The organism is Caballeronia sordidicola, from assembly GCF_002220365.1.
Taxonomy (GTDB): Bacteria; Pseudomonadota; Gammaproteobacteria; order Burkholderiales; family Burkholderiaceae; genus Caballeronia; species Caballeronia sordidicola_C.
The window spans coordinates 1-48,023 of record NZ_MTHB01000012.1 but is presented as its reverse complement, the minus strand read 5'-3'; the positions used below and the strand labels follow the sequence as shown (position 1 = coordinate 48,023).

General features: G+C 59.5%; 50 protein-coding genes and 2 tRNA genes. 27 read left to right on the top strand and 25 right to left on the bottom strand.

All coding sequences use genetic code 11. The features are described 5' to 3' along the window. The 3 genes from BSU04_RS48675 to BSU04_RS01215 form a co-directional block, all read right to left on the bottom strand. Nucleotides 1–280, bottom strand: a 280-nt coding sequence (locus BSU04_RS48675) for a transposase (RefSeq protein ID WP_144021088.1), incomplete at its 3' end; no start/stop codon positions are given. A gap of 277 nt (nt 281–557) precedes the next feature. Continuing rightward, nucleotides 558–1,484, bottom strand: coding sequence for a dTDP-4-dehydrorhamnose reductase family protein (locus tag BSU04_RS01220; RefSeq protein WP_089158887.1), 927 nt, complete (start codon nt 1,482–1,484; stop codon nt 558–560). Continuing rightward, nucleotides 1,481–1,687, bottom strand: a complete 207-nt coding sequence (locus BSU04_RS01215) for a cation transporter (protein ID WP_089158886.1) — start codon at nt 1,685–1,687, stop codon at nt 1,481–1,483. Before BSU04_RS01215 ends, BSU04_RS01220 begins: the two co-directional genes overlap by 4 nt. A gap of 98 nt (nt 1,688–1,785) precedes the next feature. Here BSU04_RS01215 and cueR point away from each other — a divergent pair, with 98 nt between their 5' ends. Continuing rightward, nucleotides 1,786–2,172: a Cu(I)-responsive transcriptional regulator gene (gene cueR / locus BSU04_RS01210; RefSeq protein ID WP_089158885.1), complete on the top strand. Its 387-nt coding sequence runs from the start codon at nt 1,786–1,788 to the stop codon at nt 2,170–2,172. 274 nt (nt 2,173–2,446) lie between these two features. Continuing rightward, nucleotides 2,447–2,593, top strand: a complete 147-nt coding sequence (locus BSU04_RS01205) for a DUF3563 family protein (protein ID WP_087882081.1) — start codon at nt 2,447–2,449, stop codon at nt 2,591–2,593. 94 nt (nt 2,594–2,687) lie between these two features. Here the strand turns inward: BSU04_RS01205 and copM are convergent, their stop codons facing one another. The 3 genes from copM to BSU04_RS01185 all read right to left on the bottom strand — a co-directional run bounded on the left by copM (nt 2,688) and on the right by BSU04_RS01185 (nt 5,832). Next, on the bottom strand, nt 2,688–3,101 hold the full coding sequence (gene copM / locus BSU04_RS01200) for a CopM family metallochaperone (protein WP_179258157.1): 414 nt from the start codon (nt 3,099–3,101) through the stop codon (nt 2,688–2,690). A gap of 756 nt (nt 3,102–3,857) precedes the next feature. Beyond that, on the bottom strand, nt 3,858–4,703 hold the full coding sequence (locus BSU04_RS01190; protein ID WP_089158884.1) for a 23S rRNA (adenine(2030)-N(6))-methyltransferase RlmJ: 846 nt from the start codon (nt 4,701–4,703) through the stop codon (nt 3,858–3,860). A gap of 157 nt (nt 4,704–4,860) precedes the next feature. After that, nucleotides 4,861–5,832 carry a potassium channel beta subunit family protein gene (locus tag BSU04_RS01185; protein WP_089158883.1) on the bottom strand — a complete coding sequence of 324 codons (972 nt, stop codon included), beginning with the start codon at nt 5,830–5,832 and terminating at the stop codon, nt 4,861–4,863. Between the two features lie 245 nt (nt 5,833–6,077). Between BSU04_RS01185 and BSU04_RS01180 the strand changes: the two genes are divergently transcribed. Beyond that, on the top strand, nt 6,078–6,875 hold the full coding sequence (locus tag BSU04_RS01180) for a 3-hydroxybutyrate dehydrogenase (RefSeq protein ID WP_089158882.1): 798 nt from the start codon (nt 6,078–6,080) through the stop codon (nt 6,873–6,875). Nucleotides 6,876–6,895: 20 nt separating this feature from the next. Continuing rightward, the gene (locus BSU04_RS01175; RefSeq protein WP_089158881.1) at nt 6,896–8,191 is read left to right on the top strand and encodes a DUF3734 domain-containing protein; all 1,296 of its coding nucleotides are present in this window, start codon (nt 6,896–6,898) and stop codon (nt 8,189–8,191) included. Between the two features lie 128 nt (nt 8,192–8,319). Here the strand turns inward: BSU04_RS01175 and BSU04_RS01170 are convergent, their stop codons facing one another. Both BSU04_RS01170 and BSU04_RS45120 read right to left on the bottom strand, forming a co-directional pair. Next, nucleotides 8,320–9,519, bottom strand: a complete 1,200-nt coding sequence (locus BSU04_RS01170; protein ID WP_089158880.1) for an amino acid aminotransferase — start codon at nt 9,517–9,519, stop codon at nt 8,320–8,322. A 91-nt stretch (nt 9,520–9,610) separates the two neighbouring features. Further along, nucleotides 9,611–9,946, bottom strand: coding sequence for a hypothetical protein (locus BSU04_RS45120; RefSeq protein ID WP_144021087.1), 336 nt, complete (start codon nt 9,944–9,946; stop codon nt 9,611–9,613). 82 nt (nt 9,947–10,028) lie between these two features. Here BSU04_RS45120 and uvrB point away from each other — a divergent pair, with 82 nt between their 5' ends. The 6 genes from uvrB to BSU04_RS01140 all read left to right on the top strand — a co-directional run bounded on the left by uvrB (nt 10,029) and on the right by BSU04_RS01140 (nt 16,269). Next, on the top strand, nt 10,029–12,122 hold the full coding sequence (gene uvrB / locus BSU04_RS01165) for an excinuclease ABC subunit UvrB (RefSeq protein ID WP_089158879.1): 2,094 nt from the start codon (nt 10,029–10,031) through the stop codon (nt 12,120–12,122). 310 nt (nt 12,123–12,432) lie between these two features. Then, nucleotides 12,433–12,981 (top strand): iron transporter, encoded by a 549-nt coding sequence (locus tag BSU04_RS01160; protein ID WP_089158878.1) that lies wholly within the window; start codon nt 12,433–12,435, stop codon nt 12,979–12,981. Nucleotides 12,982–13,081: 100 nt separating this feature from the next. Continuing rightward, nucleotides 13,082–13,429 (top strand): cupredoxin domain-containing protein, encoded by a 348-nt coding sequence (locus tag BSU04_RS01155; protein ID WP_089158877.1) that lies wholly within the window; start codon nt 13,082–13,084, stop codon nt 13,427–13,429. A gap of 81 nt (nt 13,430–13,510) precedes the next feature. After that, complete coding sequence (locus BSU04_RS01150; RefSeq protein ID WP_089158876.1) at nt 13,511–14,356, top strand: FTR1 family iron permease; 846 nt, start codon at nt 13,511–13,513, stop codon at nt 14,354–14,356. Nucleotides 14,357–14,361: 5 nt separating this feature from the next. Beyond that, nucleotides 14,362–15,768, top strand: coding sequence for a 4Fe-4S binding protein (locus tag BSU04_RS01145; RefSeq protein WP_179258158.1), 1,407 nt, complete (start codon nt 14,362–14,364; stop codon nt 15,766–15,768). Between the two features lie 87 nt (nt 15,769–15,855). Next, on the top strand, nt 15,856–16,269 hold the full coding sequence (locus BSU04_RS01140) for a GlcG/HbpS family heme-binding protein (RefSeq protein WP_089158875.1): 414 nt from the start codon (nt 15,856–15,858) through the stop codon (nt 16,267–16,269). A gap of 301 nt (nt 16,270–16,570) precedes the next feature. Here BSU04_RS01140 and hemP read toward each other — a convergent pair whose 3' ends face one another. The 4 genes from hemP to BSU04_RS01120 form a co-directional block, all read right to left on the bottom strand. Then, nucleotides 16,571–16,831, bottom strand: a complete 261-nt coding sequence (hemP, locus tag BSU04_RS01135) for a hemin uptake protein HemP (RefSeq protein WP_089158874.1) — start codon at nt 16,829–16,831, stop codon at nt 16,571–16,573. Between the two features lie 131 nt (nt 16,832–16,962). Next, nucleotides 16,963–17,457, bottom strand: coding sequence for an SRPBCC family protein (locus BSU04_RS01130; RefSeq protein ID WP_089158873.1), 495 nt, complete (start codon nt 17,455–17,457; stop codon nt 16,963–16,965). A 36-nt stretch (nt 17,458–17,493) separates the two neighbouring features. Beyond that, nucleotides 17,494–17,904 (bottom strand): OsmC family protein, encoded by a 411-nt coding sequence (locus tag BSU04_RS01125; protein WP_089158872.1) that lies wholly within the window; start codon nt 17,902–17,904, stop codon nt 17,494–17,496. Nucleotides 17,905–18,073: 169 nt separating this feature from the next. After that, nucleotides 18,074–18,946, bottom strand: coding sequence for a pirin family protein (locus tag BSU04_RS01120; protein WP_089158871.1), 873 nt, complete (start codon nt 18,944–18,946; stop codon nt 18,074–18,076). 172 nt (nt 18,947–19,118) lie between these two features. On the opposite strand from BSU04_RS01120, the gene BSU04_RS01115 reads away from it, so the two are divergent. Then, on the top strand, nt 19,119–20,081 hold the full coding sequence (locus BSU04_RS01115) for a LysR family transcriptional regulator (protein WP_089158870.1): 963 nt from the start codon (nt 19,119–19,121) through the stop codon (nt 20,079–20,081). Between the two features lie 373 nt (nt 20,082–20,454). Here BSU04_RS01115 and BSU04_RS01110 read toward each other — a convergent pair whose 3' ends face one another. From BSU04_RS01110 to BSU04_RS01070, 8 genes are all read right to left on the bottom strand, one after another. Next, nucleotides 20,455–20,880, bottom strand: a complete 426-nt coding sequence (locus BSU04_RS01110; RefSeq protein WP_089158869.1) for an ExbD/TolR family protein — start codon at nt 20,878–20,880, stop codon at nt 20,455–20,457. A gap of 12 nt (nt 20,881–20,892) precedes the next feature. Further along, nucleotides 20,893–21,693, bottom strand: coding sequence for a MotA/TolQ/ExbB proton channel family protein (locus tag BSU04_RS01105; RefSeq protein WP_089158868.1), 801 nt, complete (start codon nt 21,691–21,693; stop codon nt 20,893–20,895). 82 nt (nt 21,694–21,775) lie between these two features. Beyond that, the gene (locus tag BSU04_RS01100) at nt 21,776–22,552 is read right to left on the bottom strand and encodes an energy transducer TonB (RefSeq protein WP_089158867.1); all 777 of its coding nucleotides are present in this window, start codon (nt 22,550–22,552) and stop codon (nt 21,776–21,778) included. Nucleotides 22,553–22,902: 350 nt separating this feature from the next. Further along, a complete protein-coding gene (locus BSU04_RS01090) occupies nt 22,903–23,139 on the bottom strand; it encodes a (2Fe-2S)-binding protein (RefSeq protein WP_089158865.1) in 237 nt (78 codons plus the stop codon). Between the two features lie 265 nt (nt 23,140–23,404). Beyond that, nucleotides 23,405–24,316, bottom strand: a complete 912-nt coding sequence (gene murI / locus BSU04_RS01085) for a glutamate racemase (RefSeq protein ID WP_089158864.1) — start codon at nt 24,314–24,316, stop codon at nt 23,405–23,407. Between the two features lie 13 nt (nt 24,317–24,329). Beyond that, entirely contained in the window at nt 24,330–24,806 is a 477-nt protein-coding gene (gene bfr / locus BSU04_RS01080; protein WP_089158863.1) for a bacterioferritin, read from the bottom strand. Between the two features lie 217 nt (nt 24,807–25,023). Next, nucleotides 25,024–26,559 (bottom strand): fumarate hydratase, encoded by a 1,536-nt coding sequence (locus BSU04_RS01075; protein WP_089158862.1) that lies wholly within the window; start codon nt 26,557–26,559, stop codon nt 25,024–25,026. A gap of 100 nt (nt 26,560–26,659) precedes the next feature. Continuing rightward, nucleotides 26,660–27,253 carry a TIGR00645 family protein gene (locus BSU04_RS01070; RefSeq protein WP_089158861.1) on the bottom strand — a complete coding sequence of 198 codons (594 nt, stop codon included), beginning with the start codon at nt 27,251–27,253 and terminating at the stop codon, nt 26,660–26,662. A gap of 739 nt (nt 27,254–27,992) precedes the next feature. Between BSU04_RS01070 and acs the strand changes: the two genes are divergently transcribed. The 3 genes from acs (at nt 27,993) to BSU04_RS01055 (ending at nt 32,454) form a co-directional block, all read left to right on the top strand. Next, the gene (gene acs / locus BSU04_RS01065) at nt 27,993–29,975 is read left to right on the top strand and encodes an acetate--CoA ligase (RefSeq protein ID WP_089158860.1); all 1,983 of its coding nucleotides are present in this window, start codon (nt 27,993–27,995) and stop codon (nt 29,973–29,975) included. Nucleotides 29,976–30,101: 126 nt separating this feature from the next. Next, entirely contained in the window at nt 30,102–30,428 is a 327-nt protein-coding gene (locus BSU04_RS01060; RefSeq protein WP_089158859.1) for a DUF4212 domain-containing protein, read from the top strand. 7 nt (nt 30,429–30,435) lie between these two features. Then, on the top strand, nt 30,436–32,454 hold the full coding sequence (locus BSU04_RS01055) for a sodium:solute symporter family protein (protein WP_089158858.1): 2,019 nt from the start codon (nt 30,436–30,438) through the stop codon (nt 32,452–32,454). A 116-nt stretch (nt 32,455–32,570) separates the two neighbouring features. Here BSU04_RS01055 and BSU04_RS01050 read toward each other — a convergent pair. Next, nucleotides 32,571–32,660, bottom strand: a tRNA-Ser gene (locus BSU04_RS01050). 106 nt (nt 32,661–32,766) lie between these two features. Next, nucleotides 32,767–34,941 (bottom strand): malate synthase G, encoded by a 2,175-nt coding sequence (locus tag BSU04_RS01045; RefSeq protein WP_089158857.1) that lies wholly within the window; start codon nt 34,939–34,941, stop codon nt 32,767–32,769. Nucleotides 34,942–35,198: 257 nt separating this feature from the next. On the opposite strand from BSU04_RS01045, the gene BSU04_RS01040 reads away from it, so the two are divergent. From BSU04_RS01040 to BSU04_RS00990, 11 genes are all read left to right on the top strand, one after another. Continuing rightward, nucleotides 35,199–35,903, top strand: a complete 705-nt coding sequence (locus BSU04_RS01040) for a glutathione S-transferase N-terminal domain-containing protein (protein ID WP_089158856.1) — start codon at nt 35,199–35,201, stop codon at nt 35,901–35,903. Nucleotides 35,904–36,606: 703 nt separating this feature from the next. Continuing rightward, complete coding sequence (locus BSU04_RS48670; RefSeq protein WP_373452781.1) at nt 36,607–36,699, top strand: hypothetical protein; 93 nt, start codon at nt 36,607–36,609, stop codon at nt 36,697–36,699. 193 nt (nt 36,700–36,892) lie between these two features. Beyond that, nucleotides 36,893–37,243: a nitrate reductase cytochrome c-type subunit gene (locus BSU04_RS01030; RefSeq protein WP_306427165.1), complete on the top strand. Its 351-nt coding sequence runs from the start codon at nt 36,893–36,895 to the stop codon at nt 37,241–37,243. A gap of 211 nt (nt 37,244–37,454) precedes the next feature. Beyond that, nucleotides 37,455–38,150 (top strand): cytochrome c biogenesis heme-transporting ATPase CcmA, encoded by a 696-nt coding sequence (ccmA, locus tag BSU04_RS01025; protein WP_089158854.1) that lies wholly within the window; start codon nt 37,455–37,457, stop codon nt 38,148–38,150. Between the two features lie 212 nt (nt 38,151–38,362). Then, a complete protein-coding gene (locus BSU04_RS01020) occupies nt 38,363–38,551 on the top strand; it encodes a heme exporter protein CcmD (RefSeq protein ID WP_089158853.1) in 189 nt (62 codons plus the stop codon). After that, nucleotides 38,548–39,033 carry a cytochrome c maturation protein CcmE gene (gene ccmE, locus BSU04_RS01015; RefSeq protein ID WP_089158852.1) on the top strand — a complete coding sequence of 162 codons (486 nt, stop codon included), beginning with the start codon at nt 38,548–38,550 and terminating at the stop codon, nt 39,031–39,033. Before BSU04_RS01020 ends, ccmE begins: the two co-directional genes overlap by 4 nt. Next, nucleotides 39,030–41,075, top strand: a complete 2,046-nt coding sequence (locus BSU04_RS01010; RefSeq protein ID WP_089158851.1) for a heme lyase CcmF/NrfE family subunit — start codon at nt 39,030–39,032, stop codon at nt 41,073–41,075. The genes ccmE and BSU04_RS01010 overlap by 4 nt, the downstream gene beginning before the upstream one ends. Further along, nucleotides 41,072–41,611 (top strand): DsbE family thiol:disulfide interchange protein, encoded by a 540-nt coding sequence (locus BSU04_RS01005; RefSeq protein WP_089158850.1) that lies wholly within the window; start codon nt 41,072–41,074, stop codon nt 41,609–41,611. Before BSU04_RS01010 ends, BSU04_RS01005 begins: the two co-directional genes overlap by 4 nt. Beyond that, a complete protein-coding gene (locus BSU04_RS01000; RefSeq protein ID WP_089158849.1) occupies nt 41,604–41,840 on the top strand; it encodes a hypothetical protein in 237 nt (78 codons plus the stop codon). The genes BSU04_RS01005 and BSU04_RS01000 overlap by 8 nt, the downstream gene beginning before the upstream one ends. After that, the gene (ccmI, locus tag BSU04_RS00995) at nt 41,837–43,066 is read left to right on the top strand and encodes a c-type cytochrome biogenesis protein CcmI (RefSeq protein WP_089158848.1); all 1,230 of its coding nucleotides are present in this window, start codon (nt 41,837–41,839) and stop codon (nt 43,064–43,066) included. The genes BSU04_RS01000 and ccmI overlap by 4 nt, the downstream gene beginning before the upstream one ends. A 100-nt stretch (nt 43,067–43,166) precedes the next feature. Beyond that, on the top strand, nt 43,167–43,937 hold the full coding sequence (locus BSU04_RS00990; protein WP_306427164.1) for a ribonuclease HI family protein: 771 nt from the start codon (nt 43,167–43,169) through the stop codon (nt 43,935–43,937). On the opposite strand, the gene BSU04_RS00985 is transcribed toward BSU04_RS00990, so the two are convergent. Next, nucleotides 43,877–44,608, bottom strand: coding sequence for an SDR family oxidoreductase (locus BSU04_RS00985; RefSeq protein WP_089158847.1), 732 nt, complete (start codon nt 44,606–44,608; stop codon nt 43,877–43,879). The genes BSU04_RS00990 and BSU04_RS00985 overlap by 61 nt on opposite strands. 409 nt (nt 44,609–45,017) lie before the next feature. Between BSU04_RS00985 and BSU04_RS00980 the strand changes: the two genes are divergently transcribed. Next, nucleotides 45,018–46,550, top strand: coding sequence for a peptide MFS transporter (locus BSU04_RS00980; protein ID WP_089158846.1), 1,533 nt, complete (start codon nt 45,018–45,020; stop codon nt 46,548–46,550). Nucleotides 46,551–46,644: 94 nt separating this feature from the next. Then, nucleotides 46,645–46,721: transfer RNA gene (locus BSU04_RS00975), tRNA-Met, on the top strand. A 602-nt stretch (nt 46,722–47,323) separates the two neighbouring features. On the opposite strand, the gene rpsU is transcribed toward BSU04_RS00975, so the two are convergent. Together rpsU and BSU04_RS00965 are read right to left on the bottom strand one after the other, a co-directional pair. Next, on the bottom strand, nt 47,324–47,536 hold the full coding sequence (gene rpsU / locus BSU04_RS00970; RefSeq protein ID WP_006999077.1) for a 30S ribosomal protein S21: 213 nt from the start codon (nt 47,534–47,536) through the stop codon (nt 47,324–47,326). Nucleotides 47,537–47,694: 158 nt separating this feature from the next. Further along, a partial coding sequence (locus BSU04_RS00965; RefSeq protein ID WP_218827215.1) for an IS66 family transposase occupies nt 47,695–48,023 on the bottom strand: 329 nt, incomplete at its 5' end.

Genomic DNA, 48,023 nt, shown 5'->3' with positions numbered 1-48,023 from the left:
CTGTCGGCTCCGGCGCCCGAAGTACCAATGCCGAGTCGATCACGTCGACGCTCAGCAGTTCCGTGCATGGCATGCTCGGCGCAACGTCGAGTGCAGGGACGACGAGCTTGCCTTCACGATATTGCTTGCGCCATCCGAACACTACATTGGCGTTGATGTCGTGCCGGCGCGCAACAATCGACACCGACATGCCAGGCACCAACGTCTCTCTGATCACCTGCTGCTTGAATTTTCGCGCGTACGTGCGACGGGGATGGGCTGCGCCCCCTGCGTTCGACATGGCTGACTGGCTCCGTTGATCTGAACGCCCTCATCATGCTTTGGAAAAGTCAGCATGGCGAAACGGTCGGGCCGAGCCGCTTACCATGGAGTCTTCAGTCCACCATTTAGGCTCACTCAGCCGCTCACTCAGCCGGGCGAGGAACCCATGGTCTCAGGCCGACCTGAAGACTGACGGCCATAGTTGTCATCGAGTATTCCAAGCAGCGAATTGCCAATGTGACGATGCGTTGAATTCGGACGTCGCTTGGTCGACTATGTCCGAATTTCCCTGCCTCTTACAGGCTTGTTGGACGTGGCCAGTTTTGCAGCACCGTGCGGATCGCGGTGTCGAAAGGTGTTCGTTGTCCGATCTTTAAAACCTCCAACGCATCCGATGCTAGATGGGAATTCCGCGGGCGCGGCGTAGCATCGATCGGTGTTCGTTGTGCTGTGATGCGGGCATCAATGTTCAACACTTGCGCGATCCGCTGCGCGATGTCGAACTTTGTCATTGGCTCATCGCCAGACCAGTGCATAACGCCCGTCACTGATTCACCAACCTCATGACGTTCCAGCAACTGTCGGATCACCACCGCCACGTCGGGCGTGAAGGTGGGGTAGCGCGTTGCCCAAGCATCCATCACTGCGGGACCTACCCCGTGAGCCGATGCCACGATCGCTGGCGTCAAGCCTGTCACTGCCGACTCACCCCAGTCGATCACCGGACCATACAGGAGCGGCAAACGCAGTACGCAGGATCGCGCGCAGGATCGTAGCAGCGCTTGCTCTCCGTCAAGCTTGCTGCGACCGTAGGCGTTAAGGGGATTCGGCGTGTCGCCCGGCCGATAGGGCGGTCGTGTGCCATCGAAGACATAGTCGGTCGAGATGGAGAGCACCCACGAACCGATTTCCTGTGCGGCGCTCGCAATAAAGCCTAATGCGTCAACATTCAACGCTCGCGCGAGCACGGGGTCATTCTCACAAACATCCGGCCGCCGTTCGGCTGCAGCCACAACGATCGCGTCAGGCGCTTGGTCAGCGATGAACTGGCGGACGGCACCCTCATCGCGGATATCGAGCGTGATGGTGCTCGGGTTGCCATGGCGAAACGCCGTTCGTATGACCTGCCACCGGATTATCGCGGCTAGTTCATTCGCAATGGCGCGTCCAAGCAACCCGGACGCGCCAATCAACGCAATCTTGAAGTGCGGCCCCTGGGTCATGCGGCCTTCGTCGACACGACCGTGTAGCCCGCCTCATCGATCGCTTCCTTGAGCGCATCAATAGTTTCGGTCGATGCCACCACGACACGCCCGTGCTCGAGATCCACTTGAACTTGCGCGGCGGCATCGAGTTCGTGGATCGAGCGCGTGACGGCGGCGACGCAATGCTGACAGCTCATGCCCTCTACCTTAAATTCAGCCATATCAATTCCTTGCCTGGGTTTTTGTAAGAGCGAACCATGCTATACCTTCCTATCGTTGGAAGGTGTAGAGTCTATGGAAAAATTTGGGAGTATCTGCGATGAACATTGGCGAAGCGGCTCGCGCGTCTGGCGTAACGGCCAAGATGATTCGGTATTACGAGAGCGTCGGCCTCTTGCCACCGGTTGATCGGACAACATCGGGCTACAGGATGTACGGAACCCAGGAGGTTCATGCGTTACGCTTTGTTCGCCAAGCGCGTCGGCTCGGCTTTCCGGTCGACGATATTCGAAAACTCCTGGCCTTGTGGCAGGACCGGCAGCGTGCGAGCGGAGAGGTCAAGGCGATTGCGCTGGAACATGTCGCGGAACTGGACAAGCGGATTGCGGAACTCACGGATATGCGGGACACGCTCGCTCATTTGGCGGTGAATTGCCACGGTGACGGTCGTCCCGATTGCCCCATTCTGGAAAGACTGGCCGAGTGATCGTGCTGGTGCATCTTAACAAGCCTATTTGCCTGATTTGTGCACTATAAATGTGCTAGACCAACAGGAGACCTCGTAAATCTCCGAGAAGACTAGGAAAATCAAGCACTTGTTCCGAGACGGTGCATGCACCATTCCAAAAAAGAATGCACCCAATGCAGGCATTTCACTAACACCTGCAGCACAGTTCGCCTATAATCATGGTTAACCCTTTCGAGGGATATCCCTGACCCGAACCGCCGGGGATTCATTTGAGATCCTTGGAGAAAAAATCATGTTTGCATTCTTGCTCGAAAAAGTCAGCATTTGGTTTGAAACCGCCGAACGTAATCGGCGCGAAGAATATCTGGCGCAATCGTCGGATATCGTCCAGCTCGAAAAGCGTATCCGCTCGCTGGAAACCGAAGGCTACTCGCTGTAATTTCAGCCGAAAACACCCGGTCGAAAAATTGAACAAGCCCCGCATGCGGGGCTTTGTCATTTCTGGGCAACTCGCGCCGATCACGCCACGCCGCTCACTTTTTCTGGGGATGCGTAGCGAGCCATCGCTTCATGAACGCAATCTCCTTGTCTTGCGAAGCGATGATCTCCTTGGCCAAAGCCCGCAACTTGGCGTCCTTGCCGTACTTCAACTCGACCTTTGCCATTGCGACCGCGCCCTGGTGGTGCGGGATCATATGCGCGACAAAATCATGATCGACGTCACCGGTGTACTCGACACCGGACATGCCGGACATCATCGAATGATCGGCTGCCTGGAACTCCTTCGTCGATGCAGAATCGCCCTGGCTACCGTTTGCAGCTGACATGTCCATGCCTGCCATCGATGCTGACGATGCCGGCGTCTGTGCAAACGCCGCGGGCATCGAGACAACGATTGAGACTGCAAACGCGACTGCGCCAGCGAGGAAGGTTTTCGGGAACGTCATCGAATCTCCTTGAATGTCGACTTTCGGGAGAGCTAGCTTAAAGCTTGCCATCGCGGTAAGGTAAAGCGCTTTTATATGACATGAACCGAATCGGCCTAATATGCGTTTCGGTTCTCATTGATTTGCCAAGGGGGCGGTGTGAGTCCAGAACTTCGACCTGTCAAATATGTGGCAAGCGCGGCGCTATGGCTTGTTTCGTGTTTGACGACGTTGGACGCATTGGGACAGGCAGGCGGTCAGCCGCTGGTTCTGGATACGCAGACGGGCATTCATAGCGGCGCAGGCGGTACCATTCTGCAGACGGGGCCGTTAAATGGTTCTGGCATGGTCCCAACGCGCCCGATGGCCACATTGCCCGAATTGCCGCAGCAAGATCAGCAGACGATTATTGTTTCGCCTTACATCGAACTTCAGCAGGGCGGGCATCATGCCGGGCAGGGAGGATCTTCAACAGGCTCACAGCCGGCGTCCAATTACCAGCATCGACCACGTACTAAGTCGCCACATTCCAGCGCTTCTTATGGCGTGCCGACCGGCACTCAAACCCAGGCCCCCATTTCAACGCAGCCCGCAGTGCCGCAAGGAAGGCGGTCTCCGGGTCAGCCTTCCATCGTCACGCCGATACCCGTCGCAACGCCGAGATCCGTAGCGACCCCGAACCCTGTGTCGACCGTGCCAACCCGATCGTCGGACCCACATACCGTGACCGGTGCGGTTACCACCTCGCTTGATTAACGGCGAACGGTGCAGACATTTTCAGTCGCCACGATGTTCGAGTTTGAACGCCGCCTTGCTGTCCTGACCGAGTGCGTCGACAAGATACGGCAGCGTCTCTTTCAACTCGGCTGCGAGCGTATACGGTGGATTCACTATAAACATGCCACTCCCGAACAGGCCAAAACCGTCGACGGGAGGTTTGCTCACGGTCAATGACGCATGCAACCAATTCTTGGGCTGCACGCGCTTCAGTTGATCGGCGAAACGCTGGGACTCCAGCCGGGTCACTTGCGGATACCAGATTGCATAAGTGCCGGTGGCAAAGCGCTTCAGGCTTTCCTCTAGGCAGTTCAGCGTGCGTGCGTAGTCGCGTTTGTCTTCGTACGACGGATCGATCAGGACCAGCGCGCGACGCGGCGGCGGCGGTAACAGCTTGATAATGCCGTCGAAACCATCGCCTTCGAAGAGCACTGCCCGCCGGCCTGCGTCGCGGAAATTGTGGCGCAGCACGTCGATTTCGGTGGAATGCAATTCGAACAACCGCATGCGGTCCTGCTCGCGCATTACCCGCCATGCGAGATAGGGGGAGCCGGGATAGAACTGCAGCGTGCCATCCGCATTCAGTGCCTTGACCTCTTTCACGTAATCCTTGAGCAAACCCGGCAAATCACGCTTGGTCCAAATCTTGGCAATGCCTGTCTCGAACTCGCCCGTCTTGGTCGCGAAGCCGTCGGTCAGCGAATAGACGCCGGCGCCCGCATGGGTGTCGATATACCAGAACGCCTTGTCCTTCTGGGCAAGGTGTTGCAGCAACTGCACGACGACCGCGTGTTTCAGCACGTCTGCGTGGTTGCCTGCGTGAAAGGCGTGTCGGTAACTGAGCATGGCAAATGAGTGAGCGAGACGAGAATGAGCGCGGCCTGAGCCAGACGGACGAAAAAGTGCCTAAGCGCGAAGATGCAAAGACGCTCCACGGCACCACACGGCGCACGCGGCAGGGTCGTTATTGTAGCCGACGACCCTGCATGTCTCAGACCAAGCGTCAGACGAACGCGTCGCCCACGATTTCCTCCATGCGCTGCTTGATCTCCGGCGTGATCTTTTGCACGACGTCGATAGCCTTCATATTCTCGTGAATCTGCTCGACCCGCGATGCACCCGTAATCACGGTGCTGACATTCGGATTCAGCAAAATCCAGGCGAGTGAAAGCTGTGCCAGCGAGCAGCCAAGCTGGTCGGACACTTCCGCGAGGCGCCCGACAATGTTATTCGCGCCCTTGTCTGTCAGCTTCTTGGCCAACCACTCGTAACCTTGAAGCTGCGCGCGGCTGTCCGACGGAACGCCGTCGCGATACTTGCCGGTGAGCAGCCCCGAAGCGAGCGGGCTCCAGGTTGTCAGACCCAGTCCAATGTCTTCATAGAGGCGCTTGTATTCGTTCTCGACCCGCTTGCGATGCAGCAGGTTGTACTCGGGCTGCTCCATCACCGGTTTGTGCAGGTGATGCCGCTCGGCAATGTCGTACGCCGTGCGAATCTCGTCGGCGCTCCATTCCGATGTGCCCCAATAGAGCGCTTTGCCCCGCGTGATGATGTCGCTCATTGCCCATACGGTTTCCTCGATCGGCGTATGCGGATCGGGCCGATGGCAAAACACGAGGTCGACGTAATCGAGTTGCAGACGCGCAAGCGAGCCGTCAATGGCGTTATGAAGGTACTTGCGGCTGAGCGTTTGCTGCTGGTTGGGACCTTCGTTGATGCCAAAGAAAAACTTGGTCGACACCACGTAGCTTACCCGCGGCCACGCGAGCTCCTTCAACGCGCGGCCCATGATTTCTTCGGACTTGCCTTTGGAATAGACCTCGGCGTTGTCGAAAAAATTTACACCATGATCGCGAGCGGCAGCGAGTGACTCGCGCGCCGCGCGATGGTCGACTTGCGTGCCGTAGGTCACCCACGAGCCGATCGACAATTCGCTGACCTGCAGGCCGGAACGTCCTAGCCGACGATAGTTCATGTTCTTGATCTCCAGTTTTGGGTTTGAGTTGCATCAGGCGGGTTTCAAAGCTTAATCCGATTTCAGGATTCGCGCGCCGTCGACCGGCTTGGTCGACCTTGACGTTCATTGCATTTGTGACCGAACGATAACCCGGTGGGGTGGCGTCGGATAGCTGACCGAACGGCCTATGACATTTATCGAGGTTGATCGGCGCGGCGTTGCGTGGTTTCATTGTTCGAACCTGAACGGAGGAGGGGCGGCAAATGACATCACTGAATACGAGTCTGGCGGGCAAGGTGGCGGTGGTCACGGGTGCAGCGAGCGGGATCGGTAAGCAAATTGCCCTGACCTTTGCGGAAGCGGGCGCAGCGGTCGCCATAGCGGATCTGAACCAGGAAGCGGCCGACTCCGTGGCCGGGCAGATCAGATCGCAGGGTGGCCGGGCGTTAGGGGTGGTGATGGACGTTACCGACGAACATGCGGTGAATACCGGTATGGATCGGGTGGCGTCGGAATTCGGCTCGGTCGATATCCTGGTGTCGAATGCCGGCGTGCAAATCGTCAATCCAATCGAAAACTACGCGTATTCCGACTGGAAGAAGATGCAGGCCATTCACGTCGACGGGGCGTTTCTGACCACGAAAGCTGCGCTCCAGCATATGTACAAGGACGATCGTGGCGGCGTCGTGATCTATATGGGATCGGTGCATTCGCACGAGGCGTCGGCGCTCAAGTCCGCGTATGTCACGGCCAAGCACGCGTTGCTCGGACTGGCTCGTGTACTGGCGAAGGAGGGCGCGAAGCATCATGTGCGCTCGCATGTGGTGTGCCCGGGGTTCGTGCGCACGCCGCTGGTCGACAAGCAGATCCCTGAACAGGCCAAGGAGCTTGGTATCAGCGAAGAGGACGTGGTCAAGAACGTGATGCTGGGAGGCACTGTCGACGGCGTCTTCACAACGGTGGAAGACGTGGCCCAAACGGTTCTGTTCCTGGCAGCTTTCCCGACGGCTGCGCTCACTGGCCAATCGGTCGTGGTGAGCCACGGCTGGTTCATGCAGTAAGGCTTCAAACAGGAGTTTCGATGGTAGAGCGAACGGGCAGTGCGCGAGGACTCAATGACACGACAGGAACGAACCGGACGAAGGGCACGAAGGAGCCTCGCAAGGTGACGTCCCTTGACCGCGGCGAACCGCCCGGGGCATTTGCCGTGGGCGGTGCAGAAGCGGACAAGCGCATCAAGTTGCCACCCTATGAAACCATCGCGTTGATGTTGCAGGGCGGTGGGGCACTCGGTGCTTATCAAGGGGGGGTGTATCAGGGGTTGAACGAGGCCGGCATTCACCCGAACTGGATTGCAGGAATCTCCATTGGCGCATTGAACACGGCGATCATCGCGGGGAACGCACCCGAGGATCGTGTGCCGCGTCTGCTCGAGTTTTGGGAGACTATCTGCCAGCCTGCCTTCATGCCGCCGTTGCCCGCTTTCGTAGAACACGCGTTCTTCAATTCCACCGACGAGATCCGCAAGGCTTTCACCGCGATGCAGGCCGGGAGCGCCCTGGTCGAGGGGCAGAAAGGATTTTTCGTTCCGCGGTTTCCGCCGCCGTCACCGTTGGCTGCGGGTGAGCCAGGCACGGCGAGCTTCTATGACACACGTCCACTGAAGGGAACGCTCGAACAGTTCTGCGATTTCGACCGGATCAATTCGCGTGAGACCCGCGTGTCGGTGGGTGCGGTGAACGTCGCTACCGGCAATTTCGCGTATTTCGACAACACTCGCATGAAGTTGCGCGCGGAGCATTTCATGGCGTCGGGGGCATTGCCGCCGGGTTTTGCGGCCGTCGAAGTTGATGGCGAGTATTTCTGGGACGGTGGCCTGATGTCCAATACGCCGCTGTACAAGATCGTGCATGCTACGCCGCGTCGTGACACCCTCGCGTTCCAAGTCGATTTGTGGAGCGCGCGTGGGCCGGTGCCGGACAGTATCGTCGACGTGATGGGACGCGTTAAGGACATCCAGTACTCCAGCCGGACACGTCTGGTTACCGACACCTTGCAGCGCTCACAGCGGTTTCGCAACGTATTGAGGGAAGTGCTGGACAAAGTGCCGGTGGACATTCGCAACAGCGACCCCTGGTGCAAGACGGCGGAGGAACTTGCGTGCTCGAAGCGGTTTAACGTGATTCACCTGATCTATCGGCACAAGGAGTACGAAGGAAACTATAAGGACTTCCAGTTCGGACTGTCGACCATGCGTGAGCACTGGGAAAGCGGTTTGTCCGATATCCGCGGCACACTCTCGCATCGGGACTGGCTCGATATGCCGAACAACGATGCGGGTTTCATCACGCACGACATTCATCGCGACGAGCGTTGATCGGGCGTCAAGCTTGTCGATAAGGCGCAAGCAAGGAGCGGTGGACGGTTCCGTGTCCGTAATACACCCGGGACCTCAGAAAAAACGGCGCTCACACGGAGCGCCGTTTCTGAACACCATGAGCAAACTTATTTCAGCACGGTTGCAATGGCGTTGGCCACTACTTCTAGATTGCGCGTATTCAGCGCGGCCACGCAGATGCGGCCTGTGCTGACGGCGTAGATCCCGAATTCCTCACGCAGGCGATCAACTTGCGGCGAGGTCAGGCCCGAGTACGAAAACATGCCGCGCTGCTGGTTCACGAAGCTGAAGTCGCGCTCCACGCCTGCTGTCTTGATGTGCTCGACCAGGCCATTGCGCATTGCGCGAATGCGGTCACGCATTTCGCCGAGTTCCTGTTCCCACGTGGCGCGCAATTCGGGCGAGGCGAGGACTGCGGCGACAACTGAACCGCCGTGCGTCGGCGGATTTGAATAGTTCGTGCGAATCACGCGTTTGAGTTGCGACAGCACGCGTGTGGCTTCTTCCTTGGCGCTCGTGATGATCGACAGTGCGCCCACGCGCTCGCCGTACAGCGAGAACGATTTGGAGAAAGACGAAGACACGAATACGTTGAGATCGGCCTTGGCGAAAAGGCGTATGGCCGCAGCGTCAGCGTCGATGTTCTCGCCGAAGCCCTGATAAGCGATATCCAGGAACGGTACCAGTGAGCGTGCCTTCACCGTTTCCACAACCTGTTGCCACTGCGCCGGGGTCAGGTCGACGCCGGTCGGGTTATGGCAGCACGCATGCAGCACGACGACTGTTCCGGCCGGGTAGCTGTTGAACGCTTCCAGCATGGCGTCGAACTTCACGCCGTGCGTGGCTGCGTCGTAGTACGGATAGTTCACCACGTCGAAACCCGCGTATTCGAACAGCGCGCGGTGGTTTTCCCAGCTCGGGTCACTGATGGCGACTTTGCCCGTGGGATTCAGCCGCTTGAGGAAGTCGGCGCCAATCTTGAGCGCGCCCGTTCCACCGAGCGCCTGAGCCGTGATCACGCGGCCGTCGGCGATCAGCGGAGAATCACTGCCGAGCAGCAGCTTTTGCACGGCTGCGTCATAAGCGGCAATGCCTTCAATAGGCAGATAACCACGCGGCGCGGCGAGTTCCGTGCGCGCTTTTTCGGCTTCGCGAACGGCGCGCAGGAGCGGAATCTTGCCTTCTTCGTTGAAATACACGCCCACGCCGAGATTGACCTTGGTTGTGCGCGGATCTGCGTTGAAGGCTTCGTTCAGGCCCAGAATCGGGTCACGGGGGGCAAGCTCGACGGCTGAGAAAAGAGACATGATTTATCGGCGGTAGTGGATAAGGCGGCACGGGCGATCGGGATGGGAAATCGGCAGCTGATCGGCTGCTGATCGGCTGCAAATTGGCAGCTCAGCAGCCAAAAAGCGGGGCAAACCGGACCTCAAGGAGCCAACAGGAGCCAACAAAACTCCGTCCCATCGATGAAAACCCCAGTTCGGCATTGTAACGAATCGGCTGCCGCTTTTCGGCCTGGCGAAATGGAAGAAACATAGGATTTAGCCATTTTTTCCGGGAATTTTCCGGGTTTTTACGAAAATCAGGACAACGGGTCGCCGCGCGACGGATTATTGTCCTCAAGCTTTCACTAACCAAAACAATCACTTGCGATTTCTCTGCGCCGCCCCATCTTGGAAACATCGGGCATTGTGCGAAAGCTTGGCGCAAATCGCCCGAAACCTGTTCCAACTATCCTGATCCGCCGTCCAAACCCGCTCCATCGCGAACCGCTAGAATGGGTGTTTGCTCTCGGCCAAGGCACCTCATCCTCATGTCCGATACCCCGCTACTTGAAACCGCCGAAACCCTCGACGAATCCAAATTCATCAGGTTCGAAGGCTCTCCGTTCGAGCTTTACCAACCGTATCCGCCGGCGGGCGACCAGCCTACGGCGATCGCAACGCTCGTTGAAGGGATTGAGGACGGCCTGTCGTTCCAGACACTGCTGGGTGTAACGGGTTCCGGCAAGACGTTCACCATGGCGAACGTGATCGCGCGCATGGGCCGCCCGGCCATTGTGTTCGCGCCGAACAAGACGCTCGCCGCGCAGCTTTACGCGGAGTTTCGCGAGTTTTTCCCTCGCAATGCCGTTGAATATTTCGTTTCTTACTACGACTATTACCAGCCGGAAGCGTACGTTCCGCAGCGAGATCTGTTTATCGAAAAGGATTCGTCGATCAATGAGCACATCGAGCAAATGCGGCTCTCGGCGACCAAAAGCCTGCTTGAGCGCCGCGATGTGGTGATCGTGGCGACGGTATCGGCAATCTACGGTATCGGCAATCCGTCGGAATATCACAAGATGATTCTGACGCTGCGCACCGGCGACAAGATGGGCCAGCGTGACATCATCGCGCGGCTGATCGCGATGCAGTACAACCGCAACGAAGCCGATTTTTCACGCGGGACATTTCGCGTTCGGGGCGACACCATCGATATCTTCCCGGCGGAGCACGCCGAAATGGCAGTGCGCGTAGAGTTGTTCGACGACGAAATCGAGTCGATGCAACTCTTCGATCCGCTCACTGGCCGCGTGCGAAACAAGATTCCGCGTTTCACCGTTTATCCGTCGTCCCACTACGTGACGCCGCGCGACACGGTCATGCGCGCCATCGAGACGATCAAGCTGGAGTTGCGCGAACGGCTCGAGTTCTTCCATAAGGACGGCAAGCTGGTAGAGGCGCAACGGCTCGAGCAACGTACACGTTTCGATCTGGAAATGCTGCAGGAACTGGGTTTTTGCAAAGGCATCGAGAATTATTCTCGGCACTTTTCCGGCGCCGCGCCGGGAGAGCCGCCGCCAACGCTCGTCGATTATTTGCCGCCCGACGCGCTAATGTTGCTCGATGAGTCGCATGTGCTGATCGGCCAGTTGAACGGCATGTACAACGGTGACCGGGCGCGCAAGGAGAATCTCGTCGATTACGGTTTCCGGATGCCGTCGGCGCTGGACAACCGGCCGCTCAAGTTCAACGAATTCGAACGCAAGATGCGCCAGGCAATCTTCGTTTCGGCCACGCCTGCCGATTACGAAAACCGCACGGCGGGGCAGGTGGCCGAACAGCTTGTCCGGCCGACCGGCCTGGTCGATCCCGATATTGAAGTGCGTCCGGCGCGCTCCCAAGTGGACGACGTGCTCGGCGAGATCAATGCGCGTGTCAAGGTGCACGAGCGTGTGCTGGTGACGGTGCTGACCAAGCGCATGGCCGAACAGCTGACCGAGTTTCTCGCGGATCATGGCGTGAAGGTGCGCTACCTGCATAGCGACATTGATACGGTCGAGCGCGTGGAAATCATCCGCGATCTGCGTCTTGGCACGTTTGACGTGCTGGTTGGGATCAACTTGCTGCGAGAAGGGCTGGATATCCCGGAAGTGTCACTGGTCGCGATCCTTGACGCCGACAAGGAAGGTTTCCTGCGCGCGGAACGTTCGCTGATCCAGACGATCGGCCGGGCTGCCCGTAACGTGAACGGCAAGGCGATTCTCTACGGCGACAAAGTCACGGACTCGATGAAACGTGCGATCGGCGAGACCGAGCGGCGCCGCACGAAGCAGATTGCGCACAATCTTGCGATGGGTATCACGCCGCGTGGCGTGACCAAGCGGATCAAGGACATCATCGACGGTGTCTATAACGCCGACGATGCCCGCGCCGAAATGAAGGAAGCTCAGACCCGCGCGAAGTTCGAGGACATGTCTGAAAAGCAGATATCGAAGGAAATCAAGCGGCTCGAAAAGCAGATGATGGATCACGCCAAAAATCTCGAATTCGAAAAAGCCGCGCAGACCCGCGACCAACTGTCGCTTCTGAGGCAGCGCGTATTTGGCGCAAATGTGGGTGATCACATTACGGGCATCAGCTAAACGTAAGGGTTTCAGGCAGGGAACGCGGCAGCCCGGGTGGGTTTGCCGCTTTTTTCGCCCGAAATTCCGCTGCCAAAACGTCTCCGCGATCTCAAAAGCCCGCTGTTACAGGCTTGTCGATTTTCATCAAATTGTTCCGTCCTTCGATCAGTGCTAAACTCCACACCCATTGAGAATGGTTCGTATTACCATCGTTGGTTACGTTCTCATTGCAATTTCCTATCATCGACGCCGAATTGATCGGTGGACCGGCCGGATCGGAGCGAGCGCGCGTAGCGCGTCACCGATCGATAACAAGAAGGAGTGATGGATGCAGGTTTCAACTTTTGTACGCGGCTCGGTAGCCGCAGTCGCGCTTGCGGCAATGGCTTCAGCATCGGCTGCCGAATATCCGATCGGCAAGCAGCATATCGAGAACGGCATGGAAGTTGGCGCGGTGTATCTGCAGCCGATCACCATGGAACCGGAAGGCATGATGCGCAAGGCCTCGGATTCCGACGTGCACCTCGAAGCCGATATCCACGCCGTGAAGAACAACCCGAACGGCTTTGCGGAAGGCGACTGGATGCCTTACCTGCAAGTGACGTACGAGCTGACCAAGGTTGGTACGACGCAAACCATCAAGGGCGACATGATGGCCATGGTCGCCAGCGACGGTCCGCATTACGGCGACAACGTAAAGCTCTTTGGCCCGGGCAAATACCACATGAAACTCAATATCGCCGCGCCGATGCAAACCGGCCACATGGCGTTCGGCCGTCACGTCGACAAGGAAACCGGCGTGGGCCCGTGGTTCAAGCCCTATACGATCGAATACGATTTCCCGTTCGCCGGTATCGGCAAGAAGGGCGGGTACTGAGCATTCGAGTCAGACGTCCGGCATGACGTGAAAAATCAAGTGAAATGAAGTGAAAAATGAAATGAAACGTCCCGCCGGGCGTCGCAGCCAGGAAGCATGCATGCAACGCAAAACCAAGTTGGTCGCCGCCTCGCTCGCCTTGGCGGCTGGATGGTTCGCCAGTGCCGCCGCAGCGCAAGCCGCCGACCTGCCGACCTTCAAGCTGGAAATGAACGACGGCAAGCTGAATCCCACGCGTATTGAAGTGCCTGCGGGGCAGCGCATCAAGATCGAAGTGCACAACATCGGCAAGGGTGCGGCTGAATTTGAAAGCATCCAGTTGCGCAAGGAAAAGGTGCTGGCGCCAGGCGCCGATTCCTTCGTCGTGATCGCGCCGCTGGATAAGGGCGAATACAAGTTTTTCGACGATTTTCATCAGTCGGCGCAAGGTGTCATCGTCGCGAAGTAAGGTCACGCCGGGCCGGTTGGCGCGTTGTTCGTTCAACGTCACGCGCAAACCGCTTCGGCCTGCAAGAGCGGGAGATAAGTGATGGGTCAGGTTCTTTTCATCGTGTGGCGGGAAAGTGTCGAGGCGCTGCTGGTTGTCGGCATCCTGTATGCATGGCTGAAAAATGGCGATGCCGACGCGCGTCGCGGCATTCCGTATTTGTGGGCCGGCGTGGTGGCAGGGTTGCTGGCGGCAGTGGCGCTGGGCGCCGCGCTGGTCGGTTTCACGGAAGTGTTGTCGGGCGATGCGCAGGACTATTTCCAGACCGGCATGGTTCTGGTCGCGTGCGTGCTGATCGTGCAAATGGTGCTGTGGATGAAGCACCATGGGCGGTCAATGAAGCGCGACATGGAAGCATCGCTGCAAAAGAGCAAGCAGGACGCGAACTGGTGGGGCGTGACCTTGCTGGTCGCGCTTGCTATCGCGCGTGAAGGCAGCGAGACGGTGATTTTCCTCTACGGCCTCGGCTTCGGCCAATCGGGGTATGTTGATCCCCTGCAGTATCTGGCGGTCGCGATCGGTCTGGCGCTGGCGTTCCTGACGTTTTATCTGCTGCAGCTTGGCGGCAAGATTTTCTCGTGGCGGCTCTTTTTCCGTGTGACGGAAATCATGCTGTTGTTCCTCGCAGCGGGCTTGTTTGAAACGGGTGTCGATAAACTCATCGACAAGGAGATCCTGCCGGTCGTCATGAATCAGGTGTGGGATTCGTCCTGGCTGCTCGATGACTCCAGCACCTTTGGTTCGCTGGTCGCCACGCTCACGGGTTATCGCGCGCATCCGGCCGGTATGAACCTGATTGCGTACGCGGTTTACTGGGCCGTGATCTTCCTGCTTCTGCGTCGATCGAAAAACCGCATGGCGCAAAAATTGGCGAGAAAAGTTGCATGACCAGCATGAGCGACGTCATGAATCGGACCGGCCGGCTGCAACAAGCCGGGCAATGGATGCAACAACACGGCAGCATGATCCGCGGCATTCAATGGGTCGTGGTTGCCGTGTATGCGTTTCTGATTCTGGTTCCAGCCGTCCTGCCGCTGCCGGACGGTACCGCGCATCTCTGGAGCAACCTGACGCTGGCTGCGCAGTTTGTGTTCTGGGGTATCTGGTGGCCGTTCGTCCTGCTCTCCATGGTGATGCTCGGCCGCGTATGGTGCGGCGTGCTGTGTCCCGAAGGCGCACTGACCGAGTTTGCGAGCAAGTTCGGCCGCGGCTGGGCGATTCCGCGCTGGTTGCGCTGGGGCGGCTGGCCGTTCGTCGCGTTTGGCATCACCACCATCTATGGGCAGATGGTCAGCGTTTATCAGTATCCAAAAGCCGTGTTGCTGGTGCTCGGCGGCTCGACGGTCGGCGCCATGATTGTTGGCGTGCTATATGGGCGCGAGAAACGCGTGTGGTGCAAGTATCTCTGCCCTGTGAACGGGGTGTTTTCGCTCCTGGCGCGGCTCGCTCCGTTCCACTACAAGGTCAACGAGGACGCATGGCGCCGCTCGTATAAAGAGGGGGAGCACGGGCATCGCGTGATTCCCGTCAACTGCGCGCCGCTCGTGCCGCTGCGCGCCATGAAAGGCGCGTCGGACTGCCATATGTGCGGTCGTTGCAGCGGTCATCGGGACGCTATTTCGCTCGAGTGGCGTTCGCCCTCGACCGAAGTCGTGCAACTCGGCGATAAACAAGCTAATCCGTGGGACACCGCGCTGATCCTGTACGGCTTGCTGGGCATTGCTATAGGCGCGTTCCACTGGACTGTGAGCACGTGGTTCGTCGACCTGAAGCAGATCTTTGCGTCGTGGCTGATCGATCGCAACATCCTCTGGCCGCTCGATACCAATGCGCCTTGGTTTCTCTTCACGCATTATCCCGAACAAAACGATGTCTTCTCGTGGCTCGATGGCGGGATGGTCGTGGGTTATATCGTCGTCACCGGGCTCGTGTATGGCACGACGCTTCTGGCGTTGCTGGCCGTTGGCACGCGCATGCTCGGACGTTTCAGTTTCACGCGCCTGCATCACCTGACGCAGGCGCTGATTCCCGTGGCGGGATGCGGCGTGTTCCTGGGTTTATCGGCGACGACTGTGTCGTTGCTGCGCGCAGAGCACTTGTCGCTTTGGTGGGTGACCGATGTGCGCCTGGCCTTGCTCGGTGTCGCGAACCTGTGGAGCGCGTGGCTCGCCTGGCGCGTCATCGGCCGGTATGCACTTGGGCGCTTTGTCTCGCAAAGCGTTGCGATGTTATGGTTCATCGCCGCTCTCGCCGTGGTCGATAGCGCCTGGTACCTGATGTTCTGGGGCTTTTCGCGGTAACGTTGCGGGTATCGCGCCAATCGCGAGCCGATCGCGGGCCAATCCCTTTATCAACGCAACGACTATCCTCCAACAACAGGTGACGAAATGAGAACAAAACCCGTATTGACCGACGCGGACGTAAAAACCATCGCGGCCGCGGCTGAAGCGCATGCATTGGCGAACAAGTGGTGCGTAGCAATTGCTGTCGTCGATGACGGCGGCCATCTGCTTCACCTGCACAGGCTGGAGGGCGCAGGCGCAAGCACGGCCGAGATGTCGGCAGGCAAGGCGCGCACCGCTGCGCTCGGCCGGCGCGAAACGAAAGTGTATGAGGACATGATCAAGCAAGGCCGCACGGCGTTCTTGAGCGCACCGATGACTGCCATGCTGGAAGGCGGTGTGCCGATCGTGGTGGGTGCGGATATTGTCGGCGCGGTGGGCGTATCGGGCGTGAAGTCGGACCAGGACGCGGCAGTGGCGCGAGCGGGCATCGCGGCGCTGGGGATTGAGAGCGTTTAGGGTCTGAAAGCAGCTTTGTGCCGTGCGGATCAAAAGCCGGTCGGCCTAAACAAAAAAAGCACGTTTTCGCGAGAAAACGTGCTTTTTGCTTTGCTGATGGTGCTCTTCAAAGCACACGATGGGAACCAAAAAAAGCGGCTTCGCTGGCTATCGACGACTGGCTGGTGTTTGCACGAAGGGGTCTAAATTCTCGCGTGCAAGCCGTCATTGCTGGCTAGTGCCAAACACCTCTCGAAGAGGTGGTCCCCACAATACCCGGTACTGAAATTCTGTCCTGCGTGTTCCTACGTGTTCCTGCGTGTTACTTGGTGAGGATAAGCTTGCCCAGGCGCGTTGCGCGCAACTGATACGTTTCACCGTTATGCATGATGCTGATGTGGCTATGACCTTGCAGCAACGTGTCGCTCCTTAGCGAGCGCTCTGTGCTCTGCGACACGCTGCTCGACGGCGTAGGACGCGCGGTCGTCACAGCAGCCGTCCGGGGCCGCGAGATAGCTGCTGCCGCGGAGCGTTCGACGGGACGACGGAGCCGAAGCGTGTTGGAGCGCAGGATGTCGGTCATGTCGAAGAGTCCGTTCGTTAGTCGATGGAGTAATCTTAATGATAACCATTCCTATTTACAACAACGAAGTATTCATCGGTCACACGTTTCGATAGTCATCGACCGTCCGGCTATCGAAACGTTGTGAAGCCTCAGTGCAGTGGGCCTTCGAGATTGCCGCCGTGAGCGAATTGCCGGATCAGCCGGACGGTGTCGATATCCGCTTCCCGATACGCCGACTTCACGATCTCCTGCGTCTGAAGCGCGTCGGCGCTCGCCTGTGGATCGTCGGCTACGGGCAGGGTGGTGGCGTAGGTAAAACGCAGGAACAACTGGAGCTCGTCCGGTTGCTCGATTGTCATGGTCAGCGAGCCGCCCACGTAGTCGGCGGTGGGCAGGATGTCGTAGCGAACGCTGGCTTCGGGAGTCAGCGTCACGCGGTCACGCACGACGGCCTGACCGTAGTGCAGTTCGCGTTCGAGCACGTCGCCAACCCGTGACAGGATCACGCAGCGATCCAGCCCGATCACGAACAATTGCGGCTGTTCCGCACGCAGCACGAGTCCTTGCCAGACCTGTTCGCGGGTCATCGATTCCACGAATGGATTGAGCGGGTCGTTGATCTGGATGAGGTGTTCGAAATTCAAAACGACTGTTTCCTTAGGTTGTTCGCGTGTAGCCGCTCATGCAGGCGTCAGGCCCGAATGAATCATGATCGCGCCGCTGAGGATCTTGTGCACGGGACACGCATTTGCAATTTGCAAGAGCCGTTCCCGCTGGGTGTCATCGAGTTCGCCGGTCAAGAGGATCTGACGGTCGATCACCGTGCCCTCGGGCGTAATGTCCATGGTGAGCGTCACGTGCACCGCTTCAAGCGGCCATGCCTTGTGCTTCGCGTACATCTTCAGCGTGATCGACGTACACGCGCCCAGGCTTGACAGCAACAAGCTGTGGGGCGTTGGGCCGGTATCTGCGCCACCGTGTGCTGACGGTTCGTCGGCGATCCAGTCATGCTGGCCGTCGCTGAGCGAAACCTGAAAATCCGTCGCACTGATGCGGGCGCTGACAGACGGCGTCACAAACTTCTCGGACATGCGTTACTCCACGGTTATCGGATGGACGGACAGTGCAGGGAATAAAAGCAGACGATAAAACGGCGCGGCACGAATGACTATTGTGACGCAAATAGTGACATTCGTGCCGCGCCGATGAAACGGGCACGGTCTGACCGTCCGACGGTGGCAAGCCTGCGCAGTGGGCGATCTAGTGGTTGATCGAGCCCATGCGTCCCGCCTGGTAGTCGACCACGGCCTGGCGGATCTCTTCCTCCGTGTTCATCACGAACGGGCCGTAGCGGACCACGGGCTCCTTTAACGGCACGCCACCGATCAGCAGCAATTCGAGCGGTTCGTCGCCGGCGGCGAACGTGACGGTATCGCCGTCGTTCGCGAACACGATCATCTGCTGCGCCCGCACGGCTTGCTTCGCCTCGCCGTACAGACCGTTACCCGACAACGCATAACCAAACACACGAAAATCCCGTGGCACCGGATGTACGACTGAGGCGCCCGGTTGCAGCGAAAAATGCTGGTAAAGAATGGGCGTGCGCGTTTCGATCGCCGCCTTCACGCCAAGCGCTTCACCCGCGATGACCTTCACGCGCACACGGCCGTCATTGCTCGTCGCGACAGGAATCCGGTCGGACGCGATTTCCTGATAATGCGGTGGGATCATCTTGTCGCGCTTGGGCAGGTTCACCCAAAGCTGCAAGCCATGCACGCGGCCGCCGGTGCGTGTGAATTCGGGATCGGGCATTTCGCTGTGAACCACGCCCGCGCCGGCCGTCATCCATTGCACGTCGCCCTGACGCAGCGTGCCCGAATGTCCCGCCGAATCCTTGTGGCCGAACTGGCCCTCGAGCACGTAGGTCACGGTTTCAAAGCCGCGATGCGGATGATCGGGGGCGCCTTTCGCCTCGCCGGGCGCGTAGTCGACGGGGCCCATTTCATCGAGGAGCAGGAACGGGTCGAAATCCATCAAGAGCCGCGTCGGGAACGGGCGATGCACGACAAAACCGCCGCCCTCCACCGTGCGGAGCGCGGCGACCGTGCGTTCGATACTGCGCGTACTTTCCATTTTGTCCTCGCTTGGGTCGGCCAGCGTGTCCGATGCAACGGGTGAGGCATTAGCGCCAAATTTAAAACATAGCGCTATTATATGGACGCTATTTGGCGGAAAAAGCCGTCAAACCGCAAAGGATTGTCCCATCTGTGGGACAACGAAAACCCCAACGAAAGACTCTGTCCGCATGAAACCTGATACGCATGACCTCAATGACCTGATGTATTTTTCGTACGTTGTCGAGCACGGCGGTTTCTCGGCGGCGGAGCGGGTGTTGGGTATCTCCAAGTCGCGTTTGTCGCGGCGCGTGTCGGAGCTTGAGACGTCGCTGGGTGTGCGTTTGATGCAGCGGTCCACCCGAAAGCTCGCGTTGACCGAGGCCGGCCAGCTCTTCTACCAGCATTGCAAGGCGATGCTGGCCGAAGCCCAGGCCGCTGTCGATATCGTGCATAGCTTGCGTGATTCTCCGCGCGGCAGCGTGCGGGTCAGCGTACCGGTGACGATCGCGCAGACGTTCTTGTCGCAGGTGATGCCCGATTTCCTGCACCGATACCCCGAGGTTCGCGTCGTCCTGAGCGTGACGAACCGGGTGATCGATTTGTTCGAAGATGCTATTGACGTCGCATTGCGCGTGCGCTCCGAACCGCCCGTCAATTCGACAATCGTCGCGCGCCCGCTTTGGCGCGCGGAACAGATGCTGGTGGCCGCGCCTTCGCTGCTCAAGCCGAACGCGCCACCGCTTACGCCGTCGGAGCTGGCGCAGTTCGATACCATCGATGTCCCGGCCACCGATGGCCGCCACGTCTTTCGCCTGATTGCGCCCGACGGCACGCGTCACGAATTCGAGCACGAACCGCGCCTTGTGACGGCGGACCTCGGCATGATTCGCGAAGCAGTGCTGCGGGGTGTGGGTATCGCGGCGTTGCCGGATATGATGTACGGCGCGGCGCTGCGTACCGGCCAGATGTCGCCGGTGATGCCCGGCTGGACTTTTCCGACGCCGCAACTCTATGCGGTGTTCTTATCTCGGCAGGGCATGGTGCCGGCAATTCGCGCCTTCGTGGATTTTCTTGTCGAGTCGATCAATGACGGCAATCGCTTCCCGGGAGAATGTCCTCTTCAGCCGGAGCCCACTCGCGAAACAGTGTGACTAATCGCCGTGCGCGCCTAAGTTTCTGACATTGAAGCATGCGCTTGCGATGGTCAGATTCAATCGCCGCTGGCTTGAACGTGCGGTGCTCGGGCGCTATATTGGAATCTCTTCGCTAAGGAGCTGCTTATGCGAAAACTCACGGCCACTTTTATAGTAGGCCTGATAGGGCTAATAGCGCTGTCCGTGTCGAGCACGGCTGTCGCATGCAGCGATACTGCGGATTCGAATGTCTCGACGCCACAGTAACCGCTAGCCCGAATGTGCCGGCGCGCACACAAAAAAAGGCCTTCATCATTGCGATGAAGGCCTTTTACTTTGTGGGGCTTAGGAAAGAGCTTCGAAACTAGGTACGCGTGTAAATCGTGTCGCGCTACTTGCCGGCTGCCTTCGGCTCGGTGACAAACCCGATCTTCGATAACCCGCCGCCTTGCGCAGCCGACATGACATCGGCGACACGCTCATACGGCACCTTGCGGTCCGCACGCAGGCGCAATTCCGGCTGTGGCGTCTGTTTCGAGGCATCGGCTATGCGCGATGCCAGCGCGGCATCATCAACCTTCTGGTCGTTCCACAGCACCGTGCCGTCCGCTTCGACGGCAACGTCCACGTGCGCAGGCTTTGCGTCCTGCGGCTGGCTGCTCGCCTTGGGCAAGTCGATTTTCACTGCATGGTTGATCGCAGGAATCGTGACGAGAAAGATGATCAGGAGAACCAACATGACGTCGACGAGCGGCGTCATGTTGATTTCGCTCATCATGCCGTCGTCCTCGTCACTGGAGAAGGGGCTCATGGCCATGGCGACGTCCCCTCAGCTCACACGCGATGCAGGCTGCTTGGACCCAGACGCAGACCCGGCAGAGGCCACCGTCGCGGCGCTCGCAGCGTGCTGCGTGGCGAGGCGCAGGCCGTCTCCGCGCTTGCTGGATGCGAGCTTGGTGCCCGTCACGAAGAACGCGTGCAGGCCGTGCGCGAAACGGTTCAGCTTTGTGACAATGGTCTTGTTCCCGCGCGTCAGCGCGTTGTAGCCGAGCACGGCGGGAATCGCGACGAACAGGCCGAATGCCGTCATGATCAGCGATTCGCCGACCGGTCCCGCGACTTGATCGATGGACGTCTGGCCGGTCGCGCCGATGGTCAGTAGCGCGTGATAAATGCCCCACACCGTGCCGAACAACCCGACGAACGGCGCCGTGCTGCCGATCGATGCGAGCACGGCGAGCCCCGCCTGCATCCGTCCGACGCCTTCATCCATGGTGTCCTTCAGGCAGCGTGTGATCCAGTCCGACACGTCCATGCGGTCGTGCAGATGCGGTTGCGTCTGATGATGGTGATCAGCGGCGTCCTGACCGGAAAGGGCGAGCGCGAGGAACGGATTGTCCTGCGCGTTCGAGGAATGGCTGCTCAGCTTCCTGATGCCGTCGGCGAAATCGTCTGAATGCCAGAACGCCTGCTCCGCGTTCTTCGTGAGGCGCTTCAGGCGCACTACGTTCAGGCCCTTCACCAGAATCACTGTCCACGACAGGATCGACATGATCGCCAGCGCGAGCGCGATACCCCGCGTGACGAAATCCCCTTGCGCCCAGACATGCGCCAAGCCGTAGTTTTGCATTGCAGTTCCTGTAGATATCTAGAAATTAGGTCGAATTTTTTTGTGTTATTCAGTGTTCGTTGGAGCGGTCCCGACTGTGGCGCTAGTCGTTCAATCCAAATACGAACGGCTGGGAATACGCAGCGCGGATCGCCACGCCGTCTTCCTTGTAGGGCTTGCATGCGCTTGAGCGCATGGCGTCGAGTGCGGCGTCATCCAGTCGCGACGAACCGCTGCTCTTCTTCAGTTCAATGTTCTCGATCTTCCCCGTCAGCCCGACGACGAACTTCACCAGCGCCGTCCCCGATTCCCCGCGACGCCGCGACAAAGCCGGATAGTCCGGCATCGCGATGTTGCATTCGAGATGCGCGACATCCTTCGGTGCGTTGAGCGCCATGGTCGGACGCCCGATGGCCGGCGCCGCGGCGGCCGGCGCTGCCGCAACAGGCGGTGTGGGCGGCGCGGGAGCGGGCTCAGGCGCGGCTGCCGCCACAGGCGAGGGCGTCGTGGTTTCCGGCAGCGGTGTTGGTGCGGCCTTCACGCGCGGTTGGACGACGGGCTTAGGCCTCGGTTGCGGCTTCGGCGGAGCCGGTTTCGGCGGCGGAGGAACGGGCGTCGACTGAATTGCCACAGGCGCTGCGACCGGTTGCGGCGGCGCGGGACTGATCAGTTCGGCAGTGATTGTCTTGGATTCGATTGGACGCGGCGGCGGCTCGTTACGCAGGGTGAGCACGACGGCCAGCAAACCCGCGTGAATCGCCACCACAGCGACACTCGCGGCAATTACGCGCGGATTGAGGCCTGAGGATTCAATCGAACGGGAGGAGTGAGCGTTAAGCGCCGCGGCCGAATGGCCGGGCGAGATCAGGGGAGACGGCATATCAGCGTGGTTGTACGGCGGCGTCGCCGTACAAACGGCGACAGCCCATGCAGCATGTGAGACTGGAGGACTTCATTTTCGAAAGATGAGCAGACAAATAAACAGCGTGGTCACGAAACCGATCAGCAATTCCATCATTCCCTCCTTGAACGGGGGTTGGCGGGCTGGCTCAATGTGACCTGGCTTGCGGGCGGAGAAGCGGTGACTACGATTTACACCTGGCAAGGCTGGCGACCCGTGACGATCGGCTTGAATACCGCGCGTCAGAGTGATTGCGTAGTCATTGCAGTAACACGGCAGCGATTCGCGGTGGTCAACACCAGGCGAATCCCCTTTGACCTGGAGCGTGCTTACGCGGCCTTGCGTTCGTAGAACGTCAGCGGTACAGCTTGATGCTGATCGCCACGACTGCCGCAATGCGACGCGCAGCCGCTTTGCAACATCACGTCGCGCACGGTTTCTTCGCATTTGCCGCAGCACATGGCGACGCCCAGTTCGAATTGCAGTTCGTCGAACGTAGCGACGCCATCCGCAATCGAGGCGCGAATCTTTCTGTCCGACACTGACTTGCACACACAGACGATCATGATTAACCGCGATAGCTAACGTTAATGCGAATTATTATCATTCCTTATGCGAAGGTTGGCAATAGGGGTGAACGGTTTTTTTCGGGACGGGGCTGACGGAAAAAAGGGACGGGGCGCTGAGGCTTGTCGCAGAAGGAAGCTGGTTTGTGTAAAAAACTGAAACCGCGTGCCTGAAAGGGGCTTTCCAGCCGCCAAAACGGGCTTTTATGGCCTGGAGATGGGTAAGGGCGCTCGGGACCGTCTGAAGCCGCTTGGAGCCGCGGTCTCAGACCGCCGGGTCGGATTCCAGTGCCAGCGTCCGCCGTGAAGGGATCACGGCGTGTTCGACGGTCACGTCCAGTCCGAGTAGCGAGGCTGCGAGTTGCCGCAGTGCCTGGCCGTCGTTGGTGGAGTAAAAGCGCGGCAATTCGATTGCCTGAGCTTGATCCCTAGCAGGCGCTGCACGCAGTCCAAACGAATCCAGTTGCCGTTCGAGTTGCCGCGCAATCGCGATACTCGTATCGATGAGCGTAAGCCGGTCGCCGGAAATGGAGCGGATAGCCTGATCAAGGAAAGGGTAGTGCGTACAGCCCAGCACCAGCGTGTCGGCGTTAGCGTCGAGCATGGGTTGCACATAGCTTCGCAGTAGCGCAACGAGTTCAGGTGAATTCACGTCGCAGCGTTCCACCGCCTGCACGAGGCCGTGCCCCGGCTGCAGGATGAAGTGGCAATCACTGGTATGGCGTTCAGCCAGCGCTTGAAAGCGCGCGCTGCGTAACGTGACGGCTGTTGCCAGTACGCCCACCACGCGCGTTTGCGACGTGAGCGCCGCTGGCTTGATGCCTGGCTCCACGCCGATCACGGGAATTGGCAAGCGTTCACGGGCTTGAGCGATGGACTGCGAGGTCGCCGTGTTGCATGCAACCACCAGCGTCTTCGCACCCTGAGATACCAGCCATTCGCCGATCGCAAGCGTCCGGTCGGCGATAAAGTCGTCATCGCGTTCACCGTACGGCGCGTACAGCGAATCTGCCACGTAGATCAGGCGTTCGTCCGGCAAGGCGGCACGTACCGCGCGCAACACGGACAACCCGCCGAGGCCTGAATCGAAAATAGCAACGGGCGCGCTCGAACGGAGCGCCTCGGGAGAGGAGCTCACAGCGGAGCTAGCAGCTGAACGAAGGGCGTCGAAGGGCATTGTGGCCGGTAGCTTACTCGTTCTCGCCCATCATGGTTTGCTGATAGTTCTGGATGCCGACCTTCGCCACCAGATCGATCTGCGTTTCCAGCCAGTCGATGTGCTCTTCCGTATCGTCGAGAATTTTCACAAAGATTTCACGCGAGATGAAATCGCGAACCGATTCGCAATACGCGATGGCTTCCTTGCATGTGCTCTGCGAGATCTGTTCTAGCTTCAAGTCGCACTTCAGGATTTCTTCAGTCTCTTCACCGATCAGCAGCTTGTGCAGGTCCTGCAGGTTCGGCAGGCCGTCGAGCATGAAAATACGCTGGATCAGCCAGTCGGCATGCTTCATTTCGCCGATCGACTCGTCGTACTCGTGCTTGCCAAGCTTCTCCAGCCCCCAGTGCTTGTACATGCGCGCATGCAGGAAGTACTGGTTGATTGCAGTCAGCTCATTTTTCAGTTGCTGGTTGAGGTATTCGAGGGCTTTGATATCGCCTTGCATGTTAGTTCCTTGTGTGGGCGTTTCAGCTTTTCAAACATAACCGCTCAAGTTTAAAAAGCCAAGATGAAAAATGGTGTTTTCTGTGCTATTTAACGGGGTTTTCGTCTTTCGACGCAGCGAAATGAGAATGAAAACAGTTCTCTACGCAACAGCCCGAAAATGAAAGAGCCGGGCACGTGGCCCGGCTCTTTTTAGCTCCAATTGCTAAGGCGATAGTTTAAACGGTTGCGACCGGAATCTTGCCGATCTTTGCTTGCCATTCTTTGGGCCCAGTCTGATGGACGGAAGTCCCGGTCGAATCAACAGCAACGGTGACCGGCATGTCCTGAACGTCGAATTCGTAGATGGCTTCCATGCCCAGGTCTTCGAACGCGATGACCTGCGCGCCGCGAATCGCCTTCGACACCAGGTACGCCGCACCGCCCACTGCCATCATGTAGGCGGCCTTGTGCTTCTTGATCGCCTCGATGGCAACCGGGCCGCGCTCGGCCTTGCCGATCATCGAGATCAAGCCGGTCTGCGACAGCATCATGTCCGTGAACTTGTCCATGCGCGTGGCGGTGGTCGGGCCTGCCGGGCCAACGACTTCGTCGCGCACGGGGTCCACCGGGCCAACGTAATAAATCACGCGATTCGTAAAATCGACGGGGAGCTTTTCGCCTTTGGCGAGCATATCGGCAATACGCTTGTGCGCCGCGTCCCGGCCCGTCAGCATCTTGCCCGACAGCAGCAGCGTCTGGCCGGGCTTCCATGCCGCGACCTGTTCCTTCGTCAACGTGTTCAGGTCCACGCGTTGGCTTGTCTGCGTGTTCGCGACCCATTCGACCTTCGGCCATGCGTCGAGCGAAGGCACGTCGAGTTTCGCCACGCCTGAGCCGTCGAGCGTGAAATGCGCGTGGCGGGTAGCTGCGCAGTTCGGGATGATCGCGATCGGCTTCGATGCCGCGTGCGTGGGCGCCGCCATGATCTTCACATCGAGCACGGTCGCCAAGCCACCCAAGCCCTGCGCGCCGATACCCAGCGCGTTGACCTTCTCATGCAGCTCCACGCGCAACTCTTCGATCCAGTCCTGCGGTCCACGTGCGATGACGTCCTGGATGTCGATGGCGTCCATCAGCGATTCCTTCGCCATGACCATCGCTTTTTCCGCCGTCCCGCCAATGCCGATTCCGAGCATGCCGGGCGGGCACCAGCCGGCGCCCATCAGCGGCACGGTTTTCAGCACCCAGTCGACGATGGAATCCGATGGGTTCAGCATGGCGAACTTAGTCTTGTTCTCCGAGCCGCCGCCTTTGGCCGCGATCTGGACATCGACCTTATTGCCGGGGACGATCTCGTAGTGGATCACGGCCGGCGTGTTGTCCTTCGTGTTCTTGCGCGCGCCTTCGGGCGGGCTCACGATGGATGCGCGCAGCACGTTGTCCGGGTTCAGATAACCGCGGCGAACGCCTTCGTTGATCATGTCGGTGACGCCGATGGTGGCCGAACCTGACTCACTCGCCCAACGCACGTCCATGCCCACTTTCACGAACACCGTGACGATGCCCGTGTCCTGGCAGATCGGCCGATGACCTTCCGCGCACATGCGGCTGTTCGTCAGGATTTGCGCAATGGCGTCTTTCGCGGCCGGACTCTCTTCGAGTTCGTATGCGCGGCCAAGTGCCTGGATGTAGTCGAGCGGATGGTAATAGCTGATGTGCTGCAACGAATCCGCAATGCTCTGAATCAGGTCTTCCTGCTTGATGATGGTCATGGCTTGAACGTGTGGGAACGGGTCGTTATCGGGACTGTTTGCGGCGCTTTATGAAGCGCTCGTGAGCGTATTTCTGGTGCTGGCCTAAGCTTATTCGTGCTTACTCGTGCGCCTTCGCGGGCGCGGGCGTGCTGGATGGTTCGTGAAAGTGTTCCGGATGGGTGTGCGTAGTCAGGCGGTCGACCCACGCCATGATCAGCGCCGACGCGAGGAACGCCACATGAATGATCACTTGCCACATGACCGCGTGCTCCGAGTACTGGTCCGGGTTGATGAAGGTTTTCAGCAGATGGATGGACGAAATGCTGATCAGCGCCATGGAAAGCTTGACCTTGAGCACGCCGGCATTCACGTGATCCAGCCATTCCGGCTGGTCGGGGTGGCCTTCCACGCCGAGCCGCGAGACGAAGGTTTCGTAGCCCCCCACGATCACCATGATCAGCAGATTCGAGATCATCACCACGTCGATCAAGCCGAGGACGACCAGCATGATGGCGGTTTCGTCGAGCGTCGTCATATGGGTGACGAGGTGCCAGACTTCCTTCAGGAACAGGACAACGTAGACACCCTGCGCCACGATCAGGCCGAGATAAAGCGGCACCTGGAGCCAGCGGCTCATGAAGATGACTGCTGGAAGGGGCTTCATGGGACGGCGGGGGGAACGGGTGCCGGGGATGTTCGGGGATGCGGACATGAGCGGTGCCGGGTCGTGGAAGGTTGGTCGAATCGAGTACGTGCTTGGGACGTGGCAAGCGCGAAACGGCATTTCGCGCGCATTTTTTGAGAAAGCCCGTCATTGTAGCGCGACGCCGCCGCAGGGTTGCGGGTCAACCCTGACGAAGTCCGCACCCGCTGCAGGCCCCAAAACGTGCTCGCTGGCGGTTCCGTCGCGCGCGAGACAAGTCATCGAGAGACACAATGCCGTAGGGCGCCGCCGCGATCGGCAAGAGTCTGGAAAATACGCCATCGAGACTGCCGTCGACGTGCCGGATGCCTTCCTACCCGCAGCATGGCTGCGATGCGACAGAGCGCGTAACGATTCAAGCTGGAATCCGGACGACGAGTTCAGTTAACATGGCGTGGCACGTCATGGATCGCGCGCGACCGAAGCAGCGTGTGAGCGCAAAGCGCATGATTGCATTGACGCGTTGAAAGCGCCGCATTGTAAAAGTGCCGGTGCCTACGCGTATACCCCGTGGTCATCGAGGAGACTGCGTAAGTAGCGGGTAAGGCGCGCGGCTTATCTTCGCCGTATAAAGTCTGGCGCGCATGCTGCGCTGCACCGAACAGGCAACGCACAGAGGCAGGAGACACGGCACAACGCTTGCAGCATTTGCATCGCGCGTGCCGTCCACGCCTAAAGACATAGCGGCTTCGGAGCTTGGACTCCGGTGTCGCGGTTATCAGATTCACCATCAAAGAAGGGGTTGTCGATGTCTGCGATTGAATCCGTACTCCAGGAACGCCGTATTTTCCCGCCCTCGGCCAAAGCGTCGGCAGGCGCAGCGATTTCTGGCATGGACGCGTACAAGGCTTTGGCGTCTGAAGCCGAACGCGATTACGAGGGCTTCTGGGCGCGGCTCGCGCGCGAGACGCTTAGCTGGCACAAGCCGTTCACAACCGTGCTCGACGAATCGAATCCGCCGTTCTACAAGTGGTTCGAAGACGGCGAAATCAACGCGTCGTATAACTGCATCGACCGTCATGTGGAAGCCGGCCACGGTGCGAAGAACGCGATCATCTTCGAAGCCGATGACGGCACTGTCGTGAACGTCACGTATCAGGATCTTCTGCAGCGCGTCTGCCGCTTCGCCAATGCGCTTAAGAAGCGCGGCGTGAAGAAGGGCGATCGCGTGGTGATCTACATGCCGATGTCGGTGGAAGGCGTGGTCGCCATGCAAGCCTGCGCGCGCATCGGCGCGACGCACTCGGTCGTGTTCGGCGGGTTCTCGTCGAAGTCGCTCAACGAACGGCTGGTGGACGTGGGCGCGGTCGCGCTCATCACGTCGGATGAACAAATGCGCGGTGGCAAGGCGCTGCCGCTGAAGAGCATTGCCGATGAAGCCATCGCAGCCGGCGGGTGCGAAGCGGTCACGAGCGTGATTGTCTACAAGCGCACGGGTGGCAAGACGCAATGGCATGAAGGCCGCGATCTCTGGATGCACGAGTTGGTTGAGCATGAAGCAGAGACCTGTGAGCCGGAATGGGTCAGCGCCGAACATCCGCTGTTCATCTTGTACACGTCAGGATCCACGGGCAAACCGAAGGGCGTGCAGCACAGCACCGGCGGCTTTTTGCTGTGGGCCGCGCAGACCATGAAGTGGACCTTCGACGCCAAGCCTGACGACGTGTTCTGGTGTACCGCCGACATCGGCTGGATCACGGGGCATAGCTACATCGCGTATGGTCCGACCGCTATTGGCGCGACCCAGGTCGTGTTCGAAGGTGTGCCGACCTACCCGCACGCCGGGCGCTTCTGGGACATGATTGCGAAGCACAAGGTCACGATTTTCTATACCGCGCCGACTGCGATCCGCTCACTCATCAAGATGGCCGAAGCCGATGCAAAGGTGCATCCGAAGAGCTTCGATCTGTCGTCACTACGCATTCTCGGCACAGTCGGCGAGCCGATCAATCCGGAAGCGTGGATGTGGTATCACGAGAACGTGGGGCGCGGTGTTTGTCCTATCGTCGACACGTGGTGGCAGACCGAAACCGGCGGCCACATGATCACGCCGCTGCCGGGCGCAACGCCGCTTGTGCCGGGCTCCTGCACGCTGCCGTTGCCGGGCATCATGGCCGCTGTCGTCGATGAAACCGGTCAGGACGTGCCGAACGGGCAGGGCGGGATCCTGGTCATCAAGCGGCCGTGGCCGTCGGCGTTGCGCAATGTGTGGGGCGATCCGGACCGCTACAAGAAGAGCTACTTCCCTGAAGAACTCGGCGGCAAGCTGTACCTCGCCGGCGACGGCGCCGTGCGCGACAAGGAGACCGGTTACTTCACCATCATGGGCCGGATCGATGACGTGCTGAACGTCTCGGGGCATCGGCTCGGGACCATGGAGATCGAGTCGGCGCTGGTGTCGAATCCGATCGTGGCGGAAGCGGCCGTGGTCGGCCGTCCCGACGATACGACCGGCGAAGCGGTGTGCGCGTTCGTCGTGCTGAAGCGCTCGCGTCCGGAAGGCGATGAAGCGAAGCAAATCGCCAATGAATTGCGTGCGTGGGTCGCGAAGGAGATCGGTCCGATCGCGAAACCGAAGGACATTCGCTTCGGCGAAAATCTCCCGAAGACCCGGTCGGGCAAGATCATGCGGCGCTTGCTGCGTTCGCTCGCGAAGGGCGAGGAGATCACGCAGGACATCTCGACGCTCGAGAATCCCGCGATCCTGGATCAACTCGGCGAAGCGCGCTGAATTTGGCTTGAGTATCATCCGGCGTGAAAGAGCGGCTCCCTGTTTCAGGGAGCCGTTTTTGTATCCCGGCCGGCGCACGATGTCGATCCCGATTGCCGCTTCTCAAAGCATTTGGTAGATAAGCACATGTCCTCCATTCCACCGCCCGCGAACTTGGCTGCTCCACCGCCCGTTACGGCCGCGATGGCGCGTGCGCATCGGTTGTACTGGCGAACGAATCTTGTGCTGATCTCGGTGCTGATGCTGATCGGCTTCATGGTCTCGTTCGGCATTCCACTGATGGCGACGCGGCTCGCGCACGTGCGTTTCGCAGGTTTTCCGCTGCCGTTCTACTTTGGCGCACAGGGCGCGATCCTGGTGTATGTCGCGTTGATCGTGGTGTATATCGTGCTGATGCAATTCGCCGATGCCCGCCTGCAACGGACCCTTGCCATAGGTAAGACCGAGCCATGAATCGCCGATGAAGCTCACCCATCGACTCATCCGGGCCTACGCGCTTTACACGCTCGGCTTCTTCCTGTTCATCTACGTGATGGCGCGCATCGAGCGCGTGACCGGCCCGGGCACGTGGATCGGCTATGTGTTTTTGTTCGTGCCGATAGCCGTCTATGCCGTGATCGGCTTGTTGTCGCGGACATCCGATCTGGTCGAGTATTACGTGGCCGGGCGGCGCGTGCCGTCCGCGTTCAATGGCATGGCTACTGCGGCGGACTGGCTATCGGCGGCGTCGTTTATCGGGCTGGCCGGGTCCATCTATGCAACCGGCTACGACGGCCTTGCCTACATGATGGGCTGGACCGGCGGCTATTGTCTCGTTGCGTTCCTGCTCGCGCCCTACGTTCGCAAGCTTGCCCGTTACACCATCCCCGACTTCCTCGGCACGCGCTTTTCGAGCAACCTCGTGCGCGGGATCGCGGCGTTCGCGGCCATCCTGTGCTCGTTCGTTTATCTCGTCGCGCAGATCCAGGGGATCGGGCTGATTGCGTCGCGGTTTATCGGTATCGATTTCGCTATCGGGATCTTCTGCGGGCTCGCCGGTATTCTCGTGTGCTCGTTTCTTGGCGGCATGCGTGCGGTCACGTGGACGCAGGTCGCGCAGTACATCATCCTGATCAGCGCCATGCTGATTCCCGTCTCCATGATTGCGCATCGCGAGGGGCTTGGCTGGTTGCCGCAGCTTTCGTATGGACGCTTGCTGGAACGTGTGGAAGTGCTTGAGCGGGCGGTTGAACGCTCGCCCGAAGAAGCCAGGGTCCGCGACGATTACCGGCGTCAGGCGCAGCAGATCCAGACGCAGATCGACGAGTTGCCAGGGTCGTTTCATAGCGAGCAGGCGCGGCTTGTTGAGGAGATAGCGGACTTGCGCCGGCACAACGGGCCGTTGCGCGATATTAGCGAGCGGGAAAGCGAACTGGCGTCGTTCCCGAAGACACCCGCCGAGGCGCACGTTCAATGGAGCCGCGCCCGCGATGCAATGCTCGAACGCGCTGCGCCGCCGGTGCCGATGGCTGAAGCATTCCCGCCTTCCGACGATGAAAACGCGCGGCTGCACAGGCGGAATTTTTTGTCGTTGCTGCTGTGTTTGTCGCTGGGAACGGCGAGCTTGCCGCATATCCTGACGCGCTATAACACGACTACATCAGTGGCTTCCGCGCGTCGCTCGGTCGGCTGGACGCTGTTTTTCGTCGCGCTGTTTTATGTGAGCGTGCCCGTGCTGGCGGTTCTGATCAAGTACGAGATGCTGACGGGAATCGTCGGGCACAAGTTCGCCGATCTTCCTACCTGGGTCATGCAATGGCGCAAGGTGGAGCCGTATCTGATTCGTATCGGCGATGTGAACGGTGACGGCATCGTGCGCTGGTCCGGTATTCAGATGCAGCCGGATATGGTGGTGCTCGCCGCGCCGGAGATTGCGGGGCTGCCGTACGTGATGTCTGGCTTGATCGCGGCGGGGGCGTTGGCCGCGGCGCTTTCCACCGCCGATGGCTTGTTGCTGACGATCGCGAATGCGCTTTCGCACGATGTGTATTACTGCATGGTCGATAAGACCGCGAGCAGTCAGCGAAGGGTGACCATATCGAAGATATTGTTGTTGGGCGTGGCGCTGTTTGCTTCATATGTGGCTTCGCTCAATACGGGGAATATCCTGTTCCTGGTGGGGGCGGCGTTTTCGTTGGCGGCGTCCGGTTTGTTTCCGGTGTTGGTGCTGGGGGTGTTCTGGAAGCGGACGACGAAGCTTGGAGCGGTCGCGGGAATGCTGGCGGGCTTGAGCGTGTGCGTCTATTACATCATGTCGACGTATCCGTATTTCACGCAGATTACGGGGTTCGCGGGAGCACGGTGGTTTGGGATCGAGTCGATCAGTTCGGGGGTGTTCGGGGTGCCGGCAGGGTTTGTCGTGGCCGTGGTGGTGAGTCTTTTTGATCGGAAACCGGATGCGTATACGAGGGCGCTGGTCGATTACATCCGGCATCCGTGAGGGGGAGATTTGGTCGCAGTCTCCCGATTTTTTGAGGCACCGTGAAACAAAAAACCCGCGTCGGCACAAGGCTCGATGCGGGTTTCGGGTGCTACTCAGCAATGTGAAACGTATTCTGGCGGAGAGACGGGGATTCGAACCCCGGTTAGGTTTGACCCTAAACACGCTTTCCAGGCGTGCGACTTAAACCGCTCATCCATCTCTCCAGCAAGTCGCGGATTATAGCAAACTCCCGCGTCTGTGCCAGCCCCCTTGTCGAGAAGAGGTTATCGAGGTTGGAATCCGGCGGCGAGGCGACTCGCCACCTATCACTCACCCCTGCTGCTTAACTTCCAGCCGGAACTTATGCAGCAAAGGCTCCGTGTACCCACTCGGTTGCGCACGCCCCTCAAAAACCAGCGCCTTCGCCGCCTTGAAAGCCAGCGACGTTTCGAAGTGCCCAGCCATCGGCTGGTAATGCGGGTCGTTGTCGTTCTGCTTGTCGACGACCTTCGCCATGCGCTCGAATGTCTCGTTGACCAGCGCTTCCGACACCACCCCGTGATACAGCCAGTTCGCAATATGCTGGCTCGAAATCCGCAGCGTCGCGCGATCTTCCATCAGCCCGACATCGTGGATATCCGGCACCTTCGAACATCCCACGCCCTGGTCGATCCAACGCACCACGTAACCCAGAATCCCCTGCGCGTTGTTCTCGATCTCCTGGCGAATTTCCTCATCCGTCCATTGCGCCTTTTCGACGACAGGAATTGTCAGCAGCCCATTGAGCAGTTCGTCACGTGCGCCGCTGTAACCAGTCTTCTCCAACTCCTGCTGCACAGCTTGCACATCGACCTGATGGTAATGCAGCGCATGCAGCGTCGCGGCGGTCGGCGAGGGCACCCACGCCGTATTCGCGCCCGCTTTCGGATGTGCGATCTTCTGCTCGAGCATCGCGTGCATCAGGTCGGGCATGGCCCACATGCCCTTGCCGATTTGCGCACGCCCACGCAAGCCCGAACTCAGTCCCGCGAGCACGTTATTGCGCTCATAAGCCGTAATCCACGCCGACGACTTCATGTCGCCCTTGCGCATCATTGGACCGGCTTCCATCGCGCTGTGCATTTCGTCGCCGGTGCGGTCGAGGAAGCCCGTGTTGATGAACGCCACCCGCGCCGAAGCCACTGCAATGCACGCCTGCAGGTTGACGCTGGTGCGCCGCTCCTCGTCCATGATGCCCATCTTGATGGTGTGACGCGGCAGGCCGAGCAGGTCTTCCACGCGTGCGAACAGCTCATCGGCGAACGCGACTTCGGCTGGGCCGTGCATCTTCGGCTTCACGATGTAAATCGATCCCGTGCGCGAATTGAGCTTGTTTTGCAGGTCGTGCATCGCACCGAGCGATGTCATCACGGCGTCGAGAATGCCTTCGGGAATCTCGTGCCCGTCGCGATCGACAATAGCCGGATTCGTCATCAGATGCCCGACGTTACGGATGAACAGCAGCGAGCGGCCATGCAGCTTCACCGTCGAGCCATCGGGCGCGGTGTATTCGCGATCAGCGTTCAGGCGGCGCGTGAAGGTCTTGCCGTTCTTGGTGACTTCCTCCGCGAGATCGCCTTTCATCAGGCCGGTCCAGTTGCGGTAGAGCTCGACCTTGTCGGCGGCATCGACGGCGGCAACCGAATCCTCGCAATCGATAATGGTCGAGACCGCCGCTTCCATCAACACGTCCTTCACATGCGCGGCATCGGTCTTGCCGATGGAGTCCGTCGCGTCGATCTGGATCTCGAAGTGCAGGCCATGATGCTTGAGCAGCACTGCCGAAGGCGAGCTGGCATCGCTCTGGAAACCAATGAACTGAGCGGGCGATTTCAACGCCGACGAACCGTTTTTCAACGTGACGACGAGCTTGCCGCTTTCCACTCGATACGCAGTGGCATCAACGTGAGAACCGTTGGCGAGCGGCGCGGCTTCATCAAGGAACGCGCGGGCGCGGGCAATCACCGCTGCCCCGCGAGCCGGGTTGAATTGCTTGGTGCGTTCGGCGCCATCCGTGTCGGGAATCGCGTCTGTGCCGTAGAGCGCGTCGTACAGGCTGCCCCAGCGCGCGTTCGCGGCGTTGAGCGCGTAGCGCTGGTTGGACAGTGGCACCACAAGTTGCGGTCCGGCTTGTTCAGCGATTTCCGTATCGACGTTCTCGGTCGTGGCCTGCACGGCCGCGCTCGCCGGCACGATGTAGCCAATGCCTTCCAGAAACGCGCGGTACGCTTTCAGGTCCCGAACCGGTCCCGGATTCGCCTTATGCCACTGGTCCAGTTCCGTCTGCAAGCGGTCACGTTCGGCTAGCAGCGCGCGGTTCTTCGGGGCGAGGTCGTGAACAAGGGCGTCGAAGCCTTTCCAGAACGCCTCGCTCTCTATACCGACGCCTGACAGCGCTTCGTCATCGACGTACTGGCTCAACTCGGCTGCAACCTGCAATCCGTTTCGCTTGATCATTTGACTCATGGGTAACTCCAGCTCTGTTTGAATTCTGTCCGCGTAAAGCGTTCGAAGCCTTGCAGCAATGTATTGCCATGTTAACGCTTCTTGATTGCTTCGATCCGGTTCCGGCGTAGGCGATCACCTCGACACAGCCGCGGCGCGTCAAGACAAGAACCGCGGGAATGACTATATTTGTCGTCCTGTGCGTCGAAACAGGCCAGTAAACCGCTTCGACGAGGCTTTGATGCCGCAACCTTGCCGCTTTTGTCTAAAGGATAACCATGACCGATTTGTCCGCTTTCCCCATCACAGCAAAATGGCCTGCGCAGTATCCCGAGCGGATTCAGCTCTATTCGCTGCCGACACCGAACGGCGTCAAGGTCTCGATCATGCTGGAGGAAACCGGGCTGCCGTACGAGCCACATCTGGTGAGCTTCGAGACCAACGACCAGATGTCGCCGGCGTTTTTATCGCTGAATCCGAACAACAAGATCCCCGCAATCCTCGATCCCAATGGCCCGGATGGCAAGCCGCTGCCGTTGTTCGAGTCCGGCGCGATCCTGATCTATCTTGCCGACAAGACCGGTCAGTTCATCCCGCAGGATGCGGCCGGCCGCTATGAGACGATCCAGTGGGTCATGTTCCAGATGGGCGGCATTGGCCCGATGTTCGGCCAACTCGGTTTTTTCAACAAATTTGCCGGCAAGGACTACGAGGACAAGCGCCCGCGCGAGCGCTACGTGGCTGAGTCGAAGCGTCTGCTCGGCGTACTCGAGCAACGGCTGGAAGGGCGCGAATGGATCATGGGCGATACCTACACAATCGCCGATATCGCAAGCTTTCCGTGGATACGAAACCTGATCGGCTTTTACGAAGCGGGTGGGCTGGTCGGTATCGAAAACTTCCCGAACGTCAGGCGTGCACTCGATGCGTTCGTTGCCAGGCCGGCGGTGGCAAGAGGGCTGAATATTCCGAAGCGGGGGTGAGGAGGCTTGCGAACCTGCTGAAGTGTGTTTGCGACAAAGGCGGCCGTTCGCCGCCTTTGTTAATCTGTACATTGAACAATGACATGTCGGGGTGCGCCCACACTTGGGCAGCGCTTCTCCTCTGGCAGAACGTTTGTCAACCGGCCGCGATCGCCGATCTTTAACCAAGTTATCAAAAAATCACCGATTTATCAAAATTTCACTAAGCGGGATTTTATTTGAATGAGATTTCACTTGATTTACTAACCAGGGATATAACGACGCCCGTATTTCATAATTAGTTTTAACTGCAACAATCACCCGTTACTCGCATGTCCCCAAAACAATAAATCCCTTGACGCCTTCCCCGCGTGCGCCAACAATTACTCCCACTGCATCTCAAAAAAACCGGACTTTGATCGCGCAGCTTCTCGTATTAATAACCATGACGGGAACCGAAACTCCCCTTCGAAAGACGGAAGAGCACCGTAGCTTCCTCTTTCTGGCCATCATCGTGGTTACTGTTCGTGGTTCTCGGTCGTGGTTCCTGTATTAACCATCATGTTTGTAAAAATGCATTCGTTGAGTTCGTTTCAATTTCCGAGTCACATATTGCGGGAATTGTCGTGCATGCAAGCCAATCGGATCTTGAAAATATCAAGCAGGCTATTTCACTTCTACCGGGTCCGAGATTCACGTAACCAGTCCGAAAGGAACATTAATCGTGACCCTGGAGGCACGCCGCTCAGTTGACATCGTCGATCAACTGAATGCCATTCATGCGCTCCCGGGTGGTTATTCGGATTCGCTTGTTTAACGGCATCACGAGGATATTGAAGTGCTCGATCAGGAGATTCGTGATGAGCCTGACGCGTCGAAGCTTTATTAAGCAGACGGCGGCCGGCGTCTACCCAGCCGGTGATTCCTGCCGAACCGTTTCACGACGCCATGCGCGGCACAACGCTGAACGATGGTGAGGCGAAACAGCAGTTGATTGCACCTATCGAAAAATTAAGGATGTCATCCGTGGCCGCGCCCATGCACAGCAGCCGCCGACGATCCCGCACAAGATCGACGGCTATCAACTCGACAAGAACGCCAACCGCTGCATCGCGTGCCACGCGAGGAGCCGCGCGGCCGAGAGTGGGGCCGAGAGTGGGGCCGTGCCCATCGGCGTATCGCATTACCTCATCCGAGACAACGTCACGCTCGGAAGCCTCTCGCCACGGCGCTATTTCCGCACGCAGTGTCATGTGCCGCAAGCCGATACGAAGCCGCTTGCCGGCAACACGTTCAAGGATGCGGAAGATGTGCGCGTCGCGCCCGGGCCTGCCGGGCCGAACGCGGCCGGCAAGAGGTAGGAGTGTGCGATGTTCGGCCTGATAAGGCGTTACTGGCAGACGATCAATCGTCCGAGCACCGCGTCAGCGCTTTCTCGGCACGGGCGAGAAGACGTGTATCGATTGGCACAAGGGTATTGCAGACGAATTGCCGGACATGAATTACCGGACATGACTCAGGCAATGCGAGATCAACAGCTGCGCGAAGCGCGTTCACATTGAGAGGTCTACGATGAAGCGGAACACGTTTATCCCGTCGGAATTTTCCTCGGCAAGATCGGGCGATGCACTTTTGTCTGTCGACAAACTGGCCTTCGACCGCGGTGGAGAAAGGCTCTTTAGCGATGTCGGGTTCGACGTTGACGCCGGCCAGGTGCTCCAGATCCACGGCCCGAACGGCAGCGGCAAGACCACGTTGCTGCGCGTGCTCGCGGGTCTGTTGCAACCGAGCGCGGGCACGGTGCGATGGCGCGGCAAAGACGCGCAGGCACGCCCGGAAGTGTGGCGCCACTCTCTCGCCTATCTCGGGCATCTGAACGGTATCAGCGACGATCTGACCGCCGCCGAGAACCTGACCTTCAGTTCGGTGCTGGGCGAAGTCGCCGAAGAGCGAGTAGAGGTGCAGGAGAAAGCGCTCGAGAGCGTGGGACTCGACCGCTACCGGCACGCGATTGTGCGTGGCCTGTCTGCAGGACAGAAGCGCCGGCTCGCCATTTCGCGGCTGTTGCTGGAACACAAGCCGCTGTGGTTGCTCGACGAACCGGCGGCAGCGCTGGACGAAGAGTCGGCCGGCGTGCTCGAACGCTGCATTGCGGGACATCTGGAGCGAGGCGGCATCGTATTGATGACCACGCACAAGCTCATCACCACCGCGCCTTCGGCCACCCGCAATCTTTACTTCGAACCATGCGGCCGATGTTCCGACTGACGGCGCGCAACGTGCAGCGTGAACTGTCCATGCCCGGTGCAGCGGTGGTACACGCGGCATCCTGGCGCATCGCTTTCATTCGGCAGTGGCGTATCGATGGGCAGCTCCATGCTCACAGGTCTCGTTGTGATGATGCTGGCGTTCTCGTCGTACGCGATTGCCATGGCGCTCGCGCGGGTGCGGCGGATTATCGATGAACGAGAGGCAACGTGATGAACATCATGAACGACTTGACCGGTGGCGATGGCGATCTCTGGTATCTGTGGGTCGCGTTCGACATCACTTTCCTCGTGCTCGCCATCGAGATCGCAATCACTGTCGGTTCGAACTGGCGGCAGCGAAGGCGCGGACATGTCGTGCAGCCGCGCACGCGCGGCAGCACGTTGACGGAGAAACCGTGAAAGGGCGCGCGCGGCGCGCGTGCATTGTCGCCGCCGGGCTTGTGGCGCTCGGCGGCGACACCGCGCTCGTGTTGAATGCGTTGAACGCCAACGTGATGTTCTTCGTCACGCCTGCGCAATTCGTCTCGGGCAGCATGAAACACGCAGCACGAGTGCGCGTAGGCGGCCTGGTGCAGCGCGGTTCGGTTGAACGCGATGCCAGCGGCTTGACCGTGCGTTTCATGATCTTCGATACGGCTCGAGAGATTCCAGTGCTTTACCGTGGGCCGCTGCCTGACCTGTTTCGCGAAGGCAGTGGCGCGGTGGCGCAGGGCAGGTTGTTGCCGGCCGGCGTGTTCCTGGCGGATCAGGTGCTGGCCAAACACGACGACAAATACATGCCACTGGACGTCGCTGAAGCCATCAAACGCGCGCGTTCCACGTTGGGTGTATCGGTGACCGCAGCGGACACTGCACTTGTTCCGGCAGGAGTCACCCGATGATCCCGGAACTCGGCCAGTTCGCACTGATAGTCGCGTTGCTACTCGCCATCACGACCGGCGTGTTGCCGCTTGTCGGCGCGGCCCGCGGAATCACGGGTTGGACGCTAAGCGCGTCGCTTGCGCGCGCCCAATGCGCATTCGTCACGATGGCGTTCAGTTGCCTGGCGATTTCGTTCATGGGCAACGATTTTTCGGTGGCGTATGTCGCGTCGAATTCCAATTCGATGCTGCCGCTCATCTACCGCTTCGCAGCGGTCTGGGGCGGCCATGAAGGTTCGCTGTTGCTGTGGACCTCTCTGCTCACGTGGTGGATGGCAGGGGTAGCTGTGTTCAGCAAACAGCTTCCCATACCCATGGTCGCACGCGTGCTCGGCGTGATGAGCTGGATCAACGTGGGGTTCCTGGCGTTCATGCTCTGGACCTCCAATCCGTTCACACGTCTTTTGCCACCGGCAATGAATGGCCGTGATCTCAACCCGTTGCTGCAAGACCCGGGCATGGTCTCGCATTCGCCCATTCTTTATATGGGGTATGTCGGCTTCGCAGTAGCATTCTCATTCGCCATCTCGGCGTTGTTGTCGGGCGAACTCGATGCCGCCTGGGCGTGCTGGTCGCGCCCGTGGACCACGGCCGCTTGGGCCTTCCTCACGTTGGGCATCATGCTCGGCAGCGGCTGGGCGTACTACGAACGTGGATGGGGCGAATGGTGGTTCTGGGACCCCGTGGAGAACGCTTCGTTCATGCCGTGGCTCGTCGGTACGGCGCTCATGCACTCGCTCGCCGTCACCGATAAACGCGGCAGTTTTCGCGCGTGGACCGTGTTGCTTGCCATCTGCGCGTTTTCGCTGAGCCTGCTCGGCACGTTCCTCGTGCGTTCGGGCGTCATTATGTCGGTGCACGCATTCGCCTCTGATCTTACGCGCAGCATTTTCATCCTCACGTTCCTGTCGATAGTGGCCGGCGGCGCGTTGGTATTGTTCGCATGGCGAGCGCCGAAGATCGGACTGGGTCCGGGATTCGCAGCGATATCGCGTGAATCATTGCTGTTATCGAACAACGTCTTGCTGATGGTCGCGGCCGCTTCGGTATTCCTCGGCACGTTCTATCCGCTCTTGCTCAATGTGCTCGGGCTCGGGAAGAGCTCCGTCGGTGCGCCGTATTTCGATGCGGTGTTCGTCCCGTTCATGACACCCGTCGTATTCCTGATGGGTATTGGACCGGTTGCGAGGTGGAAGTCCGCGCGCCTGCCCGATATTCTCGTGCGTTTGTGCTGGGCGGCGTTAGTCAGCGTGGCCTCCGCGATTGCGTTGCCATGGCTCGCGGGCGGATGGAAACCGATGGTCGCGCTGGGCATGCTGCTGGCGGTATGGAGCGCGACGTCCGTGCTCACTGCGCTCGCCGGACGTATCGGGGAGCAGGGTGGACCCTGGATCCTGCGATTCTTTCATGTGCCGCGCGGGTTCTACGGCATGCTGGTCGCGCACTTCGGCATCGGGATTTTTATTGCCGGGGTGACACTGGTCAAAGGCTACGAAACGGCAGGCGTTGCGCGGCTCGATATCGGTCAATCGATCGAGGCCGGCGGCTACACCTTTCGCTTCGACGGCACGAAGCCGGTCGACGGTCCGAACTATCGTGCACAGCGGGCGAACATAGTGGTGAGTCGCGAAGGGCACGTGATCGCGGTGATGCGTCCGGAGAAACGCTTCTTCGTCGTGCAGAAAACGACGATGACCGAAGCCGCCGTCGACCGCGGCGTGTTCCGCGATCTCTACGTCGCACTCGGCAATGCAGCGGAAAACAGCAACACCGCGTGGACCGTGCGCGTGCAGATCAAGCCGTTCGTCGACTGGATCTGGGCGGGGTGTTTGTTGATGGCGATCGGCGGTGTGTTGGCGGCAAGCGATCGGAGGTACCGGCTGGCCGTGCGTGAGCGGCGGCAGGCTGCATCGGGTGCACCGCATGTGCGTATTCGAACCCAGGCGGCTATCGCGGCGGCGAACGTAGCGAACGTAGCGAACGCCAAGGAGACGAGATCATGAAGCGCTTCCTGCTCCCGCTGATTTTCTTCGCGGGCTTGAGCGTAGTGTTGGCCGCGTCGCTATCGAACGATCCGAGACGGGCACCGTCAACATTCGTCGGCAGGCCAGCGCCTACGTTCGACCTGCCGCGTCTCGATGCCCCAGATCGGCAGCTGTCTCCTGAAGCGTTGCGTGGCCAGGTATGGGTGATGAACGTTTGGGCCTCGTGGTGCGAATCGTGCCGTGATGGACATGCGGCACTCATGGCGCTCGCGGCTAAGAATATCGTGCCTATCTACGGGCTCGATTACAAGGATGAACCGGACGCCGCACGACAGTGGCTCAAGCAGGCGGGCGACCCGTATATTGCATCGATGATGGACCGATCGGGGAAGACGGGAATCGACTATGGTGCGTATGGCGGGCCTGAAACGTTTGTGGTCGACCGGCGTGGTGTGATCCGCTTCAAACGCTCGGGCCCGCTGACGCAAGCCGCACTCGACACGCAAATCCTGCCGCTCGTGCGAAGCCTTCAAGGCGAGGGCAGCGATGAATAGGGTCGTGGTCGGGTTGTGTTGCGTGTTGGTGATGGGTGTGATCAGCGCGGCCGCTAATTCCGGCGTCGTGGTGATTGCCGAAGCCAATGTCAGCGCGCAGGGAACCGCTACCCGTCCCGCCGACGCTGACGCACAGGTTCAAACCAACGCTCGAGCGCAAGCTGCCGCCAGCACGAGCACCGGCCTGCAGCAGCAACGCGCCAGGCATCTGCTGGGCAACCGGCCATGATTACCTTCTGGATCATTGCCGCCGTGATGTTGATAGCGGCCGTCCTGTGCGCAGCCGTGCCGTTGATGCAGCGGGAAAGTGCAGCCGGTGTATCGAGGGCTCGCGCGCTGAGCGTGTCGCTGTATCGGCGGGAATTGGCTGATGCCGGCACGGATCTGGGCATGGGTGCGTTATCGCGAGACCAATATGCAGGCATGCGTAGCGATATAAAACAGCGCTTACTTGCCGATACCGCCGGTTCGCCTTCGCTTGCACGCTGGTCCACGCCGCGTACGGCTACACGCGCCGCAACCTGTGCTGTCCTGATTGCGCTTTTCCCGAGCGCGGCGTGCCTGCTGTACCTGAAGCTCGGCGAACCGGCCGCGCTCGAGCTGGACAAGTCGCTTGACGACTCGCTGGGGTTCTCGCGCGACATGTCGTCGATGTCGATGGAGATGATGGTGTCGCGGCTCGCGTTTCGTCTGCGCGATCATGCGCCAGATCCTCGCGATGCCGCCGCCTGGGCCACGCTCGCGCGCTCGTACACCGTGCTCGAGCGGCCCGCGGACGCCGTCGCAGCCTACGCGAAGGCGATTGCACTCGATCCGGGCGACGCACCGCTGCGCGCCGATTTCGCCGATGCCATCGCCCGTGCCGGCGACGGCCGGCTCGCCGGGCGAGCATCGGAGGAGATCGCGGCGGCGCTCGCCATCGATCCCGCTGATCCGAAAGCGCTTGCGTTGGCGGCGTCGGCAGCGTTCGAAGCGCGGGGTTATGCCCGCGCGATCGGGTATTGGCGAAGGCTGATCGCGACGCTCAAGGCGGGTTCGCCCGAGGCTATGAAGGTGCAAAAGAATATCGATGAGGCCGTGGGCTTGAGCGCAGTTACCGTGGATATTCGACTAGCCGATGCCGTGCATATCGCATCCGATGCAGCGGTAATCGTGACAGCTCGCACGAGCGACGTACCGGCTTCGACGAACCCGGCGAGTGCGCTCAGCGCGGCGGTCCTGCCGAACACGTTGCTCGCCGAGCGTCGGTTGGCCGCAGGTGAACTTCCCACTACGATCGTTCTCGACGACTCGCTTGCCATCAACGCAACCGATACGCTCTCGGCACACCAGCAGGTTGTGGTGGACGCGCGGATTGTTTCGGCATCGGGCGCGAACGACCTGAGCGGACGAGGCGACGCCAGGGGATTGGAGAATCGACGCGCGAGCGTGGTGATCGCGGCGCCATCGCCATAGGCGCTTCATATCAAGCGGCAACGTTCTCAGCGTTCCGATTTCTGACCCGCTGCAAAAACTTGTTAAGCTCGGCGTTCGATCACTTCATTCGATCACTTTAATGCCCGGCATGTTCGAGTTCGAAGAGCTATTGCTGATTGCCTACAAGAAGGAGCGTGCGACGAGCCGGCGCTTGTCGAAGCTCACTTCGCTCTCCGCTCACGCCGCCTTGATGCAGACGCTGGAAAAGTCCGCCGGCACGGGGACACTTGAGGAGCTAGTGAGCGCACGGCATCGGGAAAGGGCGGCGACGGAACAGGCGCGACACCATCGTGAGCAAGAGCGCGCAGTCGCGCGCGCGGCCAGAAAAGTGCGGCCTGCTGTCCGTGATGCCGTCGCCTGGCACGCCTGGTTCGACGGTTCGGCGCATCCGAATCCTGGCAAGATTGGCATTGGCGGTGTGCTGGAGGGCCCGGACGGCGACGTCGTGAAAATCAGCGCGCGGGCCGGTCACGGTGACAGCTGCGAGGCAGAATATCTTGCGCTGATCGCGGTGCTCGAAGCCGCGGTATCACGAAAGCCGGCGCCGGCCAAGCTTGTGATTCATGGCGACAGTCAAGTTGTAATTGAAGACGTGCTTCGCGACGAAGCCAGCAGTGCGCCCGCGCTAAGCACCTACGCGGCGCAGGCGCGCGGTCTGATCGCACAACTCGCCGATGTTCGCCTTCAGTGGATTCCCCGCGCCCGCAACACAGCCGCCGATGCGCTCTCTCAGCACGCAGTTCGGGGCGATACCCATGCAGACGCTCGTCTAGACGCTCACGCAGACACTCACGACAGGTCGCGTACGTCCACCACGGGCGTGTCGCCGAACGTATCGCTCAACGCGTAGTCGAGCACCTTTCGCGCAGCGTCGGCCGGGGTGGAAAGCTGGCCGTTGCGTTTGAGTTCTTCGAATTTCTCCCGCAACGGAAAGTGCTCCAGACCCATGCCGCGAATCTCGGCTTGCATGTCGGTATCGACCACACCGGGTGCAACGCTGCATATTCTCAACGCCCGGTTGTTGTCCAGCGCGACCGCGCGTGCGTGATGATCGAGCGCTGCCTTCGTCGCGCAATAGATGCTCCAGCCGGGATACGCGTTGCGCGCCGCGCCGCTCGATATATGCACGATACGTCGATCAGCCGCCGCCGGGCTTGCTGCCGCCACTGCTGCCGACAACATCAATGGCGCGGCAACATTCAGGCTCACCGAGTGCCCGATCGCGTTCACGTCCTGCCCTTCAATTGCCCCAACCGGCTGCAACATGCCGGCATTGTTGATCAGCAGGACGGTATGCGCGCCATCGACAAACCGGGCGAGCGTTTCAGTCCCAAGCCATTCGCCGAGCGCCGCGGCATTCGCGAGATCGAGTTCGACTTCCTGCAAGAGGGGCAAAGCGGGCGTGTTGCTGCGTGTGCGCGATACCCCGAGCACGGCGATACCGCGTGACAGCATGTGGCTGGCCAACGCCGCACCCAGACCGCGTGTATGACCGGTGAGAATCGCCTTGATAGTGTTCATGTTGACGCAACCTGAGAATGAAATGAAGACACAAAGTTACCACGAGTTTACAAAAAGGCAGTGGACCGGTGTCGTACCGACAAATAGATCGTTATACGAAATTATTTAAAGTAAAAAAACGTATCCAATCCGAAGAGCAATTGACGATATTCAATCAATAACATCGCAAACGTCTCTATCGTGTCATTCGATTTTCAACCTCCTCCTTAATCTCAAAAAACTTAACGCTGTATGTGCAAGCCTTTGTCACACATTTATGGAGGTTACTGGGATAATCGCGACTTCCCATGTATCGGACTCCTGTATTAATGAACAAACTGCGTTTCTTGTTCCATATCGCTTGTCAAGCGCATGGGTCGCGAACGGTTCAGAGCCAGGGGACGCCGTCCAACCCTATCGAGATTGACCCATGACTCCACATCCGTCCGGCGCGTCTCAGACGCGCTCGTTCACGACTGTTTTCCTCATCGAGATGTGGGAGCGTTTCGGTTATTACGGCATGGCAGCATTACTCGTGCTGTTCATGATCGACAAGCTGGGTTTCGCCGATTCCCACGCGAACCTCACATGGGGCGCGTTCACCGCGCTCGTCTTCTCGGCGCCGGCAATAGGCGGCTGGATTGGCGACAAGGTGCTGGGTGCGCGGCGCACGATGATCTTTGGCGCGTGCGTTTTGGCATCGGGATATCTGATGCTCTCAATTCCGTTCGATTCATTGGGGTACCTGTACGCGGCGCTTGGTGTGATCGTGGTCGGCAACGGCCTCTTCAAGGCGAACGCGGCGAATCTCGTGCGGCGCATTTACGAGGGCGATGACGCGCGCCTCGACAGCGCGTTCACCATCTACTACATGTCAGTCAATATCGGCTCGACCATTTCGATGCTCGCCACGCCGTGGATCAAGGATCATTGGGGCTGGCACGCCGCCTTCGCCGTGTGTTTTGCGGGCATGGTGCTGGGCTTGATCAACTTCATGGTGATGCGGCGCACGGTCGGGCACATCGGTTCGGCTCCTGACGACGAGCCCATGATGTTGAGCCGCTTTGCAGCGGTCGCGGTGGGCAGCGTGGCCTTGGGCCTCGCGACGGTATTCGTGCTGCAGAACGAACACGTGGCGGCGATCTGCGTATACGCGGCGGGTGTCGCCGTTCTCGTGATCTTCGGCTGGATGCTTTTGAAATGCGATCGGAGCGAACGCTCCGGTCTGCTCGCGGCGTTGATCCTCACGCTGCAGGTCATCCTGTTCTTTATCTTTTATCAGCAGATGTCCACCTCGCTGACCTTGTTCGCGCTGCGCAACGTGGACGCGTCGTTCACGCTCTTCAACGTGACCTTGTTCTCATGGAGCGCGGCGCAATTCCAGGCGTTGAATCCGCTGTGGATCATGCTGCTCAGTCCGTTCCTCGCGATCGCTTATACGCGGCTCGCGAATAGCGGCCACGATATCCCCATCGCCGCAAAGTACGCTCTGGGTTTCATGGTGGTCGCGCTGGGCTTTTTCGTGTTTGCGTTCAGCGGCCGTCATGCAGTCGATGGCCGTGTTTCGTCGTGGTTCATGGTCAGCGGCTACGGGCTCTATTCGCTTGGCGAACTGCTGGTGTCCGGGCTGGGTCTCGCGATGATCGCCCACTATGTGCCCGCACGCATGAGCGGCTTCATGATGGGAGCCTATTACGTCGCGACGGGTGTGTCGCAGTATCTGGGCAGTGTGGTCGCCAACTTCGCGCGCATGCCTTCCAACGACCTGGGTTCGCTGCAATCGCTGCCGCTTTATACGAAGCTTTTTTTCGGGCTCGGCTGGCTCGCGGCGGGCGGGGCTGCGGTGGCAATCATTTTGCTGCCGCTGTTGAGCCGGTTGTCGCGGGAACATCGGCGTTGTGTGGAAGCGGTACGTCGTGGAACTGATCCGTACCCACGGGCGAAGCCGGCATCGCTGCAATAAATCATCGCTGCAATAAATTCAACGCATTCGCATTCGATATCAATATTCTTCGATTCGGTTTGACCTGACATACCCTTAGCGCTATAATCTTTTTCGCGGGGTGGAGCAGTCTGGCAGCTCGTCGGGCTCATAACCCGAAGGTCGTAGGTTCAAATCCTACCCCCGCAACCAAAGATTCAACGCATAAAGCCCGGTCTATCCGGGCTTTATGCGTTTACGTCTGCTTATGGTCGGACGCTCGGACGGTCAGACAGCGCGTCGATGAGTGAACATCCAGCGTAGAAGCGAACGGAAGAACACATGTGAGGAAGCGCACGAAGCACACGAAGCACACGAAGCCCACACGACATGAATCGTGCAGGCGTTCGAATTCTGGATGCATGGGCGAGGTCGATACAGTTCTCGATGCCCTGAGACTGACCACCGTTCAACGGAAGTAGCGCAGGGAGGCATGGAGCGCATTTTCTATTTCCGCGCGATCCATTCATGCGGGCGAGCCGTCATGATCGATTCAGCAAGTGCGCTTCAAACGATGCTCATTGCGACTGCCACTTTGGCTTCGCACGGGTGCGCCTCGATGGGCGAGGCGCTTCATGGATTGATTCGAGGATCGGGCCACGAATTGGCCGCCGGGCTGGGACGCTTGGGCCGGTATCTGGGGGTGGCGCACTTATCCGGCATGTCCCCGGGCCCTATCGAACAAGCCCCCGGCTACTCGGCGCTTCGATCGAACTTGATCGACCTGCAAGCCGCCGTTCAGACGTGCAACAACATCAATAGAATTTCTTGGGCAACTGCGCGCGACGGATCTGCTTGCGCAGGCGAGCAACAGCAGCAGCTTTCTTGCGCTTGCGCTCGGTGGTCGGCTTTTCATAGGCCATACGCGACTTCAGTTCCTGAATCAGGCCGGTACGTTCGACGGTGCGGCGGAAGCGGCGCATGGCGACGTCGAAAGGCTCGTTCTCTTTCAACAATACTTTAGTCATTGATATCTCAGTTGGTCTGGCCCTGCCAGAAAATCGGGCGAAACGCAATTGTACACTTTTCGGAGCATCGATTACAGGCTGCTGAACAATGGGACGCGCTTCGCCGTCCGGAAATGTCGTAACTTCTCAATAACCCGGGGCGAGCGCCAGCATGCTGTTCAAGCAGAGAGGGCGATGCGTTGTTCGAGGAGATGAGGCAGGAGGGGAATTTGATCGCTGCAAGAAATGCGGTCTGTCAGATACTCCCAGAACGAAATGTTCAGCTTGCGGCACGTCGCCTTTAGACTCGAGAACGTATCGCGGCATTGTCGGCCGAGCTCGCTGCGCGTGCCGCCACTGATCTTTCGTTTTTTGACCTGATCGCGAATGTCGCGCTCACTGCCATTGGTATGCAGCGGGACCTCAGGACGCTCCAACACCAGCAGCAACTCGGACTTGTTCATGTGAATCCGTCTGAGCAAACGATCGAGCGTCGCATAGAGGGTCT

What these genes read in the sequence shown, in the direction of transcription:
- BSU04_RS01220 (WP_089158887.1), bottom strand. Translation starts at nt 1,484, where the DNA reads ATGACCCAGGGGCCGCACTTCAAGATTGCGTTGATTGGCGCGTCCGGG.
- BSU04_RS01215 (WP_089158886.1), bottom strand. Translation starts at nt 1,687, where the DNA reads ATGGCTGAATTTAAGGTAGAGGGCATGAGCTGTCAGCATTGCGTCGCC.
- cueR (WP_089158885.1), top strand. Translation starts at nt 1,786, where the DNA reads ATGAACATTGGCGAAGCGGCTCGCGCGTCTGGCGTAACGGCCAAGATG.
- BSU04_RS01205 (WP_087882081.1), top strand. Translation starts at nt 2,447, where the DNA reads ATGTTTGCATTCTTGCTCGAAAAAGTCAGCATTTGGTTTGAAACCGCC.
- copM (WP_179258157.1), bottom strand. Translation starts at nt 3,101, where the DNA reads ATGACGTTCCCGAAAACCTTCCTCGCTGGCGCAGTCGCGTTTGCAGTC.
- BSU04_RS01190 (WP_089158884.1), bottom strand. Translation starts at nt 4,703, where the DNA reads ATGCTCAGTTACCGACACGCCTTTCACGCAGGCAACCACGCAGACGTG.
- BSU04_RS01185 (WP_089158883.1), bottom strand. Translation starts at nt 5,832, where the DNA reads ATGAACTATCGTCGGCTAGGACGTTCCGGCCTGCAGGTCAGCGAATTG.
- BSU04_RS01180 (WP_089158882.1), top strand. Translation starts at nt 6,078, where the DNA reads ATGACATCACTGAATACGAGTCTGGCGGGCAAGGTGGCGGTGGTCACG.
- BSU04_RS01175 (WP_089158881.1), top strand. Translation starts at nt 6,896, where the DNA reads ATGGTAGAGCGAACGGGCAGTGCGCGAGGACTCAATGACACGACAGGA.
- BSU04_RS01170 (WP_089158880.1), bottom strand. Translation starts at nt 9,519, where the DNA reads ATGTCTCTTTTCTCAGCCGTCGAGCTTGCCCCCCGTGACCCGATTCTG.
- uvrB (WP_089158879.1), top strand. Translation starts at nt 10,029, where the DNA reads ATGTCCGATACCCCGCTACTTGAAACCGCCGAAACCCTCGACGAATCC.
- BSU04_RS01160 (WP_089158878.1), top strand. Translation starts at nt 12,433, where the DNA reads ATGCAGGTTTCAACTTTTGTACGCGGCTCGGTAGCCGCAGTCGCGCTT.
- BSU04_RS01155 (WP_089158877.1), top strand. Translation starts at nt 13,082, where the DNA reads ATGCAACGCAAAACCAAGTTGGTCGCCGCCTCGCTCGCCTTGGCGGCT.
- BSU04_RS01150 (WP_089158876.1), top strand. Translation starts at nt 13,511, where the DNA reads ATGGGTCAGGTTCTTTTCATCGTGTGGCGGGAAAGTGTCGAGGCGCTG.
- BSU04_RS01145 (WP_179258158.1), top strand. Translation starts at nt 14,362, where the DNA reads ATGAGCGACGTCATGAATCGGACCGGCCGGCTGCAACAAGCCGGGCAA.
- BSU04_RS01140 (WP_089158875.1), top strand. Translation starts at nt 15,856, where the DNA reads ATGAGAACAAAACCCGTATTGACCGACGCGGACGTAAAAACCATCGCG.
- hemP (WP_089158874.1), bottom strand. Translation starts at nt 16,831, where the DNA reads ATGACCGACATCCTGCGCTCCAACACGCTTCGGCTCCGTCGTCCCGTC.
- BSU04_RS01125 (WP_089158872.1), bottom strand. Translation starts at nt 17,904, where the DNA reads ATGTCCGAGAAGTTTGTGACGCCGTCTGTCAGCGCCCGCATCAGTGCG.
- BSU04_RS01120 (WP_089158871.1), bottom strand. Translation starts at nt 18,946, where the DNA reads ATGGAAAGTACGCGCAGTATCGAACGCACGGTCGCCGCGCTCCGCACG.
- BSU04_RS01115 (WP_089158870.1), top strand. Translation starts at nt 19,119, where the DNA reads ATGAAACCTGATACGCATGACCTCAATGACCTGATGTATTTTTCGTAC.
- BSU04_RS01110 (WP_089158869.1), bottom strand. Translation starts at nt 20,880, where the DNA reads ATGGCCATGAGCCCCTTCTCCAGTGACGAGGACGACGGCATGATGAGC.
- BSU04_RS01105 (WP_089158868.1), bottom strand. Translation starts at nt 21,693, where the DNA reads ATGCAAAACTACGGCTTGGCGCATGTCTGGGCGCAAGGGGATTTCGTC.
- BSU04_RS01100 (WP_089158867.1), bottom strand. Translation starts at nt 22,552, where the DNA reads ATGCCGTCTCCCCTGATCTCGCCCGGCCATTCGGCCGCGGCGCTTAAC.
- BSU04_RS01090 (WP_089158865.1), bottom strand. Translation starts at nt 23,139, where the DNA reads ATGATCGTCTGTGTGTGCAAGTCAGTGTCGGACAGAAAGATTCGCGCC.
- murI (WP_089158864.1), bottom strand. Translation starts at nt 24,316, where the DNA reads ATGCCCTTCGACGCCCTTCGTTCAGCTGCTAGCTCCGCTGTGAGCTCC.
- bfr (WP_089158863.1), bottom strand. Translation starts at nt 24,806, where the DNA reads ATGCAAGGCGATATCAAAGCCCTCGAATACCTCAACCAGCAACTGAAA.
- BSU04_RS01075 (WP_089158862.1), bottom strand. Translation starts at nt 26,559, where the DNA reads ATGACCATCATCAAGCAGGAAGACCTGATTCAGAGCATTGCGGATTCG.
- BSU04_RS01070 (WP_089158861.1), bottom strand. Translation starts at nt 27,253, where the DNA reads ATGTCCGCATCCCCGAACATCCCCGGCACCCGTTCCCCCCGCCGTCCC.
- acs (WP_089158860.1), top strand. Translation starts at nt 27,993, where the DNA reads ATGTCTGCGATTGAATCCGTACTCCAGGAACGCCGTATTTTCCCGCCC.
- BSU04_RS01060 (WP_089158859.1), top strand. Translation starts at nt 30,102, where the DNA reads ATGTCCTCCATTCCACCGCCCGCGAACTTGGCTGCTCCACCGCCCGTT.
- BSU04_RS01055 (WP_089158858.1), top strand. Translation starts at nt 30,436, where the DNA reads ATGAAGCTCACCCATCGACTCATCCGGGCCTACGCGCTTTACACGCTC.
- BSU04_RS01045 (WP_089158857.1), bottom strand. Translation starts at nt 34,941, where the DNA reads ATGAGTCAAATGATCAAGCGAAACGGATTGCAGGTTGCAGCCGAGTTG.
- BSU04_RS01040 (WP_089158856.1), top strand. Translation starts at nt 35,199, where the DNA reads ATGACCGATTTGTCCGCTTTCCCCATCACAGCAAAATGGCCTGCGCAG.
- ccmA (WP_089158854.1), top strand. Translation starts at nt 37,455, where the DNA reads ATGAAGCGGAACACGTTTATCCCGTCGGAATTTTCCTCGGCAAGATCG.
- BSU04_RS01020 (WP_089158853.1), top strand. Translation starts at nt 38,363, where the DNA reads ATGAACATCATGAACGACTTGACCGGTGGCGATGGCGATCTCTGGTAT.
- BSU04_RS01010 (WP_089158851.1), top strand. Translation starts at nt 39,030, where the DNA reads ATGATCCCGGAACTCGGCCAGTTCGCACTGATAGTCGCGTTGCTACTC.
- BSU04_RS01005 (WP_089158850.1), top strand. Translation starts at nt 41,072, where the DNA reads ATGAAGCGCTTCCTGCTCCCGCTGATTTTCTTCGCGGGCTTGAGCGTA.
- BSU04_RS01000 (WP_089158849.1), top strand. Translation starts at nt 41,604, where the DNA reads ATGAATAGGGTCGTGGTCGGGTTGTGTTGCGTGTTGGTGATGGGTGTG.
- ccmI (WP_089158848.1), top strand. Translation starts at nt 41,837, where the DNA reads ATGATTACCTTCTGGATCATTGCCGCCGTGATGTTGATAGCGGCCGTC.
- BSU04_RS00990 (WP_306427164.1), top strand. Translation starts at nt 43,167, where the DNA reads ATGCCCGGCATGTTCGAGTTCGAAGAGCTATTGCTGATTGCCTACAAG.
- BSU04_RS00985 (WP_089158847.1), bottom strand. Translation starts at nt 44,608, where the DNA reads ATGAACACTATCAAGGCGATTCTCACCGGTCATACACGCGGTCTGGGT.
- BSU04_RS00980 (WP_089158846.1), top strand. Translation starts at nt 45,018, where the DNA reads ATGACTCCACATCCGTCCGGCGCGTCTCAGACGCGCTCGTTCACGACT.
- rpsU (WP_006999077.1), bottom strand. Translation starts at nt 47,536, where the DNA reads ATGACTAAAGTATTGTTGAAAGAGAACGAGCCTTTCGACGTCGCCATG.